A 55,295-nucleotide genomic window follows, 5' to 3' on the forward strand; every position below is an offset into this window, starting at 1 on the left:
CGCTGCCTGGCTGTTGTCGCATGGTTACGCCGCTGCGGCCTGCCGTTGCCGATGCACCGCCTGGCCGAGGTGTTCGCGCACGCCGCGCGCTGGTTCGACCGCTTCGGCACCGACCTGGGCGGCATGCGCGTGGAGCTGCGCGGTACCGGACAGGCCACGGCCGCGCAGGGTGCTGCGCGGCCACTGCAGCTGCAATGGGACCTCACCGCGCCCATGCTGCATGGGCCGGAAATTCCGTGCTTCGCGGCGGTGCTGCTGGTCCGCAAACTCGCCGCCGGCCAACCGTTGCCGATCGGCGCGCATGCCTGCATGGGGCTGCTGACGCTGGACGACTTCGAGCAGGAGTTTGCTGCGTGGCAGATGGCCACCGAGGTGTCGGAGGCGGATGAGGGCATCTAGTGCAACACCGTATGCGTTGTCTGCCAGCGTCGGCACGTGATCGATCATGTGCATCATCAACCTGTGCGCGTGCGTTGGAGTGCCTGTGCTGCCAGCGCGGAGCGGGGGCGGGGCAGGGAAGCACCGCAGCTCCCACATCGCAATACGTCGACGGACGTGCTTGGATCGAGAATGTTGGCCACTGTAGACAAGCGAGATTGCGCACCCTCATCCCAACCCCTTTCCCGGCGGGAGAGGGGCTAAACGGCATCGCTGCATTCCGCGCATCAAACTTCCCGCACCGTCCGGAATGCATCCATGTCGGCAAACGTACAGAAATGGAAGTGCGGGACGGTGATCGGGCCGGCTGCCGCGAGTCGCTTGAGCCAGTCGCCCACTGCAGCACGGTAGTCCGCTTGCTCCGCGGCATCGAGCGTCTCGCACAGGTAGGCGAGCGAGATATGGAACTGGAAGTTGGTGTAGTCCGGGCGCTGCAGCCGGGTCAGGGTCATCAACGCCTGGCGCGCGGTCTCCAACCGTTGCGCGGTGTGCGCGTCCGCAGGGTGCAGCGGGATGAGCAGGTTATCGTTGGCGCCGGTCTTTGCCGTTGCCGGGTTGACCACAAAGCTGCACGCACCCAGCGGCGCGGCGGTGCGTTGCGCCAGCCGTGACAGAAACGCCGCATTGATCTCGCTCAGCGCCATGTCGCGACCCATATCACCCGGCCAGGGCCCGCGCGCGCGGTCGATCTCGTTGACGCCGCCCAGCAAGGTCACGTGATAACTGCTCGGCGGCAGCAACGCAAACTTGTTGGCGAAGCGGTGCGCGGGCAGCTCGCGGTAGATGTCCAGCACGCGGTTGAAGCTGTCATAGCCATCGCCCTGCTGCGCCAGATGCCCCAGGAAGGTATTGCCGGCAAACGGCATCGGCCGTCTGTTACGCAGGAATTTGCGGCCCACATCCGGCGGTGACGAAGTCTTGGCCAATGCGGGCACGGCGGTTGCCAATGCCGCGGTGCCGGCAGCGGCTGCCATCAGGCGACGGCGGCTGAGGCGGGTGTCCATGAGTGACGGCATGCGCAGTCCTGATTCTTGGGGCAAATCCACGGGTTATGCAAAAAGCGGTGTTGCGCGCGGTACGTCTGCCTGCGGGCGATGCTGTGTGGAGCGGCTTGCACAGCACCGCCACGGGATTGTCGTGCGCGCATCCTTCCGCACTGCAGGCGGCGGTCCGGCATTGCAGGTGGCGATCACGTGCACACCGCCGCTGTGCACACTCGACGTGCACGCCGCCAAGCGCACGCCGATCACAGCACGTGGATATGACAACAGGGCGCCTATCGCACTGACAACGTGCTCGGCTTCGCGAGCGCGGCCATGTGTTCGGAGTGCACCGGTTGCAGCGGCACGACCCACCTGGATGCCGACCCTATCGTCTTCGATGCGGCCATGCAACGGCATGGCACAGCGCGCCGTCGCGTGGACACCTGCATCGAGCCCATCAACGGCATCACTTCACGGTCCTGCGCCTCAACCACCCAGGCGTTGCATCGGCTCGATCACGGCACGCAGGCAGAGCGTTGCCTCATCGCGGTGTGGCATCGATGCCTACACCGCATCCATCAACGGAATCACCTCGAGGTCCTGCGCCTCGACCGCCACCAGGCGTTGCATCAGCAGCGAGAGCGTCACCACGTCCTGGTGGTTGTGGTCGGCCACGCGGCGCAGGTTGCGCGCGCTGCCGCCGCGCAGGTAGCTCAGCCAGGCGGCCGGGGCTTCGGAGCCGGGCAGGTCGTCCTCGCGCACCACGCGCAGCAGCTGCCGCTCGATGGTGGCCAGCTTGCAGTTCTCCCAGGTGCCGCGATAACGGCGGCGGGTGGGGAACAACAGGTCCACATGGTCCAACGCAGAAATCGGGTCGCCGCGCCGCGCCAGGCGGTAGCGTGTCTTCAGCAATGGTGCGTCATAGCAGCGGCCGTTGTAGCTGGACAGCACCGTGCGCGGTGTCAGCCAGGTGCGGAACAGGTCGAGCATGGCGCTTTCGGCGGCCATGGTGGACATCATCAGCTGGCGCACGCGCAGGCCGCTGCCTTGCATGGCATCGGTGCACCACTGCGCCACGCCGATCATGAAGGCGCGCGTGCCGGTGCCGCCGGCCAGGCCGGTGGTTTCGGTGTCGAAGAACAGCAGGTCCAGCGGGTCGACCGTATCGTCGCGTTTGGCGAACGCCAGCGAGAGCGCCTCGCACGGAATGGCCTGCGGCAGAAACGCTTCGATCAGATGCAGGCCAGGTGCGATCTCGGTTCCCGGCAGGTGCCGGTCGTTCGATGGCGCGCGCACGGGTGTCTGCGCCGACACCGCACGCTCGCGCAGGCCGATCATCTTGCGCAGGCCGGCAATGTCGGCGCGTCGCTGCGGCGGTGGTGCCGGCGCCATGGGTGTTGCCGTTGGTGTCGTTGCGCTACGCGCCATTGGCCAATGGCGTGCGACCTCCGTATCCACCGCGCTGGTGGCATCGGCAGCCGATGGCAACGCCGGCTTGTGGCGCACATCGTGCTCCACCCACGCAAACACCGATGCGTCACGCGCAGGCGGTGCCGTAGCGGGTGACTGCAAGGCGCGGCGCGTGGGCGCCGGTGCGGTGCGCACATCGTGCGGGCGAGCGGCCGCAGCGTCATGAGGCGTAGCGGCTGCATCGCGCGACGGCAAGCGTGCAGCGGGTGACGCGGTGCCGGACACCGCTGCCCGCTGCGCACGTGTCGGCATCACCGCATCGTCCTTGCGCGATGCAGGCGTCAGCCCGCCGACCTGACGGCGCAGCAGGCGCAGACGTTCCGCGCTGACACGCGGAGCATCAGCGGGCGCAGGCGACATGCCCAGCGTGGCCGCGCCGGAAGCCGGCTGCGTCACCTCAGAGACAAGTGCGGGCTCCACTTCCTTCGCATTTAATGCCACTGCAGCTTGCAGCGCATCACCTTCAGCGACCACCGCAGGCGCACGTACATCCGCATGCCCAGCCTGCCGGCGCAGCAAGCGCAGCCGGTCCGCACTCACACTCATGCAAGCACGTCCAGCGCCAGGTCGTCGTCCACCTGTGTGGCATGCCGCAGCGGTGCATCCGCATCGAACAACAGTGCCAACACCGTGAGTGCCAGCGATTTCGGCGATTCGCCCTTGGCAGCTTCGTGCGCGGCCAGCACCGGGCCTACGCAGGCCGGGCAGCCGGCGCTGCAATCGCAACGCCGCACCAATTCATCGGCGCGCTGCAGCAGCTCGGCCTGGCGCAGCCATAGCGGCTCGCTCAGGCCCACGCCGCCGGGGAAGTTGTCGTACAGATACACCGTGGGCACGAACGCCTGCTGCAATTCCACCGTGGCCGCATCGCCCTCTTCCACCCCGCGCAGCTGCCCGCGCCCGGTCTGGTCGGCCACCGCAAACCACGCGCCGTCGCCATTGCCCACGGCCTTTTGCAGGTCGCGCGCATCGGCCATCACCGCCACCGTGGCCACCACGTGCAACGCGTAAGCCGCGCCCAAGAATCCATCCAGTGCATCCTGCTTGGACGCGAACGCCTTGCCCAAGGTCGCCTGCGGCAACTGCCACCACACTGCGGTGGTATGCAGTTCCTGGTCGGGCAGGTTCACCGGCCCGTAGCCGATGTTTTCATGCGTGTAATAGCGGATCTTCTTGTAGCCGGACACGCGCCGCACCACATGCACTTCGCCATGGTGCGAATCGCCGCGCCCGGCCACGCCGCCGTCGAAGCGGTCCAGCACCTTCAGCTTGGTGTAGTCGATGCTGTCGGTGTAGTAATCCACATGCGTGCGCGTCACGTACGCTTTGCGGCCTTCCCAATCCAGCCGCTCCACCTGGTACGGCGTGCTCTGCACCATGTGGATGGCGCCTTCGTACAAGGTGAGCGCGGCGGCGGAATAATCCACCTCGGCGATGATCTGCTGCTTGCCGTCGGTCTTGTCCACCACCACGAAGTTGCCGTCGGCCACCGAGCGCAGGCTCACCGCGTTGGCCGGGTAGCTGTCGGCAATCCATTCCCAGCGGTCGCCTTCCTGGTGGATCACCTCGCTTTCCGCCAGTGCTTCCAGAAACACCAGCGGGTCGATCGGCCCGAACGGCTCGCTGGCAATGAACGGCAACTCGAACGCCGCGCAGCGGATGTGGTCGAACAGGATCAGCGGCTGGTCCGGTGCGGTACGCGCATGTTCGGGCGAGGCATCGGCGAAGAAATCCGGGTGCCGCACCACGTACTGGTCCAGCGGTTGCGAACTGGCCACCAGCACGCCCAGCGCCGGTTGCTGGCGACGCCCGGCGCGGCCGAAGCGCTGCCATGTCGCCGCCACGCTGCCGGGGTAGCCGTTGAGGATCACCACGTCCAGTGCACCGATATCCACGCCCAGCTCCAGCGCAGAGGTGGAAATGATGCCGTCGATGGTGCCGGCGCGCATCGCACGCTCCACCTCGCGGCGTTCGGTGGGCAGGTAGCCACCGCGGTAGGCGCGGATGCGCGCCGGCTTGCGCGGGTCGTGGTCGAAGATGTCCTTCAGGTACTTGGTCAGCACTTCCACCATCAAACGCGTCTGCGCGAACACCAGCGTCTTCAGCCCGCTCTTGATCGCGATGCGCGCAATGCGGTTGCTCTGCGAACGCGCCGACGCGCGCAGGCCCAGGTCGGCATTGACCACCGGCGGGTTCCACAACAGCACATGCTTGTCGCCGGTGGGCGCGCCGGATTCGGTGATGGCATGCACGCGTTCTTCGATCAAGGCCTGCGCGTGCGCATGCGGGTTGCCGATGGTGGCCGAGCACAGGATGAACTGCGGGCTGGCGCCATAGAACGCGCAGATGCGCTTGAGCCGGCGCAGCACGTTGGTGACATGGCTGCCGAACACGCCGCGGTAGGTATGGATCTCGTCGATCACCACATAGCGCAGGTTCTCGAAGAACTGCGCCCACTTGGTGTGATGCGGCAGGATCGCCTGGTGCAGCATGTCCGGGTTGCTCACCACGATGTCGCCATGCAACCGGATCGCCTGCCGCGCATCGCCGGGCGTGTCGCCGTCGAAGGTGAAGGCCTTCACCCCCAACTCGCCGGCGCGGTTCAATTCCAGCAGTTCGGCCACCTGGTCCTGCGCCAGCGCCTTGGTCGGGAACAGGTACAGCGCCTTGGCGCCGCTGGTCATCGCCGCGCTCACCACCGGCAGCGTGTAGCACAGCGATTTGCCCGAAGCGGTGGGCGTCACGATCGCCACATGCTCGCCGCGCTGGGTGGCCGCCCACGCATCGGCCTGGTGGCTGTAGAGCTGGCTGATGCCGCGCGCGTGCAGGGCATCGGCCAGCGCACTGGGCACATCGTCGGGGATGGGCGCGTAGCTTCCCTCGCGCCCGGGAATGGTGAAGCTGCCGGTGATGCGGTCGTGGTAGCGGCGCTCCAGGCGTTCGGTGAGCAGTGCGCCGTCGCGGCTGGGGCGGCCATCGGTGGTGGCCAGGGCGCGTTCGGCGGTTTCGGTGCGGGGAGCAAGGGCAAACGGAGGCATACGGCAAAGGCTCCCAAAGCGGGAGATCAAACAAAAAGGATGTCTCAGAGTATGAGACCGGCGCCCGCGCGCCCAGCCTGCCTCACTGAGCGGATTCAGCAAGCCGGGTATCCTGTTGCCCCCACTGCGTCATGGCCGCCTTGCACGTGAGTGGGCTCCCCCACCTCGAAGAACCGCCGTGCCCGTGTCTGCCAACGTCACTGCTCCGCACTACAAGACCCCCGCCGCCCGCCGCGCCGATGTGATCGTGCATGCGGCCGGCCTGTTCCTGGCCATTGTTGGCGGCACCTGGATGGTGTGGCGTGCGCACGCCAGCCAGACCATGGTGGTGGCCACCTGCGTGTATGCGCTGGGCCTGCTGGTGATGTTTGCCTGCTCGGCGGCCTACAACTTCGCCCCGCCGCAGCGCCAACCGATGCTGCGCAAGTTCGACCACGCCGGCATCTTCGTGATGATTGCCGGCTCCTACACACCATTCTTCCTGGTCGCGCTCGATGGCAGCTGGCGCTGGACCATGATCTTGAGCGTCTGGTGCGTGGCCTTGTTCGGCGTGTTCGCCAAGCTGTGCCTGCCCGGTATCGCCAAGGGGTTCTGGGTGGCGATCTACCTGCTGCTGGGCTGGGCCGGCATCGTGGTGATCAACCAGATGATTGCCGGCCTGGACAGCGCCGTGCTCTGGCTCATCGTGGCTGGCGGCGCGTTCTACACCGTGGGCGTGGCGTTCTACGTGCGCAAGGCGATGGTCTACAACCGCGCCATCTGGCACGCCCACGTGCTGGGCGGTGCGCTGTCGCACTGGTATGCCATCTGGCTGTGCCTGCAGCCGCTGGGCGGGGTGTAGCGCGCTGTCGATGTCGTTACGCCGTCGCGTATGCCCCTAGCTCAGTAGCATCGACACGTCATGGATCTATTGATCGCCTGACGACGTGGGCTTCCAATCAGAGCGCGCAGGTACGAGGGCAAGGATCAGCACATCGTCGCCGTCGCGTGTGTAGATCAAGAGATATCTGCCGTCCTGGCAGGTGTACAAACGCGTTCCCGGCAGTGGCCCAGAGTGATAGGTGGCGGCACTATCCAGCGCGTCGCCTTCGGTTTCGATCCGGTCGTCCTGTTCACATGCGGCGAAATAAATCTGCGGGTCGGAGATTTCGATCGCGCGCGCCAATGCTGAGGCGAGCAATGCGGTGCGCGCATCCAGCGCGCTCTGCTTCCAGGCCACGCTCACGCACGCGTGCCCTTTGCAGCCAGGGCTGCCTCAAGCGCCGCACGTTGTTGCGTTTTAAGCGTCTCCATCTGCTGCCTGGCCTGCGCGCTGGAGAGCGCGGGGCGGGGGTCGGCCAGGGCATGCTCGGTCTGGGTGCGTAGCGACACCGCATAGCGTGCATCCAACTCCTTGACCTTCATCGCCTCGGAGCGGTCAGGCCGGCGCTTCGCATTGCCACCCTCTGCGTCCCACTGCGCAGCGTCCACGTGAAGCACGTCCAATGGCATGCCCATCTCGCGCAATACCTTCAACGCACTTTCGAAGCTGCCAAACCGGCGCGGCGCATTCGCCTTTGTGGCCAGCACACGGGTCTGGTTATGGGTCTGCAACCGCACGATCCAGGCACCGGCTTCCCCGATGACTGATGCCTGCCTGACCGCGCTGGCGCCGACCAGGGCGCGTGCGGTTGCCAGCTTGACCAGATTCGTCACGGCACTATCCAATTAATGATTAGGTGGCAGCCACTTTACCATTGATCAGGGACGCCACTTAAGGGTTGTCAGTCAGGCTCACGCCCTACAACGTGGTCTTCAACACCGCCTCCGGCGCAATGCGGTCGGAGAGCACGATTACCGAATGCAGCGTGCCCCGGCCCTGTACGTTGTACTCGAAGCCCACCGGCGTGCCGCCGTGGCTGAACACCTCCCAGGCGCGGTGTGGCCGGTCGCCGTGCGGCGGTGTCCGGCTAGACGTTTTTCGTAGCCCGCAGCCGCGCGGCGTGCCGCGGCCGTACTCACCTCACCGCGTCGGCAGCCGCACGCGGATGCCGTCCGTGGCAAGGCACGCCGCCGCCGGTGCACGCTGCTGCACCCACATATTGCCCATCATCCGGTCCAGCCCGCGGTCCAGGCCGGTCACCAGCCCCGCACCGGGGGTAAAGGTCAGCTCGCCGAAATAGACCTGCCCGTGCTGGATGTACCAGTCCACCCGCACGTAATCGAAGTCGCTTGCCAGCTGCTTGCTCAGCTCCAGCGCCTGTTCCAGCAGCGCCGGCGTGCACGGGGGCGCGCGCCCGTCGTCGCGGATGCGGTGGAAGGCCTCGTGCAGGTTGCCGACAAAGAAGGTCATGCCCAGCTTCGGCGTGTCGAAGCGCCCATAGATCACCTGCAGCACGTACTGAAAACTGCCGTCCGCCTGCCGGAACATGTGGAACTTGTAGTCCACCGGCACCTGCTGCGCATCGCCGATGTATTGCTCCACCAGGATGCGCGGCGGAATATCGCGGTAATGGATCTCGCGCACCTTGTCGGAGAAGTCGGTGCGCAGCCATTGGTCGCAGCGCTCGATGATGCGGCGCTTGTGCTGCGCATCCGGCTCATCGCGCACCACCTCCACCATCGCCGCGCCGTGGTTGGCCTTGATCACGGTCTGCCGCCACTGCGGCAGGCGCAGCAACTCCTGCGGGTCGGTGGTGTCCAGCAGCAGCGGGATCAGGTGCGCCTCGCCGATCCTGGCCGCCACATACGGGCGCACCGCAAACTTGTCTGCCAGCCGCCGGTACAGCGGGTAGTCGCCGTGCACGCACTTGCGGTAGAGCACCTTCTCGTTGAAGCAGGTGGGGTTGTACAGGTTGGGCAGCCGCCCAAAGGTATTCAGGAAATACAGCCGGTCCTGATGCCGCCACGGCAGTGTCCTGACCAGGCGGCGCGCGCCTTTGCGCAGCAGCCGTTTGAGGTTGGGGCTGTCTGGCTGCGGCACCGGTGCCGGCGGCAAACGTACCGGCCGGTTGTCGGTAAACGGGGTTTCCAACGCAGGCAACAGCGTGGCCCAGCCCCGGCCGGCACTGCCCGGCGCGCCCATCGGCTGCGCCTGCAGCCCCATTCTGTGATCGGTCATGACAGCTCCCTCTTCCGGTCGATAAGTGCGGTGTGCGTCACATTAAAATGTGACGGAACGCACGGTATATCTAATAGGTGAGACGAGGGTGGCAAAACGTCCCAACCGGCCCGATTACGCAAAGAACCTGGCGCTTTACGCCTAATCGGGCCGGTTCGGGCCGGTCGTCGGCAGCAATGGCGGCGCAGCGCAGCACCCGGCACGCCAGGCGCGCGCCGCCCGGTGGCAGTGAAATGCAGGGGCCGTCCGGCAAACCGGGCGCATCGGGGCAGGGGCCGCGCAGGCAGCGGCCGCTTGCAGGCGCGGCAGCAGCAGGCGGGTCGTTCAACAGAGGCAGCAGGCAGCCCCTGCCCGGCAACACATGGGCCAGGCCCGTCCCGAACAAGGCGGCCCGTTCGCCAGAGGGGGCAGGCCGCGCCGGCCGGCAACGCAGGGGCCGGCCTCGCCCATGGCGCCGGCCCATCGCAGGCGTACCCTACGGCCTCAGCCGCCGACCACAGGGAGCCTGCCCACCATGACGATCACCATCACCGCCTTCGAGCGCTCGCCCGATGGTGGCCAAGGCCTGGTGCGCGACACCCGCCTGCGCTGGGCGCTGGAAGAAGTGGGCCAACCGTACGAAGTACGCCTGCTGCCATTCCGCGCGCTCAAGCAACCCGCACACCTGGCCATCCACCCGTTCGGCCAGATCCCCACCTTCGAGCACGGCGAGCTGGCGCTGTTCGAAACCGGCGCCATCGTGCTGCACATCGCCCAGCGCTACCCCGGCCTGCTGCCGCACGACGACAACGCCCGCGCCCGCGCCATCGCCTGGATGTTTGCCGCACTCAACACCGTCGAACCGCCCATGCTGGAGCTGGGCAACGCCCTGCTGCTGGAAGCCGACAAACCCTGGATGGCAGAGCGCCTGCCGCTGCTGCACAAGCGCATCCAGCGCCGCCTGCAGCACCTGGGCGACTACCTGGGCAGCAACCCCTGGCTGGAAGGCGAGTTCAGCGCCGGCGACCTGCTGATGATCTCGGTGCTCATCCGCATCAAGCTCACCGGCCTGCTGGACGGGTATCCCAACCTGCAGGACTACGTCACCCGCGGCGAACGGCGCCCCGCCTATCAACGCGCATTCGCGGCGCAGTGGGCCATCAATGGCGCGGATGCATGAGACTTGCCGCCCAGGCCAGGAGCAGGCCGGGGAACGCGAAGGACGCGCGCTGCGGCACCACGCTGGTTTTCAGCAATCCGCACATACGGCAACGATCGCTGACAGCGGCGTTTGCCCAAGACGCCCAATTCGGTGGAATGGTTTCGCGTTGGGGCAGGGAAGGATCCCTACGTGCACCGCTAGAACAGGCACCAGGAAAATCGCTGCGTCGCAGCCACTTCAGTGTGTACGTAGCGCGCGCTGACGACGAAACATCTCGCGCGACACACCTGCGTTGCCGATCGATCACTCAACCGTGTTGAGTTGCGGAATCTTCGCGAATTCTTCTGCAATGAAATCCATGAATACAATCGCCCGCTTGGGCACCAGCCGGTTGGCGGCGTAGACGATCTGCATCGGTGCCGGCGGTGGGGCGAAGTCGTCCAGCACGGTCTGCAGCTCGCCCGAGGCCAGGCCGTCTTCGTAGAGCCAGGTCGGGCCCTGGCCGATGCCGAGCCCTGCGGTGACCGCCGCGCGCGTGGCTTCGGGCGAGTTGACCCGGAACCTGCCCGACACCGGCACATCGGTGTCCTTGAAACGCCAGCTCGTCCCGGTGGCGAGCAAGGTGTACAGCACGCAGTCGTGGTGGCGCAGGTCGTCGGGCACGGTCGGCACTCCGCGCTTGCCCAGGTACGCACGGCTGGCCACCATCACCCGTTTAAACGCGCCGATCCGCCGTGCGCGCAATGCGCTGCTGTCCAGATGACCAATACGGATCGCCAGCTCCGCGCCTTCGTCGAGCAGATTGACGTAGCGGTCGCTGATCTGCAGATCCAGCTCCAGTGACGGAAACCGCTGCAAAAATGCCGGCACCAGCGGCAACACGAAGGTGTGCGACAGCGCCGTAGGGCAGGCCACCCGCAACAACCCGGAGGGCTGCACGTCATCGCGCAGCGACATTTCAGACTCGCCCACCGCATCCAGGATGCGGCGCACCTCCGCGTAATAACGCTCGCCCTCCGGGGTGAGCACCAGCTTGCGGGTGGAGCGGTTGAGCAGCCGCGTTTGCAGATGCTCTTCCAGCGCGGCCACATGGCGGCTGACGTTGGGCTGCCCCAGCCCCAGGTCGCGCCCGGCCGCGGAAAAGCTGCCGGTTTCCACAGCGCGGGCAAAGCAGTTCATCAACAGAAAACGGTCCATGCCTGCCTTCGACTCATGCGTGGGAAGCATGAAAGTTATGCAGTCGCAGGATCTTATCGCAGATCAAGCATGGGGCAATGATGCGCTTACCGAAGGCCCGCCAATGTGGTCGGCCTCCCTCACCAGGAGCAACGCATGTCCCGTCTAGCAGGCAAACGCACCCTTATCACCGGCGGCACCAGTGGTATTGGTCTGGAAACCGCCAGGCAGTTCCTCGCCGAAGGCGCCCGCGTCATCGTCACCGGTGTCAACCCGGACTCCATCACCAAGGCCAAGAACATTCTTGGTTCCGAAGTGCCGGTGCTGCGCGCCGATTCGGCCAGCGTCGCCGCCCAGCAGGAACTGGCCCGGGCCATCGCGGAACACTACGGCCAGCTCGATGTGGCCTTCCTCAATGCCGGCGTCTCGGTCTGGCTTCCGATCGAGGACTGGACCGAGCAGGCCTTCGACGCCTCCTTCGCCATCAACGTCAAAGGCCCGTACTTCCTGCTGCAGGCGCTGTTGCCGGTGTTGGCCAACCCGTCGTCGGTGGTGCTCAATACCTCGGTCAACGCCCACGCCGGCGTGGCCCGTTCGTCGGTGTACGGTGCCACCAAGTCGGCTTTGTTGAACATGGCCAAGACCTTGTCGAGCGAGTTGCTCGATCGCGGCATCCGCCTCAACGCGGTCAGCCCGGGCCCGGTGGAAACGCCGCTGTACGACAAGCTTGGCATCCCCGACGCGTACCGCGCGCAGGTCAACCAGGACATCGCGGCCACCATTCCGATGGGCCGCTTCGGCACCCCGGAAGAAGTCGCCAAGGCCGTGCTGTACCTGGCCTCGGACGAATCCCGCTGGACAGTGGGGTCGGAGATCGTGGTCGACGGCGGCCGCCTGCTCAACGGCTGACCATGGCCGCCGTCCCTGCGGCACCGGCAGTGAGGGCGCGCAGCGCCGCTCCTGCCGGCAATGCCAGCGTTGACCGCCTGCCGCGCAACCGACCGGTGCGCAGGTGCAGGCCCGGCGAAGCGCCCTGCGCGCTGGCACGTACGCAAGGCCCGGCGTCCATTCCGCTGCATGCACGGCGGTCTGCGCGCGCTGCATAGCCCTGCGCGTCCTTCTGCCATGGATGACGTGCGAATCCATGGCCCTGCGCACGGCCGCCCCTGTAACACCCCTCTCAATGCGACCCAGATAACCCATGTCTACTTCCCTGACCCTGATCAGCCACCCGCTGTGTCCCTTCGTGCAACGCGCGGCGATCGTGCTGCTGGAAAACGCTGCGCCGTTCGAGCGCATCAACGTCGACCTGTCGGCCAAGCCGGACTGGTTCCTGGCGCTGTCGCCCACCGGCAAGGTGCCGCTGCTGCGCATCGGCCAGCCGGACGGTAGCGTGGCAACCGTGTTCGAAAGCGTGGTGATCTGCGACTACCTCAACGACATCAGCGGCAAACCCAGCCTGTATCCCAACGACCCGCTGCAACGCGCGCAGCAGCGTTCTTGGATCGAGTTCGCAACGCCCACCTTTGCCGATGGCTGGCAGTTCCTCAACGCCAGCGACCAGGCTACCGCCGACGCTGCACGCGCCGCGTTCCGCAGCAAGCTGCAAAAGATCGAGGACGTGCTGGGCGAAGGTCCTTACTTCGCCGGCCCCACATTCGGCATGGTCGATGTGGTGTTCGCGCCGCTGCTGCGCTATTTCGACCTGCTGCAGGCGGACATCTCCGCGCCGATCTTCCACGACGTACCGCGTGTGCGCGCATGGCGTACGGCCTTGGCTGCACGGCAGAGCGTGATTTCGGCGGTGGGGCCGGATTACGCCAGCCGCTTCCAGCAGCATTTACAGCGATACGGTGCCCTCCTGGCGCAGTCGGTGAGTGTGCCGGCATTGCCAACGGCCGACGCCAGCGCGTAGGGCTGAGTGCGTTAAGGGCCTCGGTCAGTTCCACACATTGCCTCTCCCCCGTAGGTGCAGCAGTGACGGGGGACTCCATCCGGGTAGCGTTCTTCTCAGTGGTGTCGTTCATGTGCGCGACCGTGAGGTTATGCGCAAGATATCTCTGGCTACTCTCGATAAACCAAGGCGATCCCGTCAACGACGTCGATCATTCGCTGCACGCCGTCGAGGATGCCGGGCAACGTGCCCCGCTCTCCTTCACCACGTGCCCGCCGTGCATCACAAAATCCACCCGCTCCAGGCGCCGCACGTCCTCAAGCGGCGATGCTGACACGGCAATGATGTCGGCGGCCTTGCCCGCCTCCAGCGTACCGATGCGGTTGGACTGGCCCAGCAGATCGGCAGCGGCGACAGTGGCGGTGCGGATGGCTTGTGCCGGACTCATGCCCACTTGCTCAACCAGCAGCGCAAACTCCTTGGCGTTGTCACCGTGTTTCGAAACCCCGCTGTCGGTGCCGAACGCAAACTTCACGCCAGCGCGAAACGCGCGGCGGTGGCTGTCGACCATCGCCGCAGCAACCGCTTCTGCCTTCGGGATGGCCGACGCCGGTAGCACACCGGCACGCGCCTGCGCCACCACCGTGACGGACGCCATTTCGGTCGGCACCAGATAGGCCCCGGTGCGCTTGAACAGCGCAATCGCCTCCTCGTCCAGGAAGCTGCCGTGTTCGATGGAATCGGCCCCGGCGGCCAGCGCGCCCTTGGTGCCCTCCACAGCATGACTGTGCGCTGCCACCTTGCGACCAAGCCCATGCGCCGTGTCGACGATCGCCTTCATTTCGTCTGCGGTGAACGCGCGGCCCAGCCCACCGGAGACGTCTGATAGCACCCCACCGGTGGCGGCGAACTTGATGACCAGCGCGCCCAGCCCGACCTGCCGCCGTACCGCACGCGTGCAATCGGAGGGGCCGTCGCAAATATTCTCGGCAGTCTCGGCGATGGCGTGAGCATAGGGCTCGGCCAGCCCATTCCTGGGGTCGCCGTGGCCGCCGGTCGTGGAGATGGCGGCGCCGGCATTCACGATCGTCGGCCCGTCGACATCGCCGCGCTCGATCGCGTCGCGCAAGGCGCGGATGCCGTGTGGATCGTCATGCAGATCGCGCACGGTGGTGAACCCCGCCATCAACGTCGCGCGGGCATTGCCCGCCCCGTAGAGAACCTCGTCGGCTGGCTCGGCACTGAGCGCCTTCAGCCGCGAGCTCAACGGGTCGCCGCCGATGCCGAGCAGGTGCACGTGCGCGTCGATCAAGCCGGGCAGGACAAACCGGTCCTTCAGGTCGATCAGCGTCGCGCCGCCCTCCGGCGAGACAAAGCCATCGCGAACCTCGGCGATCTTGTCGTTGCGCACGATGATCGTCGACGCCCCGCGCGGCGCCTGTCCTGGAACCGCCAGCAAGTGCCCTGCGTGGATGTAGGTGGTCTTGGGCACAGCAGGCGGCTGATTCTGAGCCGCGGCCGGCAAGGACATGGCAAACGCCAGCGCCAAAGCAATCAACGTCTTCATACGGTTCTCTGCCCTTTCTCGGGGGCGCTACACCGGCTGGTTGCTGGCGCTGGCGCACTGGATGATGGAACCCTTCAATCACAACACCGGCTGCGCTCGGCCACCGCCATCATTGACGGCGTGTGCAGCGCAGCGCTGCCTGCCGACGAACTGCAACGTCGTGAAACGAAGAGCGCGCATCGTGCGCCGTTGGCTTCAGCGGCACCGCAATGCCTGAAGCGCTATCACTGGCTATTTCGATGCAGCGCTCGATACCCCCATGGTTCCCCACACATCTCCAGGGCCATGGAGATGCCAATTCGGAGGTACTCATGAGCAGTAAGCGTTATGGTCGCAAACCGCGCCGCGATGGTGGAACGCCGTGCAAGGCCGCGGCCAACCCGCCTGATCGGCAGGGCGCGTGACTGAGCCGGACCCGGCCTGGGTGAGTGATTGCACTGTCACCTGCACGCATGAGGGCTGGACATACCTGGCTGTGGTGATCGATCTTTTTCCAGGTAGGTTGTCGGCTGGGCGATGCGCAATCGGGCCGAGACCGCGTTAGTCGTGCAGGCCGTGTATCGGCAGCGTTGCGACGCAAGCTCAAGGTGGGTTGCCTGCTTCACTCGGATCAAGGGCCGGTCTATACCCGCAATGCACGACCAAACGCGGTGGCGCCGCGCCTTGTGCCACCGCACGCACACGGAGAGTAAAGATGACACCAACCCGCAGCATGCGCATGGCACTGTTTGCCGCCGTCCTGGCTGGCTGCACAAATGCGCAGCACCACAGCCAGGCCGATGCGGCGCCCACCACCCAACCGCCACGCAGCGATGCCTCCACGGCCGGTGGCACCACCGCACCGGGCAAGGCCACGCCAGCACCCGGTAACCGTGCAGCCAGCACCGCTGCCGGCACAACGCCCTACCTGTGCGAGCGCGGCGTCAACGCCTGCGCCAGCAGTGGGCCATTGGTGGCCAACACGCAGGCAGAAGCGCGCTGGCTGCTGGCCCACGGCTACCCCTCGCAGATCGAAGCTGCCCGCCTGGGCGGCATGGGCCTGGCCCAGCTAAACGCCGAATCGCAGGCAGGCAACCAGGCGGCAACGGTGCGCTACGGCGTCAAGACAGCGCTGAGCGGCCACTTCGCGCAGGGCCTGGCCATCCTGAGCAACGCCGCAGCCAACGGAAACCTCTACGCGTATTACGGCCTGTCCGAGGTCTACGCCGGCAACACCCCGCACACCAATCGCGTGGATAGCGCGGCCTACCTGCGGCTGGCGTACCTGCTGGGCGACCGCAAGGCGTCTACCGCGCTTGCAGCACAGGGCTTGAGCGGCGTTGAACATATCGCCGTAGACGAGCGCGCCGCCTCGCTGTACCAGACCTACGCCAAGAACCGGCCACCGTCTCCAAGGCCGTTCGACTAAGCCATCACGCCGGCAGGCGTGGCTGCGGTTTGGTCACGCGGCACATGCAGGGCACTGCGCCCCGGGCTGCACGCGTCAACGCACGCGCTCAGCAAACACCCGCGCACCAATCGCGCGCGCTGTGTCCAGGTGCGATTGCGGAAAGCCCGCATCCGGCACCGTCAACAGCTCGGTGGTGCGCACCGGCGCCCCGCAGAAGCCGAAGATGCCATGGGCAATCTGCGTCTTCATCGCCCCGAAATAGCCGTGGCGTGCATAGGTGCGCTCATCTGCCCCGCCAATCGCCAGCAGGTGCACGTCCAGGTGCTGCAGCTTCTTTACGATGTGGCCGTTGGCGTCTTCATCGAACGCCCAGCCCAGCGTAAACACCCGGTCGACCCAGCCCTTGAGCAACGCCGGAAACGACCACCAGTAAATCGGGAACACCAGCACCAACGCATCGGCACGGTCCAGGCGTGCATGTTCGGCCGCCACATCCGGCGGCGCCGCCGCTTGCCCGGCGTACAGCGCGATATCGGCCTGCGTAAAGCGCGGGTCAAAGCCCTCCTGCGCCAGGTCGGCGACCTCAACCGTATGCGCGGCATCCGGCCCCACGATGGCATCGCGCACCTGCGCGGCCACAGCGTGCGCGTGCGAGCGCGGCTCGGGGTGTGCAACAACAAGCAAGGCATGCATGGGCAGTGGCTCCAAAAAGAAAATAAAAGCCAAGGCGCTGTGGCAAGCGCAACGTGGCGTGGGGTGGTGTCTGTCAGTGCGATACGCACACAGGCGGCCAGACGCAAACGCACGCGTGTGTGCAGGCCAACGCAACAGCGCGGCACCAACGCTGCGCAGCGCGCAGCGGCGTATCAGCTCAAAACCGGCCGCAGCCGCCTGGGCGTGATTGGGTAACGGTGGGCACGGCCCGCAGCGCACCCATGCAAGACGAACGCGACCGCTCAGTGGATCTCCAGTGCCGCAATCATGCCGTCCACCAGGCGGAACACATGCTCCAGCTGCAGCGGGCTCTGCGGGAATGCGCCCGACACCTCTGCGGTGACATGCAATGCATCGCCCTGCGCGCGCGCCTCCTGCGGCACTGCACGGTACGGCGTAGTGGCCTGGGTGTGCGCCAACCAGGCCGTAATTGCAGCTGCGCCCTGATACTGACGGTCTTCATCACGCACCACCGCATCGGTGGTCAGGTAAGGCAGCAGCACCGCCGCATCGCCTTGATTGCTGGCAGTAAAAAAGCAGGCAACTGCATCCGGCAGGGCAGGGGTCATGGCGTGGGCTCCAGTGCAAACGGGTATGCCATCATCGGGAGCGGCATCACCGCCCGCAAGAACGCACGCAAAGGTAAGTCACGCACCCATGGGAAAGCCGCACACCCCAGACACCGCCGCCTGCGATGTCGAAGCCCTGCTCAAACGCATCGAAGGCCGCTGGAAACTGGTGCTGCTGTTTCACCTGTTCGACGGCCAGGTACAGCGTTATTCCGATCTGGAACGCCTGGTCCCCGGCATCTCGCAAAAGATGCTGGCCCAGCAACTACGCCAGCTCGAACGCGACGGCCTGGTGCTCCGCACCGTCTACCCCCAGGTACCGCCGCAGGTGGATTACCGGCTGACGCCATGGGGGCAGGCGCTGTGCCCTGCGTTGGATGCTGTGCTTGCGTGGGGCGAAGCGCGGGAACGGTTGACCGAACTGCCGGAGTAGTAATCGCGCGAGCATACTGCTGTCGTATGTCGCCTTTAAAAAGGGGGGACAGCACTGCGAATGTCGCCAACTAATTGGCCCAGACAACCCACCGGCGGTCTTGCAGTATCTGCCCTCTCGCGCGCTGCAGCCAGACTTGTGCGGCCAACTTAATCGGCCTAGCGTCGTCTCGCCACCATCCGGGTGGCGAGGAGGTCACACGCATGGCGACCAACGAGAAAACCGGCCCCAAGGCGGCAAAGGCGGCTAGCAAGGTCCTGAAAAGCGGCAGCACCGGCAAAGACTCCAAAACAGCGGCCGCGTCTGCTTTAAGCCAAGCGCCGGACAAGAAAAAGAAGAAGTAATTAAGCGAACACGGCAATAAATAAGCGAGCATTGCAGTAAATTGATGGAGGCGCTCGACCAAGCACGAGCGCCTCTTACTCAAGTTTCGGCGCGCGCAGTCAAATTCGACGACACCGCTGGCACAAAATGCTGGGTCCTCCGCTGGCAAAATACCTATATAACGCTAGGTGCAGGTTGGACTGGGAGGGCATGAATGGGAAGCAGATGGCAAAGTTCCGAGTCTACGGCTGTGCACCCATTATCCTGGCTCCTTTGGCTCACTGTTTCTGGAAGTATTGGATTTCGATGTGCTCGAACACTTGCTGAGTGTTAGTTGCCGGCCGTTATCCGCTCACTCGGTGTATCGAAGATGCGGCTGTCGGTGTTATTCAGTTGCTCCACCTTATTGCGAATCTATCAATGCATAGCATGGGTCTGAATGTTAATGCACGCCTAATCACATGCTTGCGTCCAGCTGGATTGGCTCCAGACTTGGCGACTGCGGGTCGACGCAAAACTTAGAAGGCAGTGGGTCCTGAGCAAGATTTAGGGTCCGCTTACTGTCTGGTTGCTAGCCATATTTAGTCAGGATCTCTGGAACTTTCTGGCTAGCCAGTGTAAGCAGAGCGGCAGTCGCTCCTGAAATTAAAGTGGATGAAAAATAAAGAAGAGCTATCATTTCAGGTGAAGATTTTTTTGCGAAAATCCATGTGAGGATGGCTGTTGCAGAGCAGAGAATACTGATAATAAGAGCTAGGTAAATCCTTCCCACCAAAAGCGGATAATGTGGCCACTCATATAGCTTTTTGTTCAATTCTTTATCGGCAGGGGCGCGAATTTCTTTTGAGGTCTTTATGCTCCAGGCTGTGAAAGCTGTAGGAAGTACTATGATATATTTCCAAACTTCGCTATCAAGCATGTGTGTCCCCGCCAAAATAAATAAGTGCGGCTGATATACGTACGTGGCGAATACAACCAGGCCGGACAAAAGTTCTGGTGCGGTTATAAGGGCAATAATGATGTTTCGAAAATTATTCATCAGCCATGCTCCATATAGCGGTCGGCCCTGATCTGCTCGAGGATGCGGTTTGCTATCTCATAAAGGTCATTTGCCTGCGGATCTCTGTCGAAGTCGAAGTTTACATTGGTCTCCGACGTTCTGATAATTACAGTGTCCTGCCCAGATTTACCTTTTATGCTCCCTTCACCATAGCCATCCACAGCCATAAGAATTGCGGCATCTCCAAGCGGTACTGACTCATCTGAGCTAACTTGTGGATAGTCCGAGTTAACGTGGATATTTGATGCAAGGTCGGGAAGTATTGAGTTCAGTGAGCTGCCGGAGCGGGCGTCTTCCAACAAATTTAGCCTATCGGCATTTCTCGCTATTAAGTAGTCTTTAAGGCTTTCCCATAGTGGACCGAATAGCGGATTAGGAGGCGAGACAGTCACCTTAATTTTGTAAATGCAGTCGAGCGAAGCAATGCGGATTGCAAATTCTCTTAGGTCTGCTATCAAAGATATATCGCAATCTACGAAAAATCCATCAAGAGAATTTTCTATAATCTTACAGAAAATTCGAGAGAATGTTTTTTGGTCGATGCGAGGTGCATTTGATAAAAAAGCAATTCCCGAGTGTTCAGGGATATAGATGAATGGAGCAGAGGCGACAAGGAGGTTTGGCTCTATTTGGGTCCCGGTCGAAAGAGTATGAGGCAACACAACGTCAACTTTTCCTTCGGGCAAATATCGCGCCAAGCGACCAAAGATGTATTTATTGGCCTCCCCTATTTTTATGTCCACTAGGGCCCAAGTGCCCCTTTTAGACTCTAAAATTGAAGGATTAGATAATGCGCTCAACAGCCTGTCTTGGTTGAGCTCCCCTAGCTTCAGAACCCTGCCGACGTAATAAGTTCCATTCTTTGCCAATTTCAATTCCTATGGGGTGTGCTTTCTAAAAATAAGCAGGGTGTAGTACTACTGACTTAGTCAGTACTTATTGATAATGCTGCCGTTCTTCCGCAGCGATAGACATGTGCTCTAACCCGCTCCACTTTGCAGCTGCGTCATCGGTGCCCGCAAAAGAATAGGCACGGCTGGACAGTCGCTGCCATATCTATGCCAGGCGACGCGAAAATGGAATCTGACGAGGCAGCCTCTCCTTGTCGGTGCGCTTTATTCCGCAGAATAACTTTCTCGATGTCCTGCGATAGTGGTCTGCCTGAATGCGGATGGCTGCAGTGTCGCTTGCAATTGAGCAGACTTGCATAACGCGCCATCATCTTGTACATGCGCTGCACCGACTGAATATATCTACTGATTGACGTGTCAGTAGCCGAGCACATGCTTTTTGCATTTGCCGTAAAAATTTTTGTAGCCATGCAGACTGCTGCTTGCCGAGCGATACGCTTCGCGCGACTTTGTAGTTCCTATCCATGGTGTTCCCCCTGTACAGCCCGATATTAGCTCAAGCACTTCGTTGGTGGGTGGTTCAGTGCGCTTGAAGTGGCACGCACATGCGTTGGATCACAAAATAAGGCGGGCGGTTGTAAGGAGTTTTCTTACAAGGCCGCCCAAAATCATAAGCACGTTGTCCACCTGCTCATCCAACTGCTTCAAAAAAATGCGCCCAATGCTACAGCGGAATTGCTGGTGGAACTCAGCGTGCGTTCGTGACCCGAGCGCGGTTTCAAAGGCGGGGTGTAGTAAAAGTTGGTCGTGCACACGCAGCACTTGTATTGCGTGCATTGCGGCGATTGGTGAGGCAAAGTGAAGCGACGCCCGATGGGTAGCAGGGTTGCTCTGCATGAAGTCTTTTGATTGTATGCGCGGCGGAAATGTGTCGCCGCTCTCGAATAAAGGGGGGGGGTAGAGACACTTATCTGACCTGCTCTCTGGTAGTGAACAACGGGGTCAGGTTTACTTATCCAATCCGATGACCCTGCTATCAACCCGCAGCGTCCGATACCTGCTTCCATCCAATCGCTAGCAGTTGAAGTAAGGGTGTCGCGTGCCATCGAGTTGTACGGCTGCCGCGCTCACGCGATGTCCTTGTTCGTTGCTTTGCCGGTGGTTGAAGCGTATGCCTTGTGCATGCGCGCCCGTTGCACGCACGCGTCTACGCACAACGCTGACGTTGCCAGTACGATGCAACGCGCGATGGTGGTGTTCCTGCCCGTGGCATTCCGCCTATACGCACTGATCCTAGTCTGAGCGTTGTGCACGAGTTTGAATCAGGTAGTTTGGTGATCGCTGCACGCTTGGCGTCTCACATGGCGCCTTGCTTGCACCTAAGGAGGCGCACTACCCAGCAGCGCCCAAGTCGCCCAGCACATCCTCCACCTGTTCAGCCAACTGCTGCAGGCAATGCGCCCACTGCTGTAGTGGAATGGCCGGCATGCCCATTGCGCCTTCGTCGCGCGAACGCGGTGTGGCCAGGGTTGCGAGCAGGCGCAGTTGGTCGCGTACGCGTAGCAGGTGGTATTGCGTGCCTTCGGACATCCAGTAGCCGGGTTCATCGTGCATGCCGCTCTCCTTGCCGTGAGGCAGCTCCCGCTGCACAACGCAGCGGGATGCCGGGAGGCTAGAAACCGCACACAGCCGGCGGGCTTATTCCCCTTGCGGGTGTTGTATTCGCCGCCCTCCCGGCGTAGGAACGCCGAGCAGTGCCAAGCCATATGGCCGAGCACAAAAAACCCACCAAAAACTCGGAGGTGGGTACCGCTGTGTGGGGAGTTTCTAGGCTCCGGCTGGAAGTGTGCGGGTGGCGCAGGGCAGGGTCAAGCTGAGGTGACTGTCCGAGTGCGGAGAAACCGCCTGCATAAAGGAATTTTTGGCTAAGTGCAGCACTGCGAATGAGTCGCTGCAACCAGTTGACACACCACCCAACGCGTAGCAATCTCGCTGCAAGGAGCCTAGAAACTCCTCACACAGCGGCACCCACCTCCGTCAGACCGGTGGGTTTTTTGTGCCTGTAGTTTTTTGCAGGCGTAACCGGCGTGACACTTGCGTCGGAAAGTGGCTAATGCGCTTCCCTTTGGGAAGAACGCCTGCCGTCTGTGTGCGGTTTCTAGCCTCCCGACATCCCGTCGCGTCGTGCGACGGAGCTTGTTCGTCAAGGAGGGCTTTACCATGCGTCGATCCACGTCCAGTCCCAAGCCATCGCGCAAGCGCGCCACGGTGCCGCCGCCTACCGAAGTTGTCTGGCGCTCGCTGGATCCTTCGATCCCCCCGCGGCGCTACCTCGAGCGTACGCCCATCCCCGAACCCCGCGCCGAACCCCGCACACCACGGCGGCCCGGCCGGCCGCGTGCGCCGCAGCAGTGCACCGTTGGCTATGGGTACTATCCCGACAGTCACCAGCGCATTCCCACCCTGCGCCTGCGCGGCCGCTGGCTGGAACAATTGGGCTTTGCCGTCGGCAGCAAGCTGCACATCCGCCAGCGCGATGGCGAGCTGGTCATCAGTGTCGTAGACCCACATTGATCACGCCGCAGCGCATGCGCGCACCGCATGTGCCCGGCCCGTTGCTGGAGACGTCGCATGATGAATGAGGGCATGACCGGCGCGTCGCGTGCAGACCGCCATGGTGTCATCGGCCAGGTGGTCGCGGCACGCGCGCACGCCGCAAGCGCGGTGCCGGGTGAGCGCTACGGCAGCCGCCCGTGGCGCCACCGCAGCGCCTACGCCATGCGCGAGCTGCCGGCCCGCGCGCCCGCGGCGGGTATCTACGCGCTTGGCCGCGTCACCACACGCTGGCACGTGCGCGAGGAGCGCGCGCCGGCCAGGGAACGCTTCGACCAGGCGGTGGTGCAGCTGCAGGCGGAGCTACTCACCTACATGCGGCGGCGCCTGCGCGACCCGCATACCGCCGCCGACCTTGCCCAGGAAACGCTGTTGCGCCTGCTGGCCTACCGCAACACGCCAGACATCCACAGCTACAAGCTGCTGCTGTACCGCATTGCCCACAACGTGGTGCTGGAGCACTGGCGCACGCGCCACCGCAGGCACGCTGCCCGCCACGTGCCGCTGGAGGACAGCGAACCGCTTGCCGCCGCCGGCACGGCGGTGGACCAGCTGGTGGACGCCCGCCGCACTCTGCAGCACCTGCACACCCACACGCTGCCCGCGCTGCCGCCCAAGTGCCGGCAGGCCTTCATGCTCAACCGCTTCGACGGCCTCAGCTACCCCGAGGTGGCGGCGGTGATGGGCATCTCGGTCAAGATGGTGGAAAAACACATCAGCCGTGCGCTGTCCGCCTGCCGCGCGGCTGTGGGTGAGTGATGCCGGCACACTGCGCCGCCGACCATTGGGGCGCATTCCGCCGTGCGGTGGTACCACGCAGTGACGCCTGTCAGGCGTGAGGAAACAGACGCCAAGGCACCGCCGCTGACAGCGCCGGCGAGATGGAACCTGCGGCACTCTCCGCCAACGCATCGCGCAGTGGATCGGTGCTGCCGCTGGCGCTGCCGTTCGGCATGGCGTCTAGCCGCCGGCGCGCTATTGGGCGATGAGATCGAAGGTGTTGCCATCCGGGTCGGTGAGGGTCGCGTAGCGGATTTGCGGCAATGCAACGGTCTGCACCAGCGTTGCCCCAAGCGCAACCAGGCGCTCGGTTTCGCTGTCCAGATCAGGCGTCCTCAGATCGACATGGACGCGGTTGCGTTGGGTCGGCACGGGGTCGATCTTTCGAAACTGGAACAACGGCAGGTCCGGCGACGCGGCCAGCTGCACCACCGTGCCGTAGTCGTTGGCAACGACGGTCTTCAGGGCGCGTGACCACCAGGCGGCCAGTGCCTGCGGGTGGGCGGTGTCGATGGTGACTGCGTGGATCTTCATGCAGGTGTCCTTGTCATGGGGTTCGGTCAGCGGGCGCTGTCGATGAGGGAGCCGCCGTCGGGCGTGAGGCTCGACCCGGTAATGAACTGGCTGTCGGCGCTGGCCAGAAACAGCACGACCGGGGCAATGTCTTCTTCCGGCGAGCCGTAGCGGCCCAGCGGATTGGTGGGCGCCGGGACGTTGGCCTCCGGCCCCCACGTTTGCGCAACCGGCAGGATGGTGTTCACCGTGATCTTGTCCGCGCCCCATTCGCGGGCGGCAGTCCGGGTGAGGGCACGGATGGCTTCCTTGGCCATGTTGTAGGGGCCGTAGCCCGCCATCCCGACCACGCCGGCCATCGAGCCGAAATTGATGATGCGGCCGGCGCCGCTTGCCTTGAGGTGGGGGTAGGCCGCCTGCATCGCGCGCAGGTATGCCACAGGGCCAAGATCAAGGTTGCGCTGCAACTGCTCCACCGACAGTTCAAGGATCGAGGAGAACGGCACGCTCGGGTCGAAGGCGTTGTTGACCAGGATGTCGATGCCGCCGTAGGTGGCGGCCACCGTGTCGATGGCTGCGGTGAGCTGAGCGGCCTCGCCGATGTCGCAGACACTGCCAAGTGCCGTGCCGCCCGCAGCAGTGATGTCGGCAACGACTGCATCCACGTTTGCGGGGGTGCGCGAGAGCACGGCGACCTTTGCGCCTTCTGCGGCGAACAGCTTGGCGGTTGCCCGGCCAATACCGCGTCCTGCACCGGTGACGATGGCCACCTTACCGTTGAGTCGGGACATGATGTTCTCCTTCGGGGATCAGGGTGTGCTCAGGGGTGCCGCGACGACCGCGGCATACGGTGATGCGGGGTGGCGTGCGGCGTTCTGGGTAGTGAACGAGGCCACCAGCCCCAGTGCCGCCGGAATGGCCCCCTTGGGGGTGCGCGCGCTCAGATGGGCCATGCCGGACAAGAGCAGGTGATAGAACATGCCGGCGTAGGCCAGCTCGCTCAGCACGAGGTTGACGCGCGACAGGATCACCAGTGGGCCGAGCAGTTTGATGGCGATCATGAAAGGCACCAGCAGCGGCGCCGAATACCCCAGCGCTGCCTGCGCCTTGCGCACGACATCGCCTTTTGCCAGATACACGGCGGCAGAGGTCAGATAGAGCGCCGACAGCAATGCGGTGCTGATCCAGTAGGTGTAGAGGGTATTCATGGGGTTCTGCCGTGCGACAGGTGGTTGCCAGGTGCGCGCAGAATGTCGTCTAAGATGACGCTTGAAAAGTAGGATGAATATCAGGCGCTTAGTATGAAAAAGCAGACCAATGCAGCGGGCGCAATCAATATGCACGAAGAAATGCGCCGTGCCTTTGCACTGTTGTCGGGTAAATGGAAACTGGAAATCATGTGGCTGCTCAATCAGCGGGTGTATCGCTTTGGCGAGTTACGCAAGGCGATTCCCACCATTACCCAGCACATGCTCACCGCGCAGTTGCGCGAGCTGGAAGCCGATGGCCTGGTGTCGCGCACCGTGTATGCCGAAGTGCCGCCACGCGTTGAGTACGCAATCACGCCAAAGGCGCGTGGGCTCGGGCCGACGATGGAGGCGCTGGCGGCATGGTGGCAGGAACACGGCACCACCATTGCCAAGCGCCCGACCACACGCGGGCGCAAGCCGCGCGCTTAGGGGTTGCTGGACGGAGCGGCTGCTGTTTACCTTGGCTGCTCGCTGTTTCCATGCAGCTGCACCCGCCCCTCATCCGGCCCTGCGGGCCACCTTCTCCCCCGTGGGGAGAAGGGAAGTGCCCGACATGGATAGTGTGAAAAACCAACGCCCCGACTTGATCGGGGCGTTGGTATGTCCTTATAGCGGTATCGCAGCTGCCATCTACCGCAGACGATTCCCGCTAAAAGGGCTTCCAGTCAGTGGCAGCCTCACCATGCGTTTGCTCAGCAGCAGTGCCGGACATGGGACCGTAGCGGTAACCGTTTGCACGCTTACAACAACGCGCTTAATTACACCACGCGTTCCTGGGGCGCAGCGCTTACTTGGAAGCGTCGCGCACCTTGTCGGCTACTTCGCCGGCCTTGGCCTGCACCTTGCCGACATTCTTTTCGGCAGCGCCTTCCAGCTCGGTGCTCTTGTCGCCGGTGACGCGGCCGATGGCTTCCTTGACCGAGCCCTTGACCTGCTTGGCGGTACCTTCGATACGGTTCTTATCCATGGGATGTCTCTCGTAAGTTGGGGAACCGGTCCAGTCTGTGCGGGCCGGTGTGAGCATGGTGTGCGCTTGCGCCCGGATGCCCCAGTTGCGAATGCACTAAGCGCGCTAGTGCATTCGTGCCAGCCACACGCAGTTACTTCTTGCGCGTGGCGGGTTTGGCGCTGCGGCCGGCAAAACCGCGTTCGCGGGCCCATACGATGGCTTCGCCGCGGCTGTGCACGTCGATCTTGGAATACAGCGCCGCCACATGATTGCGTACCGTATTGGGCGAAACCCCAAGTTCCTGTGCGATTTCCTTGTCGGCCAGGCCTTCGGCGATGAGCCCGAGCACGTCGCGCTCGCGGCCGGTGAGTTCGGCAATGCCGCAGCCGGTGGTCTGGCTGGGGCGGTTGGCGCGGCGCACGTTGGCGAGCTTTTCCAGCAGGGTCTGGCTGAACCACGAGGCATCCTGCATCACCGCTTCGATGGCGGTGACCAGTTCCATCTCGGTGCGTTTGCGGTCGGTGATGTCCATCAGCGACAGCAGGTAGCACTGCACGCCGTGGATGCTCACTGTTTCTGCGGAAATCAGGCAGTCGAGCTGTTCGCCGTCCTTGCGTGCAATGGCGTATTCCACATTGAGCATGCTGCCGCTTTCCTGCAACGCGCGATAGAACTGCTGATACGCCTGGCGGCTGGGAAACAGGCCGATTTCATCGATGGGCCGGCCGACGATATCTTCGGTGGCGTACTGGGTGATCTGCGACACCGCGTCGTTGATTTCCACGATCTGCAAGGTTTCGGCATTGCACATCAGCGTAGGCACCGGCGTGATGCGAAATGCCTTGGCAAACCGTTCCTCGCTCTGGCGCAGCGCCACTTCGGCGCGCCGGCGCGGTTCCAGGTCCATGAAGGTAAACAGCATGCAGGCTTCTTCGCCGATTTCAATCGGCTGGCCTGCCACCACCACCAGTTTGGTGGTGCCGTCGGGCAGGCTGAGCTCGGCCTGCATCTGCGGAATGGTGGCGCCCTCATTGAGCCGCTCCAGCGCCAGCTCGCGGCGGTCGGCCATTTCCATCACATCCACTTCGAACACGCTCTTGCCCACCACCGCTTCGCGCGTGTAGCCGGTCATTTCCAAAAAGCCCTGGTTGGCCTTGATATAGCGCTTGTCCTCGAGCCGGCAGATGCAGGCCGGCGCGGGATTGGCGTTGAAGGTGCGTTCGAAGCGCTGCTCGGCGCTGGCCCAATCGCTGGCATCGGCCACGATCAGCACCAGGCAATCCGGTTGGCCTTGCGCGTCGGTGAGCACCAGGCTGCGTACGCGGTGCACCCATTGCGCGTCGGTGTCTGCGCGAAACACCTCCACCACCACGTCGTTGAAGACCTCGCCGGCGATGACGCGGTCGATGGGGTAGTTGCCGGCGCTCAGGCGATGGTTGTTGCGGTAACGCAGCTGGAAACGCGCGCGGTAGTCGCTCACCGTGGCGCCCAGATCCGCCACTTCGGTTGCACCATGCATCGCCAAGGCGGCTTCGTTCGCCCAGGTGATCGACTGGTCTGGCTCGATCAGGATCACCCCTTCGCTCAGGCCGGTGATGATCTGCTGCAACTGGCGGCGATTGGTGGAACTGGGCGGGCTGCTTGGCGGCGCCGCTTCACTGGCTGACGACATGGGTTTACCTCAGGCAAACGACGGCGATGAAAACCAACAGTGGCGGCACACGGTAGCGGCTGCCTGACGCGAATGCACTAGCCGTCCTGGTGCATTCGGCTCAGGCAGCGCGGGGGCGCGGCTTACACACTGGCCGCCCTTTCCAACCGCAGTGAGACATTCCATGGCACAGGTCGTCCGCCATTCCTCGCTGGCCCCCAGGATGTCCTGGGGCGCCGTGCTCGCCGGCTGCACGTTCGCGCTGGTGACCTATCTGACGCTGAGCGTGCTGGGCACCGCCATCGGCGCATCCACCATCGACCCGCTGCGTGAGGCCAACCCGGTCAGCGGGCTGGGCACCGGCGCCGGCATCTGGCTGGCGTTGAGCACCTTGATCTCGATCGCGGTGGGCGCGTTTGTCGCCGGCCGCCTGGCCACCGTGCGTGGCGGCCTGCACGGCTTGCTCAGCTGGGCAGTGACCTCGCTGATCACTACCTGGCTGGTGGCCGCACTGGCCAGCAGCGCGGTGGGCGCGGTGTCGGGTGTGGTCGGCAAGGGCCTGTCGCTGACCGGCCAGGGCATCGCCGCTGCCGCCCCGGCGCTGGGCAATGGCGTGCAGGAAGAACTGAAGCAGCAGGGCATCGAACTGGATTGGGGCGACCTGCGCGGCCAGCTGGACACCGTGCTGCGCCAGACCGGCAAGGCCGAGCTGGATCCCGAGCGTCTGAAGAACCAGGCCGAACACGTGAGCAACGACGGCAAGGCCACCGCCAGCGACGTAGCGCAGACCCCGCAAGCGGCGTCGGATGAACTGGCCGCCTGGTTCGACCGCGTGCGCGCCCAGGCCAAGCCGGCCATCGATGCCGCCGACCGCGATGCGTTGGTCAACCTGATTGTGGCGCGCACCGGTAAATCGCGCGCAGAGGCCGAGCAGATTGCCGACAACTATGCGCAGAGCTACCAGAAGGCGGTGGCGCAGTACGAAGCGCTCAAGCGCACTGCCGAGCAGAAGGCCCGCCAGGCCGGTGATGCGGCGGCCCGTGGTGTCTCGCGCGCTGCCTGGAGCACCCTGGTGTTGCTGCTGCTGGGCGCCGGCATCGCCTTCGCCGCCGGTCGCGCCGGCCGCCGCACCGACCCCGTGTTGGAGGTGTAAGCCACTGCGGTAACGGCGACGGTGGGGACCGTCGCCGCTGCGCGGAGGTGATCGTCAACGCGCCATGCGCCACGTTCGCAAGGAGTGGGACCTGAGCAAGGCACTGGGGCAACCCTTCCCGGTGATGGATACCGGGACTCGCTCGGCACCGGGCCATTCTGGGGTGGCCCGGTGTTCTTTTATCCGGGAGTTATGCACTTGCAGGTATGCAGTGCGTGCGCTTGCTTCGAGCAGCTTTTAGGACGTGCGCTAGCCATCGGCCACTCTGGATGCTAAACGCGCTGCGCCTTCACCTGCTCATCGTGTTGCTGCGTAACAGGTTGCTGGCATTGCAAGGCCAGCGTGCGCTGTTCCATCAGCGCCAGCTCCCGAAACGAGGCGTCGACCGGCGTAGCGATCGCCTGCGCTGCGGGCATCTGCGCACGCAGGTGCGCCGGGTCGCTGAGTTCACCCTGGACGATGAAGACATGCTGTGCCTGATTGGCGTGTTTGCCTTGCTCGCTCAGCATCACATGGTCGACGCGCTGCAGGCCATTGGCCACCGCCAGATTGGTCAGGCTCGCCGTCATGCAAGCGGTCTTCTCATTGGACTCGGTTCCGACCTGATTGCCCAGCGCTGCGACGCCTGCTCGGCATTGTTGATGCAGCGCGTAACGGGGATGGCCAGGCTGGTCCGGCGTCGGCGCATTGTCTGTTGGGCCAGCCGCCCCGAAGAAGCCAGATGTACGCGGCGCCGCAGGCACAACCGCGGGTGTCTGCAGAGATGGCTGGATGGCCTCTTTGGGTGACAGACCATGCTGTCCTACGTTTACCTGATCACTCCAGGCAAGCTTTCCCTCATGATCCATGAGGATCAACTTGCCTTCTTTCAGTGCGTCACCTACCAGCTGCGCAAGCTGCTCTTTGGACGCGCCGGGGTGGGCTGCGGCGATACCTCTACCGACCTGGTTGTTGTACAGATCCATCGCCTCGCGGTTTGCAGGATTACCCGGCATTCCTTCGTGCGCGGTGGCAAACGACTGCGCCCATTCGTTGCCGAATTCCTTGGCGAGTAGCGCATTCCAGTAGGTATGGCGAAAGGCATCGCGGTGCCCGTCATTGAATTGCCACTCTGTGGCGCGCTCCTTTGGAATATCGTCGGGCACCGGTTGGTCCGGGACATGCCGCTTGCTCTCGCGAAACGCAAGGTCTTGGGTTTCTTTGAGTTCTGACAGTCCCTGGAGGCCCCTGCTCCAGGTCATCTCGTCTATGAGCTTTCCTTCGGTCCTGGTGATCTTGATCGAAGGCGAAAACGGGATATCCACCATCCCCGCCAATCGGGGGTGATAGTGAATCACCTGGTCGTCTTGCACCTGGAACTGGCTACGAATCCGATCCAAATCAGGTTTGTCCGACATCCTTGTGCTCCTGGTTAACCTTGGACGGTGTGGCGGCTGATGACTTTCCCGTCCTGGTATTGAATATCGTACTCCTGTGTATCGCCTGCGAAGGGTGAGATGCCAAGGTAGTACGCATCCGTCGAGGTGGTTTCACCCTTCTCGGTGTAGTCAGGCTGACCCAACAGCGCAATAACGTCTTCCCTGCGCATCCCCACATGGATGACCTGTTCTAGCGCTTCCGTCATGTAAATGCGCTTGTTCTCTTCAAGGCCGACGCCGCGTTGCGATTTCCACACGGTTGCATCGAAGTCTTGTGTCGTTTGCATGGTGCACGCCGTCAATGGTGTGAGGAATAAAAGGACCGCGAGCGCAATAACGCGCGCCGATTGGACATGCGTGTGCGGTGAGTGCATTTTCCATCCAAGATGTTTGGCAAATGCCAGCCCGTGGAGGTTGCCAGATGCATCGTCAGGATTCCATTCGCGCATTTCGATCGCTCACAGGCCGTGGGTCGCAGCAGAGTGGGAATGCGCAGGGCGGTTGGTCGATACGCAACTGAATCGGCAGATGCTGGCTGTTTCGGTAAAGCCGCTACAGCTGCATCGCAGCAACTCACTCCACGCTCGCAGCCACCAACCGTTGCCAGAGTGCGGCGTTGGCGTCGCTGTCCGGTTCCAGGGTGGCCAGGACGTCGAGGGCATGGTCTTCGTGCTCGGCGCCGTGGCGGGCGAGCATGGCCAGCGCGGCGGCGAGGCGGCCGTAACGCAGGGCGCGGCCCAACGGGCTGGCGAGCAGGGTGGGGTCGTGCTCGGGGCGTTGTTCGTCCAGGGCGGTGCCCAGCGCTGCCGGCAGGTCCCAGGTGGTGGCGATGGTCTTGGCCACCGCCGCGGTGTGGCGTTCGACCAGGGCGGCGGCGATCTCCAGGTTGTAGGGCAGGCCCGGGCGCTCGGCGTAGGTATCGCGCAGCACCCGCAGGATCACCACCGCGCCCAGGCCCTGCAGCAGGCCGGCCAACTGTGCCGACAAGGTGTCCCCGCCGCGTTCGCGCACGTAGGCGGCCGCGGCGGCGGCGGTGCGCAGGGCGTAGTCCCACACCGCTGCGGGCAGGCGCGCGTGGAGGCCACCGTCCAGGCTCAGCACCGGCTGCATGACGGCCGCGGCAACGAGCTGGCGCACGCCTTCGGTGCCGATGTGCACCACTGCCCGTTCCAGGCTTTCCAGCGGGCCGCCCTGCGGGCGATACAGCGCGCTGTTGGCGATGCGCAGCAGGTTGGCGGCCAATGCCGGGTCTTGCGCGATGATGGCGGCAATGCCGCGGCCGGACGCGTCGGGGTCGTTGACCGCACGCATCAACTGCGGCAACAGATGTGGGCGACGCGGCAACAACTGCGGACGCAGATCGACATGCGCCAGTGCGTGGCCGACGGCCTCCAGCACCGCCAACTGGGCGGGGTCGCCGGGCAGGCTGGCATCGGCCAGCGACGGGTTGGCCATCACTGCGGCATACATGCGCCGCAGCAGCGGCCGCATCGGTGGCGGGTCGGTTGGTGAGGGTTGCGCCACGCCGTGCGTTGGCTGCGGCACGGGGGCGGTCTGGCTGGGAGGTGCCACGGCGGGTGTGGCGGCCGCCGTTGCATTGGCCGGCCGCGTGGTTGGCGCGTCCGGGGCAGCCGGCGCGGGCGCGCGTTGGCGCATGTGCATCCACACCAGGGCACCGACGATCATCGCGACAGCGATCAGTCCGGCAGCAAGCAGCACCACGGTCACAAGCATCATAGGCAGTCGTTTGATCAGTGCTGCGACTATCGGCGATGGCGGGCATGGCGGCAATGCGCAGCGCGGCCACCGGGCGCGCTGCGCAACGGCGGCGCTTGCCAGCGGCGCTGGCGACGCACGGCCTGCCGCGCCGCTGGCGTACCGGTGCAGGCAGGCGCTGCATTGCACCGGGCATGGTGCATGCCGTTGCCGTGGGGCACTGACACAGCGCGTGGCGCCGACGTTTGGTTACCCGCACCCGCACCCGCACCCGCACCCGCACCCGCACCCGCACCCGCGGCGCGTGCGTTGTCTGGAGTGTCGGCATCGCCGGCGCGTGCCCGCGTGGCCGAACAACAGCCCGTTGGCCGCGCGCGGCAGTGGTGGATCGCGTGGCGGTCGACATGCCGCGCTGGCGTTTAGCGTGCGTGCAGGCAGTCACCGCTGCCTGCACTGCTGCGCGGCCGCCGCAATTGCACGCGCGGTCAAGCGCTGCAAGGCACGCGTATTTTTGACCGCAGTGCAGCAATGAGCGAGGTGTCTTCAAGCTGACCGCGGCACTGCACGTGGCGCTAACGCACCGCCCCCCACCATGCGTCACCAGCTGTGCAGTTCTAGAGCATCTAGGCAGCTTAAAGGGTGCAGGCATCCGCAGTTGGACCACCTTCGACAGACACCGTGCAGCGTGCGGTGTCTGTTTTTATTTGTGCAGCCGTGCATGACGCGGCATGCCGCAGGAACCGATCGGCGCAGGCGCCGACCCACGCCACCGTGGTGTGCGGTGGTGACAACAGGAGCCTCCCACCGGCCGTACGACGCGCGATGGAAGATGCCCTGGGCCGAGCCGGCGCGCGACCCCGGGGCACAGGGTCGATGGAACGCCTTACCCCGGCACGGCGTGGCAGACCACCAATCGGCGCCAGACACCGCGCGCCTTGCTGCGGTCGCCGGATTACAGGATGCCCTGCTTCCACAACCGCACGATGCTGGCCGGGGCGTGTTCTTCGGGAATCCGCAGCGGCTCGCTGGCGCCGTCCCAGACGATGCTGAAATAGCGGCGGTCGCCACCACCTGCCTGCGGGCGCGGCAAGGCGTGCTCCAGACATTGGTCCAGCAGCGTGCGCAGCTGCTGCCGCTGGGCTTCGTCCATCTCATCCATCACCAACCGGCGCTCGCGGCGCATGGCCGGGAAGGCGGCCACGCCGCCCTCGCGGGCAAGCCGCAGGGTGACGCCTGCGTCCACCGGTGGGCGTTGTGGGCTCATGCGCGCACGCCCACTGCGTGCCAGGCCTGCTGCACCGCACGCGCTTGGGGGCTGTCAGTGCTATCGGCAGTGGCAGCAGTACCTTCGTCGCGTATCAGCGTACCGGTCACGGTGCTGCCTTGCCGGGCATCGGAGACCCACCGTTGCACCGCAGGGGTGGCCCGGCGCCTTGGCGCCGCTGCCACGTCGGGCGGCGCCAGCGGGCCCAGCACATGGTGCTGGCGCCGCGTTGCGGTGACCTGATGCGACAACAGCGCAGAGCGACGGGCGTGTCGGCGCTCTGCTGGGCCCCACGGTCGGGCAGGTAGGGCGGCAGGACGCCGGCACGGCGCGGCGAGACGAACGCGGACATAAGCGACCTCCACAGTCAGCAGCGTCCGCGACTATGCGCGGGCCGGCTTTAGGAAATCGTTAGCCCGCCCCGGCCTGGAACGCGTACACCGGGTGGCGCCATGCCCGGCGTTCAGTCCAGCTGCGACAGCGCCTGCTGGATCGGGGTCTGCCCGTCGATGAACCCCACCGTCTTGCCGATGCTGGCCGGGGTGGCGAGTGCGGCGGCGATCACCTGGGCCACGTTGGCGCGCGACGCACCGCCGTCGGCGTCGCTGCCGGGGTCGCGGGTGATGCGGCCGGAGGGTGGGTCCTGGGTGAGCCGGCCGGGGCCCAGCACCGTCCAGTCCAATGCGGTGCTGCGCAGATGCGCGTCGGCCGCGGCCTTGGCTTGCGCATAGGCGAAGAACCCGTCGTCCGGGCCGATGCCGTGTTCCAGCCCGGCCCCCAGATACGACACCATCACATAGCGCCGCACGCGAGCCTGCTCGGCCGCGTGCATCGAGCGGATCGCCGCATCGCGGTCCACGGCATAGGTGCGCGCTGCATCGCCGCCGCCGGCACCGGCCGACCACACCACCGCGTCATGCCCGGCCAGCTGCGCGGCGATGGCCGCGGTGTCCGCATGTTCGATGTCGAACACCACTGGCGTGGCGCCATCGGCGATGACATCGCCTTCGTGCTCGGGGTTGCGGAACACCGCAGTCACCTGATGCCCGCCACGCACCAGCAGCGGCGTGAGCAAACGCGCGACCTTGCCATGACCGCCGATCACCAGAATACGGGACATATCACCTCCAACAGTGCGCGCCGCACCGGCGCGGAAGGGCGTCATCCTCGCCAACGCGGCGCTAAGGCGGTGTTATCGACGTGCCAACAGATGTCGGTGATTGAACGCCCACCTACGACGCCATCAGGCAATGTCGAGTGGCGAGAACGGCAGCTGCAGATCTTCGCCGGCACGTGCCGGTGCGATTGCAGTCCGACGACGCGGTATGCGGCTGCGCTCGCAACGCAACGCCGGCGATGTGAACTGCGCCGCAAGCGTATCCACACCCATGCCACCTCCCACGTGGCACGGGCGGCATGGCCATGCCGCGTCTGGCAGTGCAGTTCGTCGCGCGTGATCCGCAACGCACCGCATGCCGGCAGGTGCACTTCGACCACCAGGCACGCACCGCGCCCAAAAGCTCGCCGCGCTGCGCATATCGCTGTACCGCGCTGACCATATCGGCAACATCTGTGACACTAGCCGGCCTTGTTGCGAGATGCGCCATGCCCACTTCCGATCTACGTCCACGCGTTGGCTGTGGCGCCTTCATCCAGCGTGCCGATGGCCGCCTGCTGCTGGTGTTGCGCGGGCGCGCGCCGGAGCAGGGGCACTGGGGGCTGCCCGGCGGCAAGGTGGACTGGATGGAGACCGTGGAAGCCACCGTGGTGCGCGAGGTGCTGGAAGAAACCGGCCTGCAGGTGCACCCGCAGCGCGTGCTGTGCGTGGTTAGCCACTTCGAGCCGGACATGGACCCGCCGCAGCACTGGGTGGCGCCGGTGTATCTGGCCAGCATCGATGGCAGCGAACAGGCGCAGTTGCGCGAGCCGCAGGTGCTGCTGGACATCGGCTGGTTTGCGCTCGATGCGCTGCCCACGCCGCTGACCCGCTCGGCGGTGCAGGCGGTGCGGCAGGTGCGGGCCGAGCAGGCTGCGCCGGTCGGCTGAGTAGCGTTGCCGCAGCGGGATGCTAGCCAGACTTGGCGCAAGGCTGGGGCGGAATCGGGAATCGGGAATCGGGAATCGGGAATCGGGAATCGAAGAGCGGCTTGCGACTCAGGCATTGCGATGCGGCGCGGCTGGCGGGTGTTGGCATCACCCAAGATAGGCGCTGCCTGGCGCCAGCGTGCCGCATTGGCCCAACGTGTCATCCGGTCACAGCGCGCGGCATATCCACGCGCCGACGCTGTGGCGCAGCCGGCGTGGTGCGTTCAAACAGCGCCGCTACTGCACGGTGTGGCGACACGTTCTTCTCGCTGGCTTCGCTAGGCTCCGGGCTTGTTTTTGCAGTGAGTGGCCCATGCCTTCTTCCGACCTTCGCGCCTTTGCCGTCCGTGTGATCATCGTGCTGGCCCTGGTGGCGTGCGCGTGGATGCTGTGGACGTTGTCGGACCTGTTGCTGATGGTCTTCGGTGCGATCCTGGTGGCGGTGTTGCTGCGGGCATTGGCCAGCTGGGTGACGCGCCACACGCGCGTGTCGGACGGGTGGGCGCTGGCCCTGGTGGTGGTGGTGCTGACGGTGGGATTTATCGCACTGCTGTGGCTGTTCGGCTCGCAGCTGGCCTCGGAAGTGGGAGCCTTGCAACGCACGTTGCCGCAGGCGTGGACGCGCTTTCACGATTGGGTGGCGGCCGGGCCCCTGGGGCCGACACTGGAAGAACTCACGCGCCAGGCGCCGGCACGTGTGTCCAACCTGGCCCCACGCGCCGGTGCGTTTGCGCTCAGCATCACCGGCGGTGTGGCCAACCTGTTCCTGGTGCTGGCCGGCGCGGTGTATCTGGCCGCGCAGCCGCAGCTGTACCGGCGCGGGGTCTTGCTGCTGCTGCCGGCGCACGCACGCGCCACCACCGACGAGGCACTGCAGGCCAGCGGCACCGCGCTGCGGCTGTGGTTGCGCGGCCAGCTGATGGCGATGGCGGTGGTGGGCGTGCTCACCGGGCTGGGGCTGTGGGCATTGGGCATCCCCGGTGCGTTGGCGCTGGGCATCGTTGCCGGCCTGCTGGATTTCGTGCCGATCGTCGGGCCGATCGTGGCGGCGATTCCGGCCATCCTGCTCGGGTTTACGGTCAGCCCGCAGATGGCGCTGGCCACTGCGGGCCTGTTCGTGGTGGTGCAGCAGATCGAAGGCAACCTGTTGCTGCCGCTGATCCAGCAACGCACGGTGGATCTGCCGCCGGTGCTGCTGCTGTTTTCGCTGTTCGGCATCGGCATCCTGCTGGGGCCGGCCGGCGTGTTGCTGGCCGCGCCGCTGACGGTGGTGGCGTTTGTGCTGGTCAAGCGCCTGTATGTGCAGGAGGCGCTCGGCACGCCAACCTCCATTCCCGGGCAAACACCGCACTGAACGGCGCACGCCGGCCGCAGGGTGCACGCCCAACGCAGGCCGCTGAGCGAGCGGCCTGACGGCATTGCTGGACACCGCGTGTGGCTCGCCTGGCAAACGCGCTGCAAGGCTATCCCGTCTGCCGGGCGCGTATGGGCGTGCAGCCACCACCGCAGCGGGCCGCCGTGGCAACGCCGACAGATCCGGCACAGTGCCGCCCCATGCCCCACCGGTATGCTCGACGGCTGATCACGCCTGGGAGGGCATTGCATGACACGACCGTGCTGGACGACACGTGGGTTGATGGCGCTGATCGGCGCCGCCTGTGCACTGAGTGCCACCGCCGCAGAACGCGCGGCGACGTCGGCGGCCCCGGCGGCGGAGGGTACGCGCCAGGTGGCGCCCTTCGCCTTGCCGGTGTCCGAGTACCTCAGCCCGGCCGCGCGTGCGCATGTACAGGCCGAGGTGGCGCGTGCGGACCCCCTGGCCAAGGCCGACAACGCCACCTTGCTGCAGCAGCTGCCGCGCATTCGCGCCGATACCGAGCGCTGGGCCGAAGGCGTGGTTGCGCAGCTGCGCACGCGCTATGCGGTGGAGGTGACGCGCGAGCGCTGGAACGAGGTGCCGGTGTTGCGGGTGGAGCCACGCACACGCACGCCCGAACAGGCCCGGCGCCTGCTGATCGAGCTGCATGGCGGCGGATTCATCATGGGCAGTGCGCAATCGTTCGGGTTGATGGAAGCCATCCCGGTGGCGGCGATGACCGGCATGACGGTCATCGCGGTGGATTACCGGATGGGCCCGGAGCACCGCTTCCCGGCGGCCAGCGAAGATGTGGCCGCGGTGTATCGCGCCGCGCTCCAGCGCTATGCGCCCGAGCGTATCGGCCTGTTCGGCTGCTCGGCCGGCGGTGTGCTCACCGGTGAGTCGCTGGCGTGGTTTGCCAAGGAGCGCCTGCCGATGCCGGCGGCAGCGGGCATGTTCTGCGCGGCCGGCGATGCGCGCTATCGGGGCGATTCGCGCTATGTGGCCGCCGCAGTCAACGATGCCTTGTTGCCCGACGCGGCGGGGCAGTTGCCGATCATGGAAGACCTGTACTACGGCGAGGGCGTGGACTTCCACGACCCATTGGTGTCGCCGGTGTTCTCCGATGCAGTGTTGCGGCAGTTCCCGCCCACCTTGCTGATCACCGCCACACGCGCGGCAGAGCTGAGCACGGCCGCTTACACGCACTCGCGCTTGATCGACCTGGGGCGCGAATCGGACCTGCATGTCTGGGACGGCCTGGGCCACGGGTTCCATTTCACCGAGACCTTGCCGGAAAGCCAGCAGGCACTGCGCGTGATGGCGCGCTTTTTCAGCCGCCATCTGGGGTTGCCGCCGCCGCCATTGGCAGCGCCACTAACGCCGCGCTGACGCCGGCTAGGCACCTTGCTTACATCTGCTGACCTAGGTTGAGGCCGACTGGGTGCGGCACACGCCGCACCGATCATCGAAACAGGAGAAATCGGATGAGTCTGCAAATTCCTCAGGGTGCTTTGGTAGTGGTGGCCGACGGCGGCGAAGCGCGTTGGTTCACCAATACCGGCAACGAAGCCAAGGTCGTGCTGCGCCAGCACGCGCGCACCGACGTGCAGAACGTCGACGACGATGGCCCGGCCGGCAAGGCACCGCAGGATCTCACCGAGGCAGACCTGGACGAGATGACGTTTGCCAAGCAGCTGTCCAAGGCCTTGAACGATGGGGCATTGAAGCAGGAGTACACGCACCTGGTGCTGGTGGCCGACCCGACCACGCTGGGCCGCGTGCGCCCCCTGCTGCACAAGGAAACCCAGCAGCGGCTGGTTGGCGACCTAGCCAAGGACCTGACCAACCTGCCGCTGGAAGACATCCAGCGCGCGCTGTCGTAAGCGTCAGGCGCAGCGCCGGTGGCGCATACGCACGCCGCCGGCGCCCGGCACCTGATGTACGCCGCGTACACTCCGGTACCCGGGCGCCGGTACGTTACAGGTGCGCCTGCGCGCAATGCTGTGTTCTCACTCAGCGTCACGGAGACAGTGCAGATGGGGTTTGTTCGCGACTACGCCACGCAGGCACCGGAGCGCAGCGACATCGATGCGCATCGCGGTGTGCAGGTGCTGGAATTCGGTACCGATTGGTGCGGGCATTGCATTGCCGCACAACCGCTGCTGCAGAAACTGCTGGGTGGCTATGAGGCGATCGAGTACCGCAAGGTCGAAGATGGAAAAGGGCGCCCGCTGGGCCGCTCGTTCCGCGTCAAGCTCTGGCCCACCGTGATCCTGTTGCGCGATGGCGAGGAAGTCGCCCGCGCGGTCCGCCCGCAAACGCGCGAGGACCTGCAGCCGCTGTTGTCGGCACTCGATCTCGGCTGATTGCTGGCCTCGGCTAACTGCCGTAGGAGCGCACCCAGGCGCGAAGGGCATTACCGATACCGCCGTCGCGCCCGGGTGCGCTCCTACAGGCGCGTGCGTAGTGGTGTGCGTGTGGACCGTCTGCAAAACCCCGCAAAAACGCCCTAAATCCAGCGCCATATGCAGTCGCGTCTGCAGCGATCTGCACGCTGGTGTAACATGGCGCACTGATCAAGCCCTTGGGCATACGCCCATCTCGTTGGTCATCTGTCCCGCAGCGCCGCTGAGTTGACGCGGCCGTCCGGGAATGCCTCCGGCCACTCCAGTGCATGTGCCTGTGCCGTGTATGCGTGATGTGCCGTGTCCTGTGCAGGTGCCGGGACGTGCGGGTAGCGGTGGCCGCAAGCCAGTCTGGAGACCAAGCTCATGCACGACACGCGCGCGATCCGTTCGCATTTCGGTTGGTTCAAACGCCGCCGCCAGCTGCACCTCGACGAGGTCACCGTGGTGGACCGCAGCATGCTGCGCAGGGCGGTCGGCGCCGCCGCGCTGGGCAATGCGATGGAGTGGTTCGACTTCGGCGTGTACGGCTACCTGGCGGTGACGCTGGGCCAGGTGTTCTTTCCGGCGAGCAATCCCACGGCGCAGCTGATCGCCACCTTTGCCACCTTCACCGTCGCGTTTCTGGTGCGGCCAATCGGGGGCATGGTGTTCGGCCCGCTGGGCGACCGTTACGGGCGGCAGAAGGTGCTGGCGGCCACGATGATCCTGATGGCGCTGGGTACCTTCAGCATCGGCCTGATTCCGTCCTACGACCGCATCGGCCTGTGGGCACCGGCCCTGCTGTTGCTGGCGCGGTTGCTGCAGGGGTTTTCCACCGGCGGCGAATACGGCGGCGCGGCGACCTTCATTGCCGAATACGCCACCGACCGTAACCGCGGCCTGATGGGCAGCTGGCTGGAATTCGGCACCTTGGGCGGTTATATCGCCGGCGCCGCCACCGTGACCGCATTGCACATGAGCGTGACCCCGGCGCAGATGCTGGACTGGGGCTGGCGCGTGCCGTTCCTCATCGCCGGGCCGCTGGGCCTGCTGGGCCTGTACATGCGCATGAAGCTGGAAGAAACCCCGGCCTTTCGCGCCTACACCGAGCAATCGGAACAGCGCGAGCGCGAAACCGCCGGCCAGGGCCTGATGACCTTGCTGCGCCTGCACTGGCCGCAGCTGCTCAAGTGCGTGGGGCTGGTGCTGGTGTTCAACGTCACCGACTACATGCTGCTGACCTACATGCCCAGCTACCTCAGCGTCACCATGGGCTATGCCGAGAGCAAGGGCCTGCTGCTGATCATCCTGGTCATGCTGGTGATGATGCCGCTCAATATCGTCGGCGGCCTGTTCAGCGACAAGCTGGGCCGGCGCCCGATGATCATCGGCGCCTGCATTGCATTGTTTGCGCTGGCCATCCCGTGCCTGTTGCTGATCGGCAGCGGCCACGATGGATTGATCTTCGCCGGGCTGATGCTGCTGGGCCTGGCGCTGGTGTGCTTCACCAGTTCGATGCCGTCCACGCTGCCGGCGCTGTTCTACACCCCGGTGCGCTACAGCGCCCTGTCGATCGCCTTCAACGTGTCGGTGTCGTTGTTCGGCGGGACCACGCCGCTGGTGACCGCCTGGCTGGTGGAACGCACCGGCGACCCGCTGGTGCCGGCGTATTACCTGATGGGCGCGGCGGCGGTCGGCCTGGTGACCATGCTGTTCGTGCGCGAGACCGCCGGCCTGCCGCTGCGGGGTTCGCCGCCGGCGGTGGCCAGCGATGCCGAAGCGCGCGCGTTGCTGCAGTCCGACAGCCCGGTGACGGTGGATGCGCAGTTGCCGGTGCCCGCGGCACCGTCGCTGGGCCAGCCGCGCACGGCCTAGCGGCACGGCGCGCGGTTAGCGCGCGGGGCTGCGGGGGTCGGGCACGTCTGGATAGGGGGTGCCTTCCCCGGTTTCGACGTAGCGCTTGAGGCTGCTGCCCAGGAAATACTGCCAGCCCTGCGAGCAGGCGTCGAAGCATGGCGACTCGCGGTACCCGGACTGCACGAACTCCACCCGCGTGCCCTGGCTGGTGGAGATCAGATCGAAGCGCATCACCGTGCCTTCCCAGGCCAGGGTGTCGAGCATGTTGGAGCGCTCGCAGTGCCAGCACACCAGCCGGTGGTCGGCGCCGTCGTCGATGCGCAGCTCCACCTGCCAGCCGTGCCCGCTCCAGTCCAGGCACACGCGGCCGTCCACCAGCCGCACCTCACGGGTCCACCAGCGGGCCAGCTGGGTGGGCTCGGACAGCGCGGCGGACACCACTTCCGGCGCGGCGGCAATCACGATGCTGTGGCGGATCTCACGGTTCATCTGGTGGGCATTGCCTGCGTGGACGCCGATGATCGCGCATTTTGCCGGCATCTGCAGCGGTAACCGAGTTTGCGCACGCCGCTCGTCCGACGCTCACGCGGGGCTGGGTACCATCGGCCCAGGCCCCTTACGAGCGAGAGCAGGCATGACAACGCTTCCGATACCGGTGATGGACGCTGCCGCGCAGCGCGACCTGGCCACCGCCCACGCCTTGCTGGAAAATCCCGGTGTGGCGGCGCAACTGGCCAACGCCCTGGGCGCGCCGATCGAGAGCCTGATCACCAAGCGGCTGCCCAAGATGGTGACCCGCAGCATCGACGGGGTGACCCGCCGCGCGCTGCAGGTGGCGATGAAGTCGGCGCTGCTGAGCCTGCGCGGCAAGACCGAGCCCCTGCAGCCGGCGTCCACCACGCGCCACACCATGGCGGTGGCGGTGGCCGGCGGCGCTGGCGGGTTTTTCGGCCTGCCGGGGTTGATGGTGGAGCTGCCGTTGACCACCACCGTGATGCTGCGCTCCATTGCCGACATCGCGCGTGCCGAAGGCGAATCGCTGCAGGACCCGGAGACCGCGCTGGCCTGCCTGGAAGTGCTGGCGCACGGCGGCCGCAACGTGGTGGATGACGGCGCCGAGTCGGGCTATTTCGCGGTGCGTGCAGCGATGGCCCAGCAGCTCAGCGCCGCCGCCCGCCACGTGGCCGCGCACGGTTTTGCCAGCAAGGGCGCACCGGCGCTGGTGTCGCTGGTCGCGCGCGTGGCTGCCAAGTTCTCGGTCAACGTGGGCGAAAAACTCGCCGTGCAGGCGGTGCCCCTGGTCGGCGCGGTCAGCGGTGCCACGCTCAACACCGTGTTCATGCGCCACTTCCAGGCGATGGCGCGCGGCCATTTCATCGTGCGCCGGCTGGAACGGCAGTTCGGCGAAGAGGCAGTGCGGCGCGCGTACGAGGCGTTGCCTGCGGCGCGGTGAGGTGTGGCGCGGTGGGATCGACCAGCTGGGCGTGCCTGGTCGATCCCATACCCATGGACACGATCTGTCGCCAGGCTTGAGTCAGATTGGCTGCGGCGTGCAGAGTGCCCGTGCGGTGGCAGAGCCGACAAATTGGTTGTTCGCGTCACTCACCATGACCGTGGCGTTGATGAAGGTACTGGTGCGTGGGCAGTAAAAAGAACAATCGGAACTGTTGGTGCAGTTTCTGGGAAAGATGGCGCCTGCAGTGTTGCTGAAACTCCAGGCGTATTTGAACGGCTGGGGGGACCCCGGGCTGTCTACTCCCGCCCAACAGTAATCGCTGCCTGTGCAATCAAGCAGTACCGTTGACGCTTGCGCGTGAGCGCTGGGCGCGGAGGCTAGGCTAGCAACAGCCAATAAAATACTTGCGGTGCAAAAAGTAACGGCCTTGTTCATGCAGATGTCCTCGTGAGTAGATCCCCCTCGCCGATAGTGGCGCGATGGGTAGCCAAGAGATGGGATGGATGTCCACATTTCGTCTACGAATCAGGGAAGAAAGCCTGATCGTCAAGCTGGTCACTTGACCTCGCATCTCGCCGCATAATTGGGACTTCAAAGGTCTTAAGCACGATGAATAAACCGTTCTCCCCCGCCTCCGCGCGCAACCGCGACCCGATTCTCCAGGTGCTGCAGCAGCACTTCGCCGACCGCCGGCACGTGCTGGAAATCGGTGCAGGCACCGGCCAGCACGCCGTGCACTTTGCCGCGGCGATGCCGTGGTTGCAGTGGCAGGCCAGCGACCATGCCGATCATTTGCCAGGCATGCAGCAGTGGCTGGAGGAGGCAGGGTTACCAAACACGCCGGCGCCGATTGCGCTGCAGGCCGTGCCGAGCCCGTCGCCCGGGCTCGCGCCATCCCCGCCATTGCCGGTGCTGCCGGATGGCGGGCATGGCTACGATGCGGTCTACAGCGCCAACACGCTGCACATCATGGGCTGGCCGCAGGTGCAGGCACTGTTCGCGGGCCTGCCGGCCGTGATGGCGCCGGATGCGGTGCTGGCGATCTACGGCCCGTTCAACCGCGATGGGCGATTCACCAGCGACAGCAATCGCGCCTTCGATGCGATGCTGCGCGAACGCGACCCCGCATCCGGTATTCGCGATGCCGAAGCGGTGGATGCGTTGGCAACGGCGGCCGGGTTGCAGTTGATCGACGACGTGGCATTGCCGGCGAACAACCATTGCCGGGTGTGGCGACGCGGGTAGCCTCCGCCGCGTCGGGAGTAGCGATGCAAAGCCCGGTCGATCTCCGAGCAAAGGCCATGCATCGGCGCCATGAACGCGTCACCGACACGCCAGGAAAGCCCCAGCCCCTCGCGGTGTCGTGCAGGCCTCGAGGTACTCGAACACACGACGCTGTCGACCACACGCTCCCTTCTCCCTCCGGGAGAAGGTGCCCGAAGGGCGGATGAGGGTTCGGGCGAAGCCTGCAGTGCGTGCCAACCAGGCTTCGCCCGTACCTTCACCCCAATTCCCGCTCCGCGCCCGGCCCGCGCTGGCAGCGCAGGCGCTCCAACGCACACGCGCCAATGCCGCGCAAGCGATGCTCGCCCCAAGTGACGGCCGTGAACGCCTCGCACTGCACCCCTTCCTGCCGGCGATGTGCGGCGCACGCAGCAAACGGCATCGGTGCTGAGCTGTGCATTGAACCGACCCAGGCCCGCAGCGACACAGCGACCGCGCGTGCCCGCAGTGGCGCGCGGGAAGCCAGCGCACGCCGGCCACGCGCGGGGTGACGCCTACCCCTGCCTGCCCGCAGGCACCGGGCGATCCGCACGCCACCGCTCCAGCCACCACAGCAGCGCGGCGGCCACTACAAACCCCAGCCACCACGGCCAGCGGGGGCCGGGCTGCGGTGCGGGCTGCGCCTGGCGGGTGGCATTGCTGGGGGTGACCAGCGCCAGGGTGGCGTCGCGTTGCGTGTTGGCAGACAGCGCGGGGGCGTCGGCGGGGGCACGGATGTAAAGGGCACCACCGCGTTGCGCGTCCTGCCAGCGATACCAGCCGGTGTGCTCTGGCCAGAGGCCGGCGCAGGCGGCCGGTCCGGTGGCCGGGTCCGGTGGCAACGGGGCAGTGGTGCCGTCGGGCGCCTGCAACTGCGCTGCGCTGCCCAGGTTGCACACGCCGATGCGCTGGTTGCGCCAGCCGGTGCGGGTGGCCAGGCGTGGTGCGGGGTGGGCGCGGGCCAGGGGCGAGAGCGTCTGGCTCCACAGCGCGGCGTGCAGTGCGGGCTGGCCCTGCAGCACCAGGCGGTAGCTGTCGGTGAGGGTGATCAGGCCGATCCGTCCGCGCCCAACGGCACGCCACCACGCCGATGGCGTGCCGTTGGCGGCGCGCAGCACGGCGATGGCGTCGTCTGCATTTGGGACCACGGTGCGACGTTCCAGTACGGGCAATGCCGACACTGCGCTCCCGTCGGTCCCTGTAGCGGGTTGCTGCGGCATCGCCGAGGCAGGCTGCGGCGCAAGGGCAGCCGCCATCTGCACCGGCGCGCCGGCGTCATCGCCACGCAGCGGCAGACCAAGCTCGGCAATGGCACTGCGTTGTACGGCATCCAGTGGTCCGGTCAGGCGCAGCAGCAGGCCTAGGCCGCGCTCGACCGCGGCGCGCAGCATCATGCGTTGCGCGCGCGACAGCGCGGCCAGGGCACGTTCGTCGATGACCAGCAGGTCGGTGCGGTCCAGCGTGGCGGCGTCCAGCACCCGTGGGGCGTCGCCCAACTGTGCGCCGCCGCCGGTGGCGATCTGGCTGTGCAGCTGCAGGCCGGCGTCGTGTGCCCAGCGGCGCAGGTACTTGAGCTCCGGCTGCGGCGCGCCGGCAAGGATCCACAGGGCGGCGGCAGGCGTATCGACGGCCGACACCGGCACATCGGCCCGGTCGCGCGGGCGCCCGTCCGGGCCGAGCACGCGCACCACGAAGACGCTGTCGCCGGCGGCGCGCACGCTTCCGGTGAGCCGGAAACGTCCGGCGCTGTCGGGGGCGACCAGGTCCACGCGGCGGCCGGCCGGATCCAGCAGTTCGACGGTGGCCGCGGGCAGGCCGGTGATGCGGCCAGCGATGGCCACGTCGTCACCCGGCGCCGCCAGCGGCGGGGTGACCAGCTCGGTCAGGCCCGGGGTGGAGGGCGGCGCGCTGTAGTGCAGCGGCCAGCCACGTGCCGCGTCGCGGTCGCGCGCGGGCAGGCCGGCGCCAACGATGCGCAGCCCGGTGGTGCCGGGATGGCGGCGCAGTGCGGTGGCCAGATCGGGCATGCGCTCGGCGTTGCGCAGGCCGGGCGGTGCTTCGGGCAGCGCGATGAGACGGTCGCCGGGCGCCAGCGCGAGCGAGGCCATGCCGGCGCCGGCGGTGGCCACCACCAGGGTGCCGCTGCGGCCGGGAAGCGGCGGCGGGAGCAGCGTGCAGTACAGCAGCGCGGCGCACAGCGGTTGCAGGGCGAGCAGGGCAGCCTTGCGCCAGCCGGCGATGCGCGCAGCGCGCAGGCGCCACCACGCCAGCAGCGTGATCAGGGCCAGCAGGACCATGACGAACCAGGCCGGCATCAGCGGCGCTCCTGTGCGTGCAAGGCATCCAGATACCGCTGGCCGCCGGCATCGGGGGCCGTGCGCGGCTGCACGGCGGCCGGTGGGCGCACCAGCACCGGCCAGAGCAGCGCGCGCAGGTGCTGCCGGCAACGGGCGCAGTCGGGCGTGGCACGCAGGGTCTCGACGGCGGCGGCCAGATCCAGCGGCGCATCGAGCTGGCGCTCGTGGGTGGCCAGCCAGCGCGCGAAGGCATCCAGCGCGGCGGCATCGTGCATGGGTGCGGCTTCGCCCAGGGCCTGCCACAGCGCCATCGGTTGCGGGTCGGGGCGGGTGCGCGCATCCAGCGCATCGGGGCCGGGGCCGATGCCATCGCGCTTGCCGCTCATGCGCCGGCTGGGGTCGATCGGCGGTAGCTGCGTGCCGACCCGCGCCAGATAGATGCGCTCGGCCTGCTGCACCTGCTTGATGAAGCCCAGCGCCTTGTTGGCGTAGGGCAGGGCGCGCTCGGGGTGGCCCTGGCGCAGCTCGCCTTCGGACTGCCACATCTGGTCCAGCGCAGCGCGCAGCAGGGCGCGGGTCTGCGGGTCGAGCAGGGTGGCGGCCTCGGCGTGATCATGGGTATGGCCGTACTCGGCCAGCACGTTTTCCGCCTGGCCAAAGCTGCTGCGTTCGGGCCGGCCGTTACCGCCGCCGTGATCGTGGTCGTGGTCGTCCAGCGCGGCGGCGCCGGGTTCGGCGGTGCTGGCCTTGTCGGGATCGTCGTGGTCATGCCCGGCGTGCGCGTGGGTGTCTGCAGCAGCGGCGGGCGCGCTTGGCGCGTCGGCGGTGGGCATGTCGGCAGTGGGCAGATCGTCGGCGGGGGCGTCGCTGGTGGGTGGCGCGTCGGCGGTCGGCGGACCTTGCGGCGCGCCTTCGCTCTCTTCGCCCAGGAACTGGCCGTAGCGCAGCCGCAGCAGGCGCTGGTCCACGCCGATGGCGTCGGAGCGCTTGAGGAACGTGGCCGCGTCCAGGCGCGGCTGTTCCTTCAGCAGCGCCTCGGCGTCGATGATGATCTGGCGCTGGCTGCGGAAGTACGCCGGCAGGGTCTGCTTGACGCTGGCCTCCAGGCTGGTGGCCATGGTCTGCTCCGGCGGCGGCCAGCGCAGGATCACGCTGGCGCTGCGGCCTTCCTGTGGGCCGGGCTGGCGGGTGTCGTGGACGATGAGCTGGGCGATCAGGTCGTCGCCGGCCGCCATGCCCAGGGCCTGCGGCTGCAGGGTGGTGGCGAAGCTGCGGCGGGTGGCCGGGCCGCTGCCGGTGAGCGTGCGGCGCTGGGTGGTGAAGGTGATGTTTTCGCCGCTGCCCTGGGCCAGGGTGAGGCGCAGCTCGGCGCTGGCGGCCACGGCGTAATCGTCGCTGGCTTCGAAGCGCAGCGCCCAGCTGCCATTGGCCGGCGTCCACAGCACCAGGCTCTGCTCGGGCGCGAGCACACGCACCTGCGGTGGACGGTCGGCACGCACGTCCAGCCGATGCAGCTGGCGGTCGGCCGGGGCGTTGTCGATCAGGATGCGATACAGACTGGGGCGTTCGGCGATCCAGTGGCCTTGCCAGTGGTCGCTGCCGCCCTGCCGGGCAAGCGGGATCAGGCGGCCGTCGCTGAGCCGCAGCGCCACGCTGCGCGGCGCCGGGCTGACCTGCAGTTGCCAGTCCAGCCGGGTGCCGGCGGGCACCCGCGCATCCAGCCCAGGCAGGCGTGCCGCCGGCAGGCCGGTATACGCGGGCGGGCTGCTGCGCAGCTGCGCCTGACGCAACACCGGGGCGCCGCGATCGGCACGCGCCGCGGCCACGCGGTCGCTGCCTGTGGCAGGCGGGTGCGGGCGCGGCGGCCACAGCACGAGCGTGCCGCAGGCGATCAGCCCCAGCAGGCTCCATGGCCAGGCGCGCCGCCACGGCCAGGCCGGGCGCAGGTCGCGCGGGGAGCTGCGCAGGCGCTGCTCCAGCCGCTGGCGCTGCAGGGCCTGCAGCGGGTTCAGCTGCGCGGCGGGTGCGAACAGCAGGTCGCTGCTGTCGTCCAGATCCGGCTCGCGGTCCAGCCGGCGGATCAGCCAGGCCTGGTCGAGCCGACGCGCCTCCAGCGCTGCCACGCCGAGCACTGCCAGCAGGCCCAGGAGCAGCAGCGGAATCACCGCTGCCGGCGCACCGGCCCGCCACGCCAGTGCCGCCGGCACCGCCGCCAGCGGCAGCCCGAACAGCAGCACACCTGCGGCCTGGCGCCGCCGTGCCGCCCGCCACGCCTGCTGCAGTGCCGGCGTGCTCATGCGGCGTTGGCCCGGCGCGGCGAGGTGGCGAGCCAGCGTTCGAGCGCGAACAGCAGCAGCACCAGGCCGATCAGCCACGGCGCCAGCGGCCAGGGTGCGGTGCTCAGGCGCGTAGCGGCACCGCGCTGCGGTTGCTGGGTCTGCGCCAGCGCGCGCTGTGGTGTGGGCGCCGGCTGCAGGGTGTCGTGCAGCCGGGTTGGGAAATCGGCCTCCAGCAGCGCGGGCAGTTGCTGCGGCTGCAGCGGCGCAGCCCACCGCAGCACGCGTCCGCGGCCGAGTGCTGCGGCATCGATCACTGGTTCGCCGGAGGCCGCCTGTTGCACCGGCTGCAACGTGGCGGCGAGGTCGGCCGGGAGGGGTGTCTGCGCATCCACCAGCAACTGGCCGCCGGCCGCGACCCAGGCCATCACCGGCGCGGGCGGGGCGCTGTGCGGCAGCCAAGCCACCACCGTGCCGGGAGTCCAGCGCGCCGGCTGGGCAGCGGCCGGCGTGCCCACTGCCAGGCTGCCCGGTAGCGCCCAAGCGGCATGCACAGCGCGCAGATAGCGCAAGGCCGGTGCGGCGTCGTCGTCGGCAATCGCCTGCAGGCGCAGCGGCGCGGCAGCGGCGCGCGCCGTCACCGGTGATTGGCCGGGCACCACGTGCCAGCGCACCTGGCGCGATAACTGCAGGCGTTGCGCATCCAGCGGGCCCCATTGGGCCGGTACGATGACGCTGAGCGCGGCGCCCAGCGGCAGGCTGGCATCGAGTTCGCGCAAAAGGCTGGAGACTGGCTGTGCGGCATTGGCGGGTGTGGCGGATGTCGTCGGGGTATCGGCATTCGCATCTGCATTGACCGGCGGGAAACCCGGTGCCAGCCACACCCACTGCGCGTTCGCGGCGTGGCCGAGCTGGCGTGCGGCGGCCATATCGACCCCCGGGCTGAGCGCGACACGCGGGCGTGCATCGTCATGCTCGCGCATGGCCGGCTCGGCCAGCAGCAGCGCGACGACGGCCAGCAGCAGCAAGCGCACCAGCAGCAACGGCAGCTCGTCCAGGCGCACGCGGTGACGCGGGCGCGGCAGTGCCCGCAACCAGCGCAGCGCGGCAAAGTCGGTGGGCCGGTGCTCGCTACGCCGCGCCAGATGGATCAGCAGCGGCATCAGCAGGGCCGCCAGTGCGGCCAGCCCGGCGGGGAAGAGCAGCAGCAGGTTCACCGCCACGCTCCGGCGTTGCCGCAACACGGCCGTGCCGCGGCTGCGCTGCACGAGCGTGGACGGTGCAGCTGCGCCGCGGGGGTGCCGGCCGCTGACCGGCTGGCCGCCAACCACGCCCGCCGCACGGCGCGCTGCGCCCGCACGCTCATCGCGTCATGCCCCGGGCAAACACCTGGCGCAGGGTGGCGTCGGGCGGTGCATCCAGATAGTGCACGGCGTGCGCGATGCCGGCGGCCTGCCAGCGTGCCTGACGCGCGCGCTGGGCGGCGGCAAAGCGCTGCAGGTAGTCGGCGCGCATCGCCGCGCCATCGCCGAGCAGCTCCTCGCCGGTTTCCGGGTCGCGGAAGCGGTGGCCGCCATCGAACGGGAAATCGCGCTCATCGCAGGTCAGCACCTGCAGCTGCACTACGTCGCGGCGGGCGGCGGCGAATTTTTCCAGTGCGCTGGCCAGTTCTTCATCGAAGCCGTCGCCGATGGACAGCAGCAGGTCGTGTGCGGCGATGCGTTCCCATAACGGACGCACCGCATCCAGCCCCGGCCAGCGGCCACCGGCGCGCAGGCCGTGCAAGGCCAGCCACAGCCGGTCGCGCTGGCGGCTGCCGACACCGGCCGGCACCGCCACCAGGCCGCCGCCATGCAAGGCATACAGCCCGACGCGATCGCCTTGCTGCAGCGCCACCTCTGCCGCACAGGCGGCCAGCGTGGCCATCGTGTGCAGGCGGGTGTGGTCCGGGCGCGCGCTGTCGGCCTGCCCGGCCGATGCGGTGGCATCGAGCAGCAGCCACACGGTGAGCGGGCTTTCGCGCTCGGCTTCGCGCACGAAAAAGCGGTCCGAGCGTGCGTACAGCTTCCAATCGATCTGGCGCAGCGCATCGCCCGGTTCGTAAGCGCGGTATTGGGCGAATTCCAGACCGGCGCCGCGGCTGCGGCTGGCGTGCTGGCCGATGCCGTGGCCGCCCTGGGCCTGACGCGCCCGCAGCTGCAGGCCGCGCAGGCGGCTGCGCACGTCGGCTGGAATCAGCGCCGGCAACGGGGCGTGCATGTCGCTGCGCTCAGCCCGGGTACGGCACGGCATGCAGCAGCGCGGCGACCACATCGTCGGCGCTGCGCTGTGCGGCCTCGGCGGCAAACGACAGCAGCAGGCGATGGCGCATCACCGGTGCCGCCAGCGCCAGCACATCCTCGCGGGTGGCAGCCAGGCGGCCGTGCAGCAAGGCACGGGCCTTGGACGCCAGCACCAGCGATTGCCCGGCGCGCGGGCCGGCGCCCCACTTGACCCACTGCCGCACCGCGTCGCCGGCCTGCGGGCCGGGCCGGCTGGCACGCACCAGGCGGTTGATCCAGGTCAGCAGCTCCGCGCCCACATGCACATCGCGCACCTGTCGCTGCAGCGCCTGCACACTGGCCGCGTCCATCACCTTGGGCACCTGCGCGCTGGCGCTGCCGGTGGTCTGGCTGAGGATGTCGCGCTCTTCCTGCTCGCTGGGGTAATCCACCCGCACATGCAGCAAAAAACGATCCAGCTGCGCTTCCGGCAACGGGTAGGTGCCGGCCTGTTCGATCGGGTTCTGCGTGGCCAGCACGAAGAACGGCGACGGCAACGCATAGGTGGTGCCGGCATAACTGACGGTGCGCTCGCTCATCGCCTCCAGCAGCGCCGCCTGGGTCTTGGGCGGAGTGCGATTGAGCTCGTCGGCCAGCAGCAGGTTGGTGAAGATCGGGCCCTGCTGGAAACGGAAATGCCGATGCCCGGTGCCATGGTCTTCTTCCAGCAACTCGGTGCCCAGGATGTCGCTGGGCATCAGGTCGGGGGTGAATTGCACGCGGCGGAATTGCAGCTCCAATGCCTGGCCCAGCGAACGCACCAGCAGCGTCTTGCCCAGGCCGGGCGCGCCTTCCAGCAGGCAATGGCCGCCGGCCAGCAGGCCGATCAACAGTTGTTCCACCACCGCGTCCTGCCCGACCACGGCCTGGGCCAGCGCGGCGCGCAGTGCGCCAAGTTGCGAGAGCTGGGCGCTGAGGGTGTCTTCGTTGGGGGAAGTCATGGGAAACGTCTCGTTATGTGGCTGCTGGCGTAGGAGCGCGCTGGCGCGCGATGTGGCGTTATCGATACGGCATCGCGCGCAAGCGCGCTCCTACAAAGGCGTACGCGGCTGGCGTATGCGACGGCGGATGGCTGGCGGTGGATGTCATACCTTGACAAAAAAAATCTCCCGCGATTCCTGTAGGAGCGCGCTGGCGCGCGATGCGGCGTTACCGATAAAGCCTCATCGCGCGCAAGCGCGCTCCTACGGATCGATGTCAGTTGGTCAACGCATACATCACGATGTTGACGCCGAAGCGGGTGTTGTCTTCGGCCAGGAAGCGCTTGTTGCGCCAGTCGTAATCCCATTCGCAGCCGTAATCCTTGTTGCTGTACAGCACTCCCAGCCGGCCGTCGATGCTGATGCCCTTGAGGTAATCGTGCACCAGGTCATCGCCCCAGCCATTGAGCTCGAAGCTGGTGGCCGGCGGGCCATCGGGGAACTTGAAGAACGCGCTGTAGAGGCGATGCGACTTGGGCAACTTCTGCAGTGCGGTCTTGCCGAAGATGGAGGCCATCTGCGCTTCGAACGAGGTGGCGAACAAGCCATCGATATCGTGATTGCAGTCGTCCACGAACACGAAGCCGCCATTGCGCACGTAGTGCTCGAAATTGCGCCGCTCGGCCGGATTGAACTCCACCAGCTTGTGCCCGGACAGATAGCAGAACGGCGCCTGCAGCATGCGCGGGTCGGCCAGATCCAGCACATGTTCCTCCGGGTCCACGCGCAATTGCGTGTAATCGATCAATGAGGTGATCAGGTTGAACGGCATGCGCGCGTCCACGTCCCAATCGCCGGATTCATAGCGCAGCCGGGTGAACCAGAAATCGTAACTACCGGCCGCACTCGCGCGCTGCGGCAACGCCAACGTGGCGACGCTACCGAGCAGCAGACCGAGAAAGTGGCGGCGCGGTGTCGGCGACGGCAGGGGACCGGGAACCGGAAGCGCTGGTGAACACTCAGGTCGAGCGGAGCAGCTCTTGCTCTCCCATTCCCGATTCCCCACTCCCAATTCCCGGCTCTTACTCACACCGCATCCGACAGCGAGGTAAACGTAAAATCGCGCAGCCGCATCGGCGGAATCATCATCACGAAGCTGGATTCGTCGCCAGCCACGCGCACCGGCTTGCCGAGTTCGTCGATGTTGTTGAGCATGATCACCGGCGATTCGTTGAAGCGGAAATTCTTCACCGGGTACTTGATCTGTCCGTTCTCGATGTAGAACGTGCCATCGCGGGTGAGCCCGGTGAGCAGCACGGTCTGCGGATCGACCATGCGGATGTACCAGGTACGTGTGACCAGGATGCCTTTCTCGGTACCGCGCACCAGCTCGGCAATGTTCTTGTCGCCACCGGCCATCAACAGGTTGCCCGGCTCGCCGACCGCACGCTTGCCGTTCTTCTGCGCCCAGAAACGCGAATACTGCAGGTTGGCGATCTTGCCGTTTTCCACGATGGCCATCTTCTCGCGCGGCAGGCCTTCTTCGTCCCACGGCAGCACCGCCGCGCGCGCATCCCACGGGTCGGCGGTGATGTTCACACGCGGGTCGTAGACCTGCTCGCCGAGCTTGTTGCCGCCGCCCTTCTTGGACAGGAAGCTGCGGCCTTCATCGGCGCGGCGTGCGTCGAAGAAATTCATCATGAAGGAGATCAGCCCGGCCGCCGCGGCCGGCTCCAGGATCACCGTGTACTTGCCCGGTTCCAGTGCCTTGGCCTCGGACGAATCGCTGGCCTTGCGCATCGCAATGCGGATGTCCTGCTCGGCCTTGAAGTCGGCGGCATCCTTCAGGTTGCGGCCCACCCAGCCCGAGCCGCGGCCATCCTCGGTGCGCACCGTGCAGGTGTAGTCGAAGCGTGCGCCGCGCTGGTAACCGAAGTTGCCCTTGCTGTTGGCAAACGCGGTGAAGCTCTGGCCATCTTCCAGAAAGCCGGCGGCGATCAGGCCCTTGCCCTTGCACGGTGCAATCGAATCGGCGGCCACCTGCGCGCGGAACGCCGGGTCCACCGCTGCCGTGGACTCGCTGAAGGTGGGGCTGGGTTTGTAGGTCTGCTTGTCGACCGCCGGCATGAACTCCGGGTTTTCCGGTGCCAGCCGCGCCAGGTCTTCGGCACGGCGCACCACACGTTCCAGCGAGGCGTCGTCGAACTCGTTGATGGTGGCGATGCCCACGCGCTTGCCAAACGCCACCTGCACCTGCAGGTCGGTGTTGTCGACGATGCCGCTGGTGGACACATTGTTGAGCGCAAAACGGATATTGCCGTCGATCGAGCCGGTGAGCGTTGCGGTGCACTCGTCGGCCTTGGACAGCTTGATGACCTTGTCCAGAATGGCCTTGGCCTGCGCTTCGGTAAGGATGCTCATGTGGGTTTCTCCTGTCAGCCGAGCGAGCGGGCGGTGTTGATGACGTTGATGCCGTCGAAACGGGCGGTGGACGACCCATGCGAGACTGCCGAGGACTGGCTCGGCTGGCCCTTGCCGTCGAAGAAGGAACCACCCAGGCGGTAGTCGCGTTGATCGGCCACGGCGCTGCAGGCGTTCCAGAATTCCGGGGTACGGATCTGGTAGGCCACGTCTTCGAGCATGCGGGTGATCGCGCCGTTCTTGATTTCGTAGAACAGCTGACCACCGAACTGCGCGTTGTAGCGCTGCTGGTCGATGGAGAACGAGCCATCGCCGATGATGTAGATGCCGTTTTCGACGTTCTTGATCAAATCGCTCACGCTCAGCGGCGTCTTGCCGGCGGCCAGCGAGACATTGGCCATGCGCTGGAACTGCACGCTCGACCACGAGTCGGCATAGCAACAGCCATCGGAGGCGGTCTTGCCCAGGATATGCGCCTGATCGCGGATGGCCTGGTAGTCCACCAGCTTGCCGTCGCGGATCAGATCCCACTGCTTGGTCTTGACGCCTTCATCGTCGTAACCCACCGCGCCCAGGCTGCCGGGCTGGGTCTTGTCGGCGAGGATGTGCACCTTGTCGCTGCCGTACTGGAAACCGGCCTTGAGCTTGTCCAGCGTGGCAAAACTGGTGCCGGCAAAGTTGGCTTCGTAGCCGAGCACACGGTCCAACTCCAGCGGGTGGCCGACCGATTCGTGGATGGTGAGCCAGGTGTGCGAGGGGTCCAGCACCAGGTCGTACTTGCCCGGCTTCACCGACGGTGCCTTGAGCTTTTCCTGCGCCTGCTTGGCCGCGGCAATCGCATCTTCCTTCATGTCGTAGGACAGGCCGTAGTTCACCACGCCGTTGGGCGAGACGAACTTGCCGGACGCGGCGCCATCCAGATATTCGTAGCCCAGGCCCATCGGCGCAGACAGCCCGTCGCGGGTGCGGAACTTGCCGCTGGCCTTGTCGATGGCGGTCACGCTCATCGGCGCCCAGATACGGTGCACGTCCTGGTCGATGTAGGAGCCGTCGGTGCTGGCGAAATACTTCTGTTCGTTGACCACGAACAGCATCGAGTTGACGAAGTTGGCGCCGGCGGCAGTGGCGGCGGCGTTCACGCCGAGCAGCAGGTCCACCTTGTCCTTGATCGGCACTTCCATCGCGTTCTTCTTGATC

The 55,295-nt window shown here is 66.0% G+C and carries 54 protein-coding genes and 1 pseudogene (2 of these 55 cut by a window edge); 21 read left to right on the top strand and 34 right to left on the bottom strand.

Features of this window, described 5'->3' with window-relative positions; all coding sequences use genetic code 11:
* Window positions 1-399, top strand: partial view of a saccharopine dehydrogenase family protein gene (locus ACCQ12_RS00230; protein ID WP_372382630.1) — the 3' end only. 744 nt of this gene lie to the left of the window's left edge; the window shows 399 of its 1,143 coding nt (coding positions 745-1,143); its start codon lies off the left edge, out of view; its stop codon occupies window positions 397-399.
* Window positions 400-665: 266 nt separating this feature from the next.
* Here the strand turns inward: ACCQ12_RS00230 and ACCQ12_RS00235 are convergent, their stop codons facing one another.
* The 3 genes from ACCQ12_RS00235 to ACCQ12_RS00245 all read right to left on the bottom strand — a co-directional run bounded on the left by ACCQ12_RS00235 (window position 666) and on the right by ACCQ12_RS00245 (window position 5,929).
* The gene (locus ACCQ12_RS00235; protein ID WP_372382631.1) at window positions 666-1,454 is read right to left on the bottom strand and encodes a DUF1868 domain-containing protein; all 789 of its coding nucleotides are present in this window, start codon (window positions 1,452-1,454) and stop codon (window positions 666-668) included.
* 531 nt (window positions 1,455-1,985) lie between these two features.
* Entirely contained in the window at window positions 1,986-3,437 is a 1,452-nt protein-coding gene (locus tag ACCQ12_RS00240) for a ribonuclease H-like domain-containing protein (protein ID WP_372382632.1), read from the bottom strand.
* Window positions 3,434-5,929, bottom strand: coding sequence for a DEAD/DEAH box helicase (locus ACCQ12_RS00245; protein WP_372382633.1), 2,496 nt, complete (start codon window positions 5,927-5,929; stop codon window positions 3,434-3,436). Before ACCQ12_RS00245 ends, ACCQ12_RS00240 begins: the two co-directional genes overlap by 4 nt.
* A 178-nt stretch (window positions 5,930-6,107) precedes the next feature.
* On the opposite strand from ACCQ12_RS00245, the gene trhA reads away from it, so the two are divergent.
* Window positions 6,108-6,770 (top strand): PAQR family membrane homeostasis protein TrhA, encoded by a 663-nt coding sequence (trhA, locus tag ACCQ12_RS00250; protein ID WP_372382634.1) that lies wholly within the window; start codon window positions 6,108-6,110, stop codon window positions 6,768-6,770.
* A gap of 66 nt (window positions 6,771-6,836) precedes the next feature.
* On the opposite strand, the gene ACCQ12_RS00255 is transcribed toward trhA, so the two are convergent.
* From ACCQ12_RS00255 to ACCQ12_RS00270, 4 genes are all read right to left on the bottom strand, one after another.
* Window positions 6,837-7,154, bottom strand: coding sequence for a plasmid stabilization protein (locus ACCQ12_RS00255; RefSeq protein WP_166749944.1), 318 nt, complete (start codon window positions 7,152-7,154; stop codon window positions 6,837-6,839).
* On the bottom strand, window positions 7,151-7,624 hold the full coding sequence (locus tag ACCQ12_RS00260) for a hypothetical protein (protein WP_244875171.1): 474 nt from the start codon (window positions 7,622-7,624) through the stop codon (window positions 7,151-7,153). Before ACCQ12_RS00260 ends, ACCQ12_RS00255 begins: the two co-directional genes overlap by 4 nt.
* An 85-nt stretch (window positions 7,625-7,709) precedes the next feature.
* Window positions 7,710-7,835 carry a hypothetical protein gene (locus ACCQ12_RS00265; protein WP_255404427.1) on the bottom strand — a complete coding sequence of 42 codons (126 nt, stop codon included), beginning with the start codon at window positions 7,833-7,835 and terminating at the stop codon, window positions 7,710-7,712.
* A 96-nt stretch (window positions 7,836-7,931) separates the two neighbouring features.
* Window positions 7,932-9,014, bottom strand: a complete 1,083-nt coding sequence (locus ACCQ12_RS00270; protein ID WP_372383679.1) for an ATP-grasp fold amidoligase family protein — start codon at window positions 9,012-9,014, stop codon at window positions 7,932-7,934.
* A 529-nt stretch (window positions 9,015-9,543) separates the two neighbouring features.
* On the opposite strand from ACCQ12_RS00270, the gene ACCQ12_RS00275 reads away from it, so the two are divergent.
* A complete protein-coding gene (locus ACCQ12_RS00275) occupies window positions 9,544-10,188 on the top strand; it encodes a glutathione S-transferase family protein (RefSeq protein WP_372382635.1) in 645 nt (214 codons plus the stop codon).
* 285 nt (window positions 10,189-10,473) lie between these two features.
* Here ACCQ12_RS00275 and ACCQ12_RS00280 read toward each other — a convergent pair whose 3' ends face one another.
* Window positions 10,474-11,367, bottom strand: a complete 894-nt coding sequence (locus ACCQ12_RS00280) for a LysR family transcriptional regulator (RefSeq protein WP_372382636.1) — start codon at window positions 11,365-11,367, stop codon at window positions 10,474-10,476.
* Window positions 11,368-11,502: 135 nt separating this feature from the next.
* On the opposite strand from ACCQ12_RS00280, the gene ACCQ12_RS00285 reads away from it, so the two are divergent.
* Window positions 11,503-12,255, top strand: coding sequence for an SDR family oxidoreductase (locus tag ACCQ12_RS00285; RefSeq protein ID WP_372382637.1), 753 nt, complete (start codon window positions 11,503-11,505; stop codon window positions 12,253-12,255).
* Window positions 12,256-12,547: 292 nt separating this feature from the next.
* Window positions 12,548-13,261, top strand: a complete 714-nt coding sequence (locus tag ACCQ12_RS00290; RefSeq protein ID WP_372382638.1) for a glutathione S-transferase family protein — start codon at window positions 12,548-12,550, stop codon at window positions 13,259-13,261.
* A gap of 190 nt (window positions 13,262-13,451) precedes the next feature.
* Here ACCQ12_RS00290 and ACCQ12_RS00295 read toward each other — a convergent pair whose 3' ends face one another.
* Window positions 13,452-14,807, bottom strand: coding sequence for a metal-dependent hydrolase family protein (locus ACCQ12_RS00295; RefSeq protein WP_372382639.1), 1,356 nt, complete (start codon window positions 14,805-14,807; stop codon window positions 13,452-13,454).
* A gap of 323 nt (window positions 14,808-15,130) precedes the next feature.
* Between ACCQ12_RS00295 and ACCQ12_RS00300 the strand changes: the two are divergent.
* Window positions 15,131-15,436, top strand: a pseudogene (locus ACCQ12_RS00300) (DDE-type integrase/transposase/recombinase); the annotation flags it as partial.
* A gap of 65 nt (window positions 15,437-15,501) precedes the next feature.
* Window positions 15,502-16,215, top strand: coding sequence for a hypothetical protein (locus tag ACCQ12_RS00305; protein WP_372382640.1), 714 nt, complete (start codon window positions 15,502-15,504; stop codon window positions 16,213-16,215).
* Window positions 16,216-16,290: 75 nt separating this feature from the next.
* Here ACCQ12_RS00305 and ACCQ12_RS00310 read toward each other — a convergent pair whose 3' ends face one another.
* Window positions 16,291-16,890, bottom strand: coding sequence for an NAD(P)H-dependent oxidoreductase (locus ACCQ12_RS00310; protein ID WP_372382641.1), 600 nt, complete (start codon window positions 16,888-16,890; stop codon window positions 16,291-16,293).
* A gap of 263 nt (window positions 16,891-17,153) precedes the next feature.
* Window positions 17,154-17,480 carry a nuclear transport factor 2 family protein gene (locus ACCQ12_RS00315; RefSeq protein ID WP_372382642.1) on the bottom strand — a complete coding sequence of 109 codons (327 nt, stop codon included), beginning with the start codon at window positions 17,478-17,480 and terminating at the stop codon, window positions 17,154-17,156.
* 88 nt (window positions 17,481-17,568) lie between these two features.
* Between ACCQ12_RS00315 and ACCQ12_RS00320 the strand changes: the two genes are divergently transcribed.
* A complete protein-coding gene (locus tag ACCQ12_RS00320) occupies window positions 17,569-17,913 on the top strand; it encodes a winged helix-turn-helix transcriptional regulator (protein ID WP_372382643.1) in 345 nt (114 codons plus the stop codon).
* Window positions 17,914-18,116: 203 nt separating this feature from the next.
* A complete protein-coding gene (locus ACCQ12_RS00325; RefSeq protein WP_166744737.1) occupies window positions 18,117-18,257 on the top strand; it encodes a hypothetical protein in 141 nt (46 codons plus the stop codon).
* A gap of 551 nt (window positions 18,258-18,808) precedes the next feature.
* On the opposite strand, the gene ACCQ12_RS00330 is transcribed toward ACCQ12_RS00325, so the two are convergent.
* The 3 genes from ACCQ12_RS00330 to ACCQ12_RS00340 form a co-directional block, all read right to left on the bottom strand.
* On the bottom strand, window positions 18,809-19,276 hold the full coding sequence (locus tag ACCQ12_RS00330) for a hypothetical protein (protein WP_372382644.1): 468 nt from the start codon (window positions 19,274-19,276) through the stop codon (window positions 18,809-18,811).
* Window positions 19,276-20,166: a DUF4747 family protein gene (locus tag ACCQ12_RS00335; protein WP_372382645.1), complete on the bottom strand. Its 891-nt coding sequence runs from the start codon at window positions 20,164-20,166 to the stop codon at window positions 19,276-19,278. Before ACCQ12_RS00335 ends, ACCQ12_RS00330 begins: the two co-directional genes overlap by 1 nt.
* A 1,374-nt stretch (window positions 20,167-21,540) precedes the next feature.
* Window positions 21,541-21,762, bottom strand: a complete 222-nt coding sequence (locus ACCQ12_RS00340) for an XAC0095 family protein (protein WP_372382646.1) — start codon at window positions 21,760-21,762, stop codon at window positions 21,541-21,543.
* 606 nt (window positions 21,763-22,368) lie between these two features.
* On the opposite strand from ACCQ12_RS00340, the gene ACCQ12_RS00345 reads away from it, so the two are divergent.
* Both ACCQ12_RS00345 and ACCQ12_RS00350 read left to right on the top strand, forming a co-directional pair.
* A complete protein-coding gene (locus ACCQ12_RS00345; RefSeq protein WP_123137633.1) occupies window positions 22,369-22,722 on the top strand; it encodes a SymE family type I addiction module toxin in 354 nt (117 codons plus the stop codon).
* Between the two features lie 60 nt (window positions 22,723-22,782).
* Window positions 22,783-23,520, top strand: coding sequence for an RNA polymerase sigma factor (locus ACCQ12_RS00350; protein ID WP_372382647.1), 738 nt, complete (start codon window positions 22,783-22,785; stop codon window positions 23,518-23,520).
* A 216-nt stretch (window positions 23,521-23,736) separates the two neighbouring features.
* On the opposite strand, the gene ACCQ12_RS00355 is transcribed toward ACCQ12_RS00350, so the two are convergent.
* From ACCQ12_RS00355 to ACCQ12_RS00365, 3 genes are read right to left on the bottom strand one after another with little or no spacing between them, the layout of a single operon-like run.
* A complete protein-coding gene (locus ACCQ12_RS00355) occupies window positions 23,737-24,075 on the bottom strand; it encodes a VOC family protein (protein ID WP_372382648.1) in 339 nt (112 codons plus the stop codon).
* A gap of 26 nt (window positions 24,076-24,101) precedes the next feature.
* Window positions 24,102-24,845 carry an SDR family NAD(P)-dependent oxidoreductase gene (locus tag ACCQ12_RS00360; protein ID WP_372382649.1) on the bottom strand — a complete coding sequence of 248 codons (744 nt, stop codon included), beginning with the start codon at window positions 24,843-24,845 and terminating at the stop codon, window positions 24,102-24,104.
* Window positions 24,846-24,863: 18 nt separating this feature from the next.
* Window positions 24,864-25,262 carry a DoxX family protein gene (locus tag ACCQ12_RS00365; RefSeq protein ID WP_372382650.1) on the bottom strand — a complete coding sequence of 133 codons (399 nt, stop codon included), beginning with the start codon at window positions 25,260-25,262 and terminating at the stop codon, window positions 24,864-24,866.
* Window positions 25,263-25,355: 93 nt separating this feature from the next.
* Here ACCQ12_RS00365 and ACCQ12_RS00370 point away from each other — a divergent pair, with 93 nt between their 5' ends.
* Window positions 25,356-25,733 (top strand): winged helix-turn-helix transcriptional regulator, encoded by a 378-nt coding sequence (locus tag ACCQ12_RS00370; RefSeq protein WP_372382651.1) that lies wholly within the window; start codon window positions 25,356-25,358, stop codon window positions 25,731-25,733.
* Between the two features lie 358 nt (window positions 25,734-26,091).
* Here ACCQ12_RS00370 and ACCQ12_RS00375 read toward each other — a convergent pair whose 3' ends face one another.
* Both ACCQ12_RS00375 and ACCQ12_RS00380 read right to left on the bottom strand, forming a co-directional pair.
* Complete coding sequence (locus tag ACCQ12_RS00375) at window positions 26,092-26,271, bottom strand: CsbD family protein (protein ID WP_047693228.1); 180 nt, start codon at window positions 26,269-26,271, stop codon at window positions 26,092-26,094.
* Window positions 26,272-26,404: 133 nt separating this feature from the next.
* Window positions 26,405-27,925 (bottom strand): helix-turn-helix transcriptional regulator, encoded by a 1,521-nt coding sequence (locus tag ACCQ12_RS00380; protein WP_047693229.1) that lies wholly within the window; start codon window positions 27,923-27,925, stop codon window positions 26,405-26,407.
* A gap of 163 nt (window positions 27,926-28,088) precedes the next feature.
* Here ACCQ12_RS00380 and ACCQ12_RS00385 point away from each other — a divergent pair, with 163 nt between their 5' ends.
* Entirely contained in the window at window positions 28,089-29,057 is a 969-nt protein-coding gene (locus ACCQ12_RS00385; protein WP_184384324.1) for a hypothetical protein, read from the top strand.
* A gap of 272 nt (window positions 29,058-29,329) precedes the next feature.
* On the opposite strand, the gene ACCQ12_RS00390 is transcribed toward ACCQ12_RS00385, so the two are convergent.
* The 5 genes from ACCQ12_RS00390 to ACCQ12_RS00410 form a co-directional block, all read right to left on the bottom strand.
* Window positions 29,330-30,454: an XVIPCD domain-containing protein gene (locus ACCQ12_RS00390; protein ID WP_372382652.1), complete on the bottom strand. Its 1,125-nt coding sequence runs from the start codon at window positions 30,452-30,454 to the stop codon at window positions 29,330-29,332.
* Window positions 30,455-30,468: 14 nt separating this feature from the next.
* Entirely contained in the window at window positions 30,469-30,924 is a 456-nt protein-coding gene (locus tag ACCQ12_RS00395; RefSeq protein WP_372382653.1) for a hypothetical protein, read from the bottom strand.
* Between the two features lie 124 nt (window positions 30,925-31,048).
* Window positions 31,049-32,212 (bottom strand): HDOD domain-containing protein, encoded by a 1,164-nt coding sequence (locus ACCQ12_RS00400; RefSeq protein ID WP_372382654.1) that lies wholly within the window; start codon window positions 32,210-32,212, stop codon window positions 31,049-31,051.
* A gap of 931 nt (window positions 32,213-33,143) precedes the next feature.
* The gene (locus tag ACCQ12_RS00405) at window positions 33,144-33,455 is read right to left on the bottom strand and encodes a protealysin inhibitor emfourin (protein ID WP_047693239.1); all 312 of its coding nucleotides are present in this window, start codon (window positions 33,453-33,455) and stop codon (window positions 33,144-33,146) included.
* 463 nt (window positions 33,456-33,918) lie between these two features.
* Window positions 33,919-34,575: an SDR family oxidoreductase gene (locus tag ACCQ12_RS00410; RefSeq protein WP_166749918.1), complete on the bottom strand. Its 657-nt coding sequence runs from the start codon at window positions 34,573-34,575 to the stop codon at window positions 33,919-33,921.
* A gap of 485 nt (window positions 34,576-35,060) precedes the next feature.
* On the opposite strand from ACCQ12_RS00410, the gene ACCQ12_RS00415 reads away from it, so the two are divergent.
* The 6 genes from ACCQ12_RS00415 to proP all read left to right on the top strand — a co-directional run bounded on the left by ACCQ12_RS00415 (window position 35,061) and on the right by proP (window position 41,162).
* Entirely contained in the window at window positions 35,061-35,501 is a 441-nt protein-coding gene (locus tag ACCQ12_RS00415) for an NUDIX hydrolase (RefSeq protein WP_372382655.1), read from the top strand.
* 352 nt (window positions 35,502-35,853) lie between these two features.
* On the top strand, window positions 35,854-36,894 hold the full coding sequence (locus tag ACCQ12_RS00420; RefSeq protein ID WP_372382656.1) for an AI-2E family transporter: 1,041 nt from the start codon (window positions 35,854-35,856) through the stop codon (window positions 36,892-36,894).
* A 249-nt stretch (window positions 36,895-37,143) separates the two neighbouring features.
* Window positions 37,144-38,289 carry an alpha/beta hydrolase gene (locus ACCQ12_RS00425; protein ID WP_184388369.1) on the top strand — a complete coding sequence of 382 codons (1,146 nt, stop codon included), beginning with the start codon at window positions 37,144-37,146 and terminating at the stop codon, window positions 38,287-38,289.
* Between the two features lie 95 nt (window positions 38,290-38,384).
* Entirely contained in the window at window positions 38,385-38,783 is a 399-nt protein-coding gene (locus tag ACCQ12_RS00430) for a host attachment family protein (protein ID WP_039406470.1), read from the top strand.
* 153 nt (window positions 38,784-38,936) lie between these two features.
* Window positions 38,937-39,266, top strand: coding sequence for a thioredoxin family protein (locus ACCQ12_RS00435; RefSeq protein WP_123137600.1), 330 nt, complete (start codon window positions 38,937-38,939; stop codon window positions 39,264-39,266).
* A 405-nt stretch (window positions 39,267-39,671) separates the two neighbouring features.
* The gene (proP, locus tag ACCQ12_RS00440; RefSeq protein ID WP_039564697.1) at window positions 39,672-41,162 is read left to right on the top strand and encodes a glycine betaine/L-proline transporter ProP; all 1,491 of its coding nucleotides are present in this window, start codon (window positions 39,672-39,674) and stop codon (window positions 41,160-41,162) included.
* Window positions 41,163-41,177: 15 nt separating this feature from the next.
* On the opposite strand, the gene ACCQ12_RS00445 is transcribed toward proP, so the two are convergent.
* A complete protein-coding gene (locus ACCQ12_RS00445; RefSeq protein ID WP_047693288.1) occupies window positions 41,178-41,633 on the bottom strand; it encodes an SRPBCC family protein in 456 nt (151 codons plus the stop codon).
* Window positions 41,634-41,778: 145 nt separating this feature from the next.
* Between ACCQ12_RS00445 and ACCQ12_RS00450 the strand changes: the two genes are divergently transcribed.
* Entirely contained in the window at window positions 41,779-42,597 is an 819-nt protein-coding gene (locus ACCQ12_RS00450) for an EcsC family protein (RefSeq protein ID WP_372382657.1), read from the top strand.
* 81 nt (window positions 42,598-42,678) lie between these two features.
* On the opposite strand, the gene ACCQ12_RS00455 is transcribed toward ACCQ12_RS00450, so the two are convergent.
* Entirely contained in the window at window positions 42,679-43,035 is a 357-nt protein-coding gene (locus ACCQ12_RS00455; protein WP_147423602.1) for a hypothetical protein, read from the bottom strand.
* A 174-nt stretch (window positions 43,036-43,209) separates the two neighbouring features.
* Between ACCQ12_RS00455 and ACCQ12_RS00460 the strand changes: the two genes are divergently transcribed.
* The gene (locus tag ACCQ12_RS00460; RefSeq protein ID WP_372382658.1) at window positions 43,210-43,845 is read left to right on the top strand and encodes a DUF938 domain-containing protein; all 636 of its coding nucleotides are present in this window, start codon (window positions 43,210-43,212) and stop codon (window positions 43,843-43,845) included.
* 533 nt (window positions 43,846-44,378) lie between these two features.
* Here ACCQ12_RS00460 and ACCQ12_RS00465 read toward each other — a convergent pair.
* From ACCQ12_RS00465 to ACCQ12_RS00500, 8 genes are all read right to left on the bottom strand, one after another.
* A complete protein-coding gene (locus tag ACCQ12_RS00465) occupies window positions 44,379-46,178 on the bottom strand; it encodes an amino acid adenylation domain-containing protein (RefSeq protein WP_372382659.1) in 1,800 nt (599 codons plus the stop codon).
* Complete coding sequence (locus tag ACCQ12_RS00470) at window positions 46,178-48,457, bottom strand: hypothetical protein (protein ID WP_372382660.1); 2,280 nt, start codon at window positions 48,455-48,457, stop codon at window positions 46,178-46,180. Before ACCQ12_RS00470 ends, ACCQ12_RS00465 begins: the two co-directional genes overlap by 1 nt.
* Window positions 48,454-49,653, bottom strand: coding sequence for a BatA domain-containing protein (locus ACCQ12_RS00475; RefSeq protein WP_372382661.1), 1,200 nt, complete (start codon window positions 49,651-49,653; stop codon window positions 48,454-48,456). Before ACCQ12_RS00475 ends, ACCQ12_RS00470 begins: the two co-directional genes overlap by 4 nt.
* Before the next feature lie 145 nt (window positions 49,654-49,798).
* Window positions 49,799-50,695 carry a DUF58 domain-containing protein gene (locus ACCQ12_RS00480; protein WP_039563677.1) on the bottom strand — a complete coding sequence of 299 codons (897 nt, stop codon included), beginning with the start codon at window positions 50,693-50,695 and terminating at the stop codon, window positions 49,799-49,801.
* 10 nt (window positions 50,696-50,705) lie between these two features.
* Entirely contained in the window at window positions 50,706-51,698 is a 993-nt protein-coding gene (locus tag ACCQ12_RS00485; protein ID WP_179453301.1) for an AAA family ATPase, read from the bottom strand.
* A 256-nt stretch (window positions 51,699-51,954) separates the two neighbouring features.
* On the bottom strand, window positions 51,955-52,767 hold the full coding sequence (locus ACCQ12_RS00490) for a DUF4159 domain-containing protein (protein WP_372382662.1): 813 nt from the start codon (window positions 52,765-52,767) through the stop codon (window positions 51,955-51,957).
* A complete protein-coding gene (locus tag ACCQ12_RS00495; protein WP_047693260.1) occupies window positions 52,764-54,098 on the bottom strand; it encodes a TldD/PmbA family protein in 1,335 nt (444 codons plus the stop codon). Before ACCQ12_RS00495 ends, ACCQ12_RS00490 begins: the two co-directional genes overlap by 4 nt.
* Before the next feature lie 14 nt (window positions 54,099-54,112).
* Window positions 54,113-55,295 carry the 3' portion of a metallopeptidase TldD-related protein gene (locus tag ACCQ12_RS00500; protein WP_166744761.1) on the bottom strand. It continues 452 nt past the right edge of the window, so only the last 1,183 of its 1,635 coding nucleotides appear in the window; its start codon lies off the right edge, out of view; it ends in the stop codon at window positions 54,113-54,115.

The sequence above is a fragment of the Xanthomonas sp. NCPPB 1068 genome (assembly GCF_041479385.2).
GTDB classification, from domain to species: Bacteria; Pseudomonadota; Gammaproteobacteria; order Xanthomonadales; family Xanthomonadaceae; genus Xanthomonas; species Xanthomonas cannabis.

Excerpts from the sequence above, each read along its gene's own strand:
- ACCQ12_RS00295 (WP_372382639.1), bottom strand. The coding sequence starts at position 14,807 with ATGAAGACGTTGATTGCTTTGGCGCTGGCGTTTGCCATGTCCTTGCCG.
- ACCQ12_RS00310 (WP_372382641.1), bottom strand. The coding sequence starts at position 16,890 with ATGCATGCCTTGCTTGTTGTTGCACACCCCGAGCCGCGCTCGCACGCG.
- ACCQ12_RS00480 (WP_039563677.1), bottom strand. The coding sequence starts at position 50,695 with ATGCACGCCCCGTTGCCGGCGCTGATTCCAGCCGACGTGCGCAGCCGC.
- ACCQ12_RS00460 (WP_372382658.1), top strand. The coding sequence starts at position 43,210 with ATGAATAAACCGTTCTCCCCCGCCTCCGCGCGCAACCGCGACCCGATT.
- ACCQ12_RS00465 (WP_372382659.1), bottom strand. The coding sequence starts at position 46,178 with ATGCCGGCCTGGTTCGTCATGGTCCTGCTGGCCCTGATCACGCTGCTG.
- ACCQ12_RS00340 (WP_372382646.1), bottom strand. The coding sequence starts at position 21,762 with ATGCACGATGAACCCGGCTACTGGATGTCCGAAGGCACGCAATACCAC.
- ACCQ12_RS00425 (WP_184388369.1), top strand. The coding sequence starts at position 37,144 with ATGACACGACCGTGCTGGACGACACGTGGGTTGATGGCGCTGATCGGC.
- ACCQ12_RS00410 (WP_166749918.1), bottom strand. The coding sequence starts at position 34,575 with ATGTCCCGTATTCTGGTGATCGGCGGTCATGGCAAGGTCGCGCGTTTG.
- ACCQ12_RS00400 (WP_372382654.1), bottom strand. The coding sequence starts at position 32,212 with ATGATGCTTGTGACCGTGGTGCTGCTTGCTGCCGGACTGATCGCTGTC.
- ACCQ12_RS00390 (WP_372382652.1), bottom strand. The coding sequence starts at position 30,454 with ATGTCGGACAAACCTGATTTGGATCGGATTCGTAGCCAGTTCCAGGTG.
- ACCQ12_RS00290 (WP_372382638.1), top strand. The coding sequence starts at position 12,548 with ATGTCTACTTCCCTGACCCTGATCAGCCACCCGCTGTGTCCCTTCGTG.
- ACCQ12_RS00275 (WP_372382635.1), top strand. The coding sequence starts at position 9,544 with ATGACGATCACCATCACCGCCTTCGAGCGCTCGCCCGATGGTGGCCAA.
- ACCQ12_RS00325 (WP_166744737.1), top strand. The coding sequence starts at position 18,117 with ATGGCGACCAACGAGAAAACCGGCCCCAAGGCGGCAAAGGCGGCTAGC.
- ACCQ12_RS00375 (WP_047693228.1), bottom strand. The coding sequence starts at position 26,271 with ATGGATAAGAACCGTATCGAAGGTACCGCCAAGCAGGTCAAGGGCTCG.
- ACCQ12_RS00445 (WP_047693288.1), bottom strand. The coding sequence starts at position 41,633 with ATGAACCGTGAGATCCGCCACAGCATCGTGATTGCCGCCGCGCCGGAA.
- proP (WP_039564697.1), top strand. The coding sequence starts at position 39,672 with ATGCACGACACGCGCGCGATCCGTTCGCATTTCGGTTGGTTCAAACGC.
- ACCQ12_RS00355 (WP_372382648.1), bottom strand. The coding sequence starts at position 24,075 with ATGAAGATCCACGCAGTCACCATCGACACCGCCCACCCGCAGGCACTG.
- ACCQ12_RS00285 (WP_372382637.1), top strand. The coding sequence starts at position 11,503 with ATGTCCCGTCTAGCAGGCAAACGCACCCTTATCACCGGCGGCACCAGT.
- ACCQ12_RS00320 (WP_372382643.1), top strand. The coding sequence starts at position 17,569 with ATGGGAAAGCCGCACACCCCAGACACCGCCGCCTGCGATGTCGAAGCC.
- ACCQ12_RS00345 (WP_123137633.1), top strand. The coding sequence starts at position 22,369 with ATGCGTCGATCCACGTCCAGTCCCAAGCCATCGCGCAAGCGCGCCACG.
- ACCQ12_RS00270 (WP_372383679.1), bottom strand. The coding sequence starts at position 9,014 with ATGGGGCTGCAGGCGCAGCCGATGGGCGCGCCGGGCAGTGCCGGCCGG.
- ACCQ12_RS00370 (WP_372382651.1), top strand. The coding sequence starts at position 25,356 with ATGAAAAAGCAGACCAATGCAGCGGGCGCAATCAATATGCACGAAGAA.
- ACCQ12_RS00450 (WP_372382657.1), top strand. The coding sequence starts at position 41,779 with ATGACAACGCTTCCGATACCGGTGATGGACGCTGCCGCGCAGCGCGAC.
- ACCQ12_RS00455 (WP_147423602.1), bottom strand. The coding sequence starts at position 43,035 with ATGAACAAGGCCGTTACTTTTTGCACCGCAAGTATTTTATTGGCTGTT.
- ACCQ12_RS00305 (WP_372382640.1), top strand. The coding sequence starts at position 15,502 with ATGACACCAACCCGCAGCATGCGCATGGCACTGTTTGCCGCCGTCCTG.
- ACCQ12_RS00235 (WP_372382631.1), bottom strand. The coding sequence starts at position 1,454 with ATGCCGTCACTCATGGACACCCGCCTCAGCCGCCGTCGCCTGATGGCA.
- ACCQ12_RS00380 (WP_047693229.1), bottom strand. The coding sequence starts at position 27,925 with ATGTCGTCAGCCAGTGAAGCGGCGCCGCCAAGCAGCCCGCCCAGTTCC.
- ACCQ12_RS00430 (WP_039406470.1), top strand. The coding sequence starts at position 38,385 with ATGAGTCTGCAAATTCCTCAGGGTGCTTTGGTAGTGGTGGCCGACGGC.
- ACCQ12_RS00495 (WP_047693260.1), bottom strand. The coding sequence starts at position 54,098 with ATGAGCATCCTTACCGAAGCGCAGGCCAAGGCCATTCTGGACAAGGTC.
- ACCQ12_RS00240 (WP_372382632.1), bottom strand. The coding sequence starts at position 3,437 with ATGAGTGTGAGTGCGGACCGGCTGCGCTTGCTGCGCCGGCAGGCTGGG.
- ACCQ12_RS00420 (WP_372382656.1), top strand. The coding sequence starts at position 35,854 with ATGCCTTCTTCCGACCTTCGCGCCTTTGCCGTCCGTGTGATCATCGTG.
- ACCQ12_RS00485 (WP_179453301.1), bottom strand. The coding sequence starts at position 51,698 with ATGACTTCCCCCAACGAAGACACCCTCAGCGCCCAGCTCTCGCAACTT.
- ACCQ12_RS00245 (WP_372382633.1), bottom strand. The coding sequence starts at position 5,929 with ATGCCTCCGTTTGCCCTTGCTCCCCGCACCGAAACCGCCGAACGCGCC.
- ACCQ12_RS00315 (WP_372382642.1), bottom strand. The coding sequence starts at position 17,480 with ATGACCCCTGCCCTGCCGGATGCAGTTGCCTGCTTTTTTACTGCCAGC.
- ACCQ12_RS00435 (WP_123137600.1), top strand. The coding sequence starts at position 38,937 with ATGGGGTTTGTTCGCGACTACGCCACGCAGGCACCGGAGCGCAGCGAC.
- ACCQ12_RS00470 (WP_372382660.1), bottom strand. The coding sequence starts at position 48,457 with ATGAGCACGCCGGCACTGCAGCAGGCGTGGCGGGCGGCACGGCGGCGC.
- ACCQ12_RS00350 (WP_372382647.1), top strand. The coding sequence starts at position 22,783 with ATGAATGAGGGCATGACCGGCGCGTCGCGTGCAGACCGCCATGGTGTC.
- ACCQ12_RS00395 (WP_372382653.1), bottom strand. The coding sequence starts at position 30,924 with ATGCGCGAATGGAATCCTGACGATGCATCTGGCAACCTCCACGGGCTG.
- ACCQ12_RS00280 (WP_372382636.1), bottom strand. The coding sequence starts at position 11,367 with ATGGACCGTTTTCTGTTGATGAACTGCTTTGCCCGCGCTGTGGAAACC.
- ACCQ12_RS00385 (WP_184384324.1), top strand. The coding sequence starts at position 28,089 with ATGGCACAGGTCGTCCGCCATTCCTCGCTGGCCCCCAGGATGTCCTGG.
- ACCQ12_RS00405 (WP_047693239.1), bottom strand. The coding sequence starts at position 33,455 with ATGAGCCCACAACGCCCACCGGTGGACGCAGGCGTCACCCTGCGGCTT.
- ACCQ12_RS00415 (WP_372382655.1), top strand. The coding sequence starts at position 35,061 with ATGCCCACTTCCGATCTACGTCCACGCGTTGGCTGTGGCGCCTTCATC.
- ACCQ12_RS00365 (WP_372382650.1), bottom strand. The coding sequence starts at position 25,262 with ATGAATACCCTCTACACCTACTGGATCAGCACCGCATTGCTGTCGGCG.
- ACCQ12_RS00360 (WP_372382649.1), bottom strand. The coding sequence starts at position 24,845 with ATGTCCCGACTCAACGGTAAGGTGGCCATCGTCACCGGTGCAGGACGC.
- ACCQ12_RS00330 (WP_372382644.1), bottom strand. The coding sequence starts at position 19,276 with ATGAATAATTTTCGAAACATCATTATTGCCCTTATAACCGCACCAGAA.